The sequence below is a fragment of the Azospirillum agricola genome, from assembly GCF_020005195.1.
GTDB classification, from domain to species: Bacteria; Pseudomonadota; Alphaproteobacteria; order Azospirillales; family Azospirillaceae; genus Azospirillum; species Azospirillum agricola.
In genome coordinates this window covers 115,344-172,788 of the sequence record NZ_JAIFZR010000001.1, presented here as the reverse complement: position 1 = coordinate 172,788, position 57,445 = coordinate 115,344, and the positions used below count along the sequence as shown (strand labels likewise).

Below are 57,445 nucleotides of genomic sequence, written 5' to 3'. Positions count from 1 at the left end.
GCGTGTTGCCATCCGGGTCGGCGATGTAGGTCCAGAGACCGACGGGAGGTCCGGAATCGCGGGGAGCGGAGCGCAGTATGCCCCGGCATCCGGCTTCGGCCGCCCGGTTCAAGACGTCCTCGCGCGTCGCGCAGGCGACACCGAGATGCCCGAACGGTCCGAGCGGCGTGTCGGTCAGCCGTGTCGATGCCACGAGGACGAGGGCGAACGGGCGCACCCCATCCGCCATCCACGCCACCTCCTTGACATCGCCACCCGCAGTCCGGCGATGAACCACCCGAAGATCGGCAAACTCCTGATAGAAGGCGATGCTGCTGTCGAGATCGCGCACGAGCAGCGCCACATGGGACAGCCCGAGATCCGGATTGAGGGGTTGGGTCATGGTCACATCTCCTTTCCGGGACAGCTTGCTTCATCGATGAAAATTATGGAAATTAGAATGTGATATGCAGACCATGCACAGAAGGAATGATCTTCCGTCCTCCGACCTGAACCTGCTGCTGGTGCTCGAGGCCCTGCTCGAAGAGCGGCATGTCTCGCGCGCGGCGATGCGGTTGAACCGCTCGCAACCAGCGGTCAGCCATGCCCTTGCGAGGCTGAGGGACATCTTTGGCGACCCGCTGCTGGTGAGGGGCGAAGGAGGTCTACAGCCAACGGCGCGCGCACTCCAACTTGCCGAACCGCTGGCCGAGGCCCTTGCGCTGGTGCGTTCGATGGCCGATCCGCCGACCTTCGATATCGGGCGGTGCAGCCGCCACTTCCGTTTGTCCCTGTCGGATTATGGGACGACGATCCTGCTGCCGCCCCTGGTCGCGCGGTTGCGAAAGGCCGCGCCGCTCATCGATCTGTCCGTCGTGTCCTATGGCAGGGACCGGGCACTTGCGGCGCTGATCGACGGGGAGATCGATCTGGCCGTCGGTGTTTATCCCGAGCTGGCGACGGCGGGGCGCCGCGATCTCAGGAGCGATCTTCTGTTCCAAGAGACATTCGCCTGCCTGTCCGATGAATCGGGCCAACCGGGGGCGCTCTCGATCGAGCGTTACCTTGCGCGGCCGCATGTCAGGGTCACCGTCGCGCTGGAGGATGACAGCGAGATCGACGCGGCGCTTGCCCGCCTGGGCCACAAGCGCCGCGTCGCCATCCAAATCCCACATTGGTCCGCCGCTCCCGAGCTTGTCAGGGGCACCGATCTCGTGCTGACCGCGGCGAAGCGAAGCCTTGAGATTCTGGGGAAGGGAAGCCTCCGGTGCAGCGAACCGCCGTTCCGTCTGGCCGGCTTTCCATTCGTGCAGACTTGGCATCGTCGTCGCGAAAAGGACGCGCCGCATCGCTGGCTTCGGGAGGAAATCGCCGTGGCAGCCCGAGGGTCGACGGGGGTGTAAACGCGTCTTGCGGTTCCGTTGCATGGTCTGCCGGCAGGCGCGGCGTGCCGTGACGGCGGCATCAGGTGGCGACACCGGACAGGCGGGCGATGAAGGCGGCTTGGGTCCGCATGTCGTTGGAGGAAATGGCGCCGGCCTGCGGTCGGCTTCTCCTGCCCCCTCGGGTTTCGTTGAATTCGCATTCACTTTCATGATGCCGCCACGCTGGGCACACGGATTGATCGCGAGACGTACAAAAGTCTTGACGCTCAATGACGCTTGGCTTAGAAATGAAAATGAATTCACATTCACTTCGGTGGGAGGCTCATCGGGGGTGGTCATGACAGCTTCGAACCAGCTTGGATCCATCCGGTGACGGCCAGGTCGGTGCGGACCATCCATCACAGCCGCTGCGCGCCACCGCCGTCTGCCACATCGCTCATCGAGGACAGCCCATCATGAGCCCCAAGCCCAGCCGCGCGCTCGACAAGAAGACCCAGATCCTGCGCGCGGCCCGCTCCGTCGTCATGGATGGCGGCTTTCGCGAGCTACAGATGAACGCGGTCGCCGCCGCCGCCGGCGTGGCGGTGGGCACGATCTACCGCTACTTCCCGTCCCGGGCCGAGCTGTGCGCGGCCATCGTCAGCGTCACCTCCCAGCGCGAGGTCGACGTCCTGTCGGGGATCGCGGTGGCCGAGGGCGAGCCTTCCCGGAAGGTGCGGGACGCCGTGCGCACCTTCGCCGCCCGCGCGATGCGCGGCCGCCGGCTCGCCTACGGCTTGATCTTCGAGCCGATCGACCCGGAGGTGGAAAGCACTCGTCTGAAGTACCGGCGCGCCATCGCGCGGGTGTTCGAGACCATCATCCGCGAGGGCATCGCCGCCGGCGAGTTCCGGGATGTCGACGTCGAGGTCGCGGGCGCCTTTCTGGTCGGCGCCTTCATGGAGGGGCTGGTGGGATCGCTCGCGCCGGACACCGGCGGCATTCAGGAGCGGGCCGACGAAATCGCCGACGCGATCGCCGATCTGTGCCTGGCCGCCGTGGCGAAGCCCGGGCATCCGCTTCTGAACCGCGCCCCCCGCACGGAAAGCGCCGCACAGGCCATTCCGTTGCGACCGAGACCCTGACCCAGTTCTCCTGACCACCGGCGTTGCCGTCATCCTCCGCGCTCACCCGGCGGTCATGGCGGCGCTCATGGCGGCGGCCCGTGGTGGCGACACCGGACGAAGAATGGGGCGAGGGGCCGGTGGCGTTCGTGGAACCGCGCAGCGGCGGGCACGATCCGGAAGAGCCTGCTCCGGAAGGCCAACCGGCACCGGGAGATCGCCGCCCTCCGCCATTTCACAGCACATTCTTGCCGGCATGACGTGGCCATGCCGGCCGATCCGACCGCCGTGCCGGCCCGCGTCGGCGTGGCGCCCCCGACGGCCACGGTTCGAAACCTCTCGTGGAGTCCATCATGAGCAGCACCCTCTCCGCCGCCATCCAGACCGAGACGGCCGGCCGCTACAGCACGCACACGGTCCTCAACCAGGCGCAGCCCGCCAGCGGGTTCAACGCCTTCAGCGGCGACGCGGTGCTCCGCGCGGCCATCGATCGCGAGGCACCCTGGGCGGCGGACCGCTGCGCGGCGCTCGGCGCCGTCGCCGGCGACGAGGCCGTCCAGGAGTTGGCGCGCCTGGCCAACCGGCACCTGCCCGAACTCAAGACGCACGACCGCTTCGGCAACCGCGTCGACTGGGTCGACTTCCACCCGAGCTGGCACCAACTGATGTCGCTGGCGTGGAAGCACGAAGTCCCCACCCTCGCCTGGCGCACCAACCAGAAGAATGGCCACGTCGCCCGCGCCGTGCTGTCCTACCTCTGGAACCAGGTCGAGCAGGGCACAGGCTGTCCCACGGGCATGGCCTACGCCTCCCACGCCGGTTTCGAGGCCGAGCCGGCCCTCGCCATCTGGGCGGAAAAATCCAAGGGCACCGAGTACGAGTTCAGCCGCAGGGAGGTCGGCGACAAGCCGTCGGTCGTCATCGGCTACGCCATGACCGAGAAGCAGGGTGGGTCCGACCTGCGCGAGACCCAGACCACCGCGCGCTTTTCGCATTCGGCCGATTACCACGGAAAGACGGCGCACTGGTACGAGCTGACCGGCCACAAATGGTTCTGTTCGGTGCCGCAGTCGGACGGCTTCTTCACCCTGGCCAAGGTCGATGGCGGGGTCACCTGCTTCTTCCTGCCGCGAACGCTGCCCGACGGGAGCTACAACCGCTTCTTCGTCCAGCGCCTCAAGGACAAGGCCGGGAACAAGTCGAACGCCTCCAGCGAGGTGGAGTACGCCGGGACGCTGGCGATCCGCGTCGGCGAGGAGGGGCGCGGCATCCGCGAGATCCTCTCGCACGCCCATCTGACCCGCCTGGACTTCGCCATCGGTTCGGCCGGCCTGATGCGCCAGGCGCTGACGCTGGCGCTGCGGCACACCACGACCCGCAACGCCTTCGGGACGACCATCGCCGACCGGCCGATGATGACCAACGTGCTGGCGGACATGGCCGTCGAGGTCGAGGCGGCGACGCTGATGGCGCTGCGCGTGGCCAAGGCCACCGACCAGTTGGCGGAGAACGGGCACGAGCGCCTGCTGGCGCGCGTGGCCACCCCGGCGGCCAAGTTCTTCAACTGCTCGCGGGCGCCGTCCATCGTCTGCGAGGCGTTGCAGTGCCACGGCGGCAACGGGTTCATCGAGGAGAACCCGATGGCGCGCCTGTACCGCGAAGCCCCGCTCAACAGCGTCTGGGAGGGCACCGCCAACATGATGTGCATGGATGTCCGCCGGGCCATGATCAAGGACGCGCGCACGATCAACGCCCTGTTCGACGAGGTCCGGCCGCTCGCCGGCCAGGACGCCCGCTTCGACGCCCTGGTCCGGCACACCGAAACCCTGGTGCGCGAGGCGGTGCGGGACGAGTTCCCGGCCCGCCCGATGACCGAGGCGGTGGCGCGCGTTCTACAGGGCGCCGAACTGCTGCGCCACAGCCCGCGGGAGGTGGTGGACGTGTTCCTCGCCACCCGCGCGCCCGGGGCCGCGGGGGCCTGGGGGGCGCACTATGGGACTTTGGCCCTGACCGTCGATCAACCCACGGCCCGGACGATCGTGCGGCGGGCCATGGTCGCCCCTGCCTGAGGAGGGCCATCGGCGCGGCGGACGTCACCCGCCGCGTCCGGGCCCACTCTGCCTCAGGGTGTCGATCCGAAGCTGGACATAAGCCTCCATCAGCGCCGGGGCCGAGGCACCGAACATGCGGATGCGCCCGGTGTGCAGCAGAAGCAGCAGCCCGGTCGCGTGGGCGAAGACATCGACCAGGAGCAGGTCGGCGGCCGCCTTCGACGCGCCCAGCGCCTCGGCCGCGTCGGCAACCGGCCGGAGGGCGGCGTTCAGCGCCCGGTTCAGCTCCTCGTCGCGCTCGCGTCCCAGGCCCAACGGCTTCATGCCGCCACGGAACAGGTAGAAGCCGAGATCGAGGTCGCGCGGGTTGGCGGCGTAGAAGCCGAAGAACCCCATGGCGGCGGCGGCGAGGCGGTCCGCCGGAGCCTCGACCCGCGCCACCGCCTCGTCCACCGCCTGGCCCAGCGCGGCGAGCGATGTCCGCAGCACCTCGGCGTAAATCGCCTCCTTGGAATCGAAGTAGGAATAAAGCGCGCCGGGCGTGTAACCGGCGCGCGTCGCGACGGCGCGCAGGCTGGCGCCTTCCAACCCTTCGGCCTCGAACACGTCGCGGGCGGCCTGCAGGATCAGGCCACGCTTATGCTCGCTCACCGCTTCCCGCCGGCTGACCCGCTGCCGCTCCGCCACGATGCCTCCTCGAACGATCCCGAAGAAAACTCTACCGTTGATCATTTTTATGAACAATGTTCAAATTTCAGAACGTCAATCAGGGAGGACCTCATGCTGATGACCGCCGCCGACTACCGGGAGTCGCTGCGTGCCTACAAACCGCGGGTGTTCGTCAACGGACGGCTCGTCGAGAGCGTGGCCGACGAGCCGCTTCTGGCGCCCGGCGTCAACGCCGTCGGCATCACCTATGACTTCGCCCATGCGCCGGAGCATCGGGCCATCATGACCGCCCGGCAGGGGACGTCGGGGAAAACCGTCAACCGGATGCTCCACATCAACGAGAGCTCGACCGACCTCCTCCACAAGCTCGAAGCCGTCCGGCTCGTCTGCAAGGTGTCCGGCTGCGCGCAGCGCTACCTGACGCACGATGCCCTGAACGGCATCTTCCAGGCGGCCAGGCGCACCGACGACGCGCACGGCACGGACTACAGCCAACGCTTCCTGAATTACCTCCACGAGGTGCAGGACCGCGACCTGACGCTGGGGGTGGCGATGACGGACGCCAAGGGCGATCGCTCAAAGCGGCCCGGCCGGCAGGCCAACCCCGACGTCTACGTCCACATCGTCGAGCGCCGACCCGACGGCATCGTCATCCGCGGCACCAAGGCGATCGTCACCGGCGCCCCCTACATGCACGAGTTCCTGGTCATGCCGTGCCGGACGCACAGCCCGGAGGACGCCGCCTTCGCCGTGTGCTGCGCCGTGCCGGTCGATGCGCCGGGCGTCACCATCGTGGCGCGGCCGGCGGGACGGCCGGGCGAGGCCGCCGCCAAATTCTCGGCGAAGTATGGGCAGTCGACCGGCGTCGTGATCTTCGACGACGTGTTCGTGCCGCACGACCGCGTGTTCCTCGCCGGCGAGACGGAGGAGGGCGGCTTCCTGACCACGACCTACGCCGCGCACCACCGCCACTCCTGCATCGGCGCCCGCGCCGGCTTCGGCGACCTGCTGATCGGGGCCGGTGCCCTGATGGTGGAGGCCAACGGCCTCGATCCCGAGCGCCACGGCCACATCCGCGAGGCGATGGTCGAACTCATCACCATCACCGAGAGCTTCTACGCCTGCGGCGTCGCCGCGTCGGTCTATTGCACCAAGGATCCGTCGGGGACGGTGATCCCGGAGGCGGTGTTCTCGAACATCGGCAAGCTGCTGCTCGCGACCAGGATTTACGACATGCACCGGATCGCCCATTACGTTTCGGGTGGGTTGATCGTCGCCCTGCCGGGTCCGGACGAGGACCACAATCCCGAGACCAAGGGGTCGCTGGCCGCGGTGCTGGGCGGCCGGACCGACATTCCGATGGAACAGCGCCTGGAGGTGTCGCGCTTCATCGAGGATCTGACCGTGTCCAACCAAGCCGGCTGGTATTCGGTCATCTCCCTGCACGGGGGCGGCTCGCCGGAAGCGATGAAGCGGGAGATCTGGCGCAACTACCCGGTGATGGAGAAGGTCGCGCTGGTCGAGAGCCTCCTCGACCGCGGGGTTCTCGACGAAGGACAGCGAACGTCGAAGCAACCGGGGCGGTGCTGCCCGACCGGGTGTGACGTGCCAGAACGCCCCAGCGGTGCCTCCGCCGCTTCGAGCCTTGTGGCGGACACAAAGCAGTTGACCAGCCCGTCCGCATGGTGAAGGCAAGGGATGGCGGAGTAGCGGTCCGCTGCCTGGGCCAGCCACCTGTTCGCTCCGCTGCCGCCGGCGGAGCAGATTTCCTCCCGCATCGGCGGGCTGCTGATCCTGCTGGCGGCGGCCCCCTGCACGGCGATGGTGTTCGTCTGAGCGGGGTGCCGGCCGCGCGCCAGGTCGATGGCGCGCGCGAGGACCGTCGCGCCAGCACGCCCGATCGCTCCACCGCAGTCAGTCGATTCCGCCCGGCGTGGCGTGGCGAAAAGCGCCGATCGCCATTTCATAACGGTCGGTCTCGTCCGTCAGCATCGCGAGAAGGGCGGGCCCATCGCTCCATCAGCCGAGCTTGGCCCGGACCGCCAGGAAGGCGGGAAGCCCCGGGTGGCCGGCTTCGGCGCGTTCGGCCAACAGGGTGTTGAGGCGGTCGGTGATTCGCCGCCTCGCACGGAAATAATCTTTCAGGACAGGCTTTTAGAGGAAAAAATCATCCATGGCTCCATCCTGGCCCTGGCCCTGGCCCTGGCTCTCGTCCGGGCAACCGCCACCGAAGAGTTGCGAGTGCGTTTTCCGCTCCCGTTCCGCGGTGTAGAGATTGGCAAACAGGCGATGCAGATCGTCGGCAATCCCGGAAGCGTGGATCTCCCCGATCTTGGAGGCCGCCTCCACCCGTTCGACAAAGCGCAGAGTGGAAGCCTCCAGCCGTTGCTCGATGGCAAGACGGTCTATGGTCCCGGTCAGAAGCCTCGACACTTCCAGGCAGTCCCCGGTCAGAACCGACAGGGAGCGCATCTGGTCAACGTGCAGCCGGTTCAGGCAATCCATCGAATTCGACATCTCTTCAGCCACTTCCCTGGCTGCCTGATGACTGGTGCCCGACCTCTGGTCCAACGCGGCCGCGCGCCGGGTGGCTGACTGGATGGCTCCGGTGATTGCCTTCGACACGCCCTCGGTCCGCCGGCTGCACGCGCGCAACTCCTGCGCCACCACGCCCAGCCCGCGCCCCTCCGGTCCGAGACGCGTGCATTTCAACGTCGTGTTCAGCCCCATCAGGCGCATGTCGGTGTCGATGGAGCGGATGGCCAGGACATCCCGCCCCATGGCATCGAAGCCATGCGAAACCTCGAACACCCGTTCCCTGAGAGCGTCGTCGGACCGGCAATAGTGCTGCAACAGGTCCAGGGCGCGGTCGACATCGGTCGCGACATCCGCAAGCATGGAGCCGCCGGGATTCTTGGCGGCACCGGGTGGATGATCGCCCCCGGGATGGCCACGCTCCGAACCGAACAGCGTCGCCGCTTCCCGCGCGATGGCGTCGGCATCCCGGACCAGCGCCTCCAGATTGGCCTTCAGGGACGCCACTTGGCTGCTGAAATCACCGCTCGCCTCCTCGTATTGGCGGATCTGGAGCGCACAGATCGCCGCCGACAGGTCGATCCGGTGACGGTCGTCCAGATCCGCAAGCCACCGTCGCTCCGGCGGCAACGCCGCTGCCTGTGGCGTCTCGGCCAGCAGCCCAAGCACATCCAGCGCCGCACCGATGTGGGACAGCCGCTGACAGGTGAGGTCGCCGACCTGGAGCTCGCTGATGCAGCAGGCGATCCGCTGGCCGACCTCACCGATACGGTCGGCGAAACGGCGGGCAGCCTGCTGCGCGGTGCTGCGGCAGGCCGTCAGCTTGTCCAGACTGTCCTGCAACCGGCGTCCGACATCGACCAGGCGCATCCGGTTGTCACGTTGAAAGACGGCCGCGCCATCCTTGGCCGACGAGATGGCATTCCGCAAAGCCCCGAGATGGCCGATCGCCTGTGTCGTCGCCTCCTCCGCCAACCGATGGAGCCGGTCGATCTCGCGATTGAAGACACTGAAATCATCGGTGCCGGAGCGGATCTGAACCGATTGGACTTTTGCGTTGATCGCCAGGGCGGTGATCTCGCCGATGATCCGGGACAGGTTGCCGAGCAGGGCCGCCATGTCGGCGCCCGCCTCGTCAAGGCCGGTCAGGTCAGCCAGCGTCTGTTCGAGATTCGCCGCCAGCCCGTCGGTCACCGCGCGAATTCTCCCCAGACGGCTCGATGCATCGACGCCGTCTTCACTGTCGATCAGCACCGACAGGGCGCGAAACCGCTCGCCGATGGCCGCCATCCGGTCCAGAATCTGCGACAGTGTCTCGCCGACCGCCAGGAACGCCGTTTCAATCGGCGCCGATGCGTCGTGCAGCTCGGCCTTCAGCGACCGAACAACCCCGATGCCGAGGCCGGACGGTGGAATCCCGGTGTCGGCGCGGGCAAAATCCCCGAAGGCGGCTGTGTCAAGGATGCTGTCCATGCCGAAGCCCTTGTGCGGTCAGATGTGTCGGAAGGAGAGCGGGCTGCGTCACGACCGGTCATGGCGCAGGATTTCGCGGGTGATCGAGGAAAGCCCGACCACCTTTCCAACACCGCCCCGGGCGATCGCCTCCTTCGGCATTCCGAACACGACGCAGCTCTCTTCGTCCTGGGCCAGCGTAAAGGCGCCGGCTTCGCGCATCTCGCGCATCCCGGTGGCGCCGTCGTCACCCATGCCGGTCATGATGACACCGACGGCATTGGCCCCGGCGCAGTGCGCGGTCGAGCGGAACAGCACGTCGACCGACGGCCGGTGGCGGGAGACGAGCGGCCCGTCCTTCACCGCCACCAGATAGCGGGCGCCGCTGCGTTGCAGCAGCATGTGCCGGTTGCCCGGCGCGATCAGAACCTGTCCGCGCAGAACCGTGTCGCCGTCGCGCGCCTCGCGCACCGTGACCTCGCACAGGCTGTCGAGGCGACGGGCGAAGGCCGCGGTGAAGCTTTCCGGCATATGCTGGACGATGACGATGCCGGGGCTGTCGGCGGGCAACGCCTCCAGCACCTCGCGCAGGGCCTCGGTGCCGCCGGTCGAGGCGCCGATGCAGACGATGCGCTCGGTCGTGCGCGCCATCGCCCCTTTTCCGGGCGCCGGCATCATGACATCGGCGCTCAGCTTCGGTTCCGGGATGCGGGGGCTTGCGGTCGCCTGTGCGGCAACGGCGACACGGGCGCGCGGGCGGACACGGGCGCGGGCCGCCGCCTTGACCGTGTCGCAGATGCGCACCTGGGCGTCGAGCAGGCTCTGGCGGGTGTCGATCCGCGGCTTCAGAATGACGTCGGCGGCACCGGCTTCGAGCGCCTGCATCAGGGTCTCGCTGCCGTCCTCCACCAGAGAGGAACACATCACCACCGGTATGGGATGCTGGCTCATCAGCTTGCGCAGGAAGGTGATGCCGTCCATGCGCGGCATCTCGACGTCCAGGGTGATGACGTCCGGCGCCTCCTCCCCGATCCGGCGGACGGCGGCGTAGGGATCGGCCGCCGTCCCCATCACCTCGATCTCCGGATCGGACGACAGGATGTCCGTCAGGGTCCGGCGGACGGTCGCGGAGTCATCGACGATCAGCACGCGTATCCTCTGGCTCATCGCTCAACTCCGGATGAAGATTGCGGAGCCGGCCTGTTTCAGCGGCAGGTCCATGTTGGTGATGGTCTCGCTGTGGCCGATGAACAGGCAGCCGCCGGGGCGCAGATGGCCGCACAGCTTCTCCAGCACCTTTTTTTGCGTCGCCTTGTCGAAGTAGATCAATATGTTGCGGAAGAAGATCACATCCATGTCCGTTGAAACCGGATAGGCCGGATCCATCATGTTGAGGCGGCCGAAACGGACGGACTGGCGGACCGGCGGCACCAGCCTGACCGTGGCGTCCTCCGGGTCGCGTGACCGCATCAGATAGCGGGATGCGAAGGGCTCGGGCACCATCCTGGCCATATCGGCGGGATAGATGCCCATCCTGGCCGTATCGAGCGCCTCCGTGCAGATGTCGGTCGCGACGATCTCGTGGCGGATCGGCATGCCGGCGCGTGCCTGCTCCAGCAGCAGCATGGCCACCGTGTAGGGTTCGGCCCCGGTCGAACAGGCGGCGCTCCAGATCTTCAACGGGCGGTCGCGGCCGGGGTGATGGGGAAGGCGGGACAATGCCGGAATGGCGGTGCCCATCAGGTAGCGGAAATGGTCGATCTCGCGGAAGAAGTCGGTCTTGTTGGTGGTAACGGCGTCGATCAAGCTGACCAGTTCGCCATCCAGCCCGCCGCCGTCCAGCACATGGCGGCAATAGGCGTTCATGTCCGGCAAGCCCAATGTCCTCAGCCGGCGCCGCAGCCGGCCTTCCACCATCGTCCGCTTGGTCGGCGGCATGCGGATGCCGGTGTGGGATTCGATGATGACGGCCAGCCGGCCGAAATCCCGCGGCGACAGACCGTCGCGGGAAGACGGCGGAGCCGGTTCGCCGATGAACCGCGGGGCCTCGACCTCGCTCATCATGCCGCGTCCGCCCTGCCCAGCAGGGCCACGTCGTCCTGGGCGAACAGACGGGCGATGTCGAAGACGATGACGAAGGTTCCATTGGAGCGACCGATCGCCTGGATGCAGTCGGACCGCCAGCGCCCCCCAACCTGGGGCGGCGTTTCCAGCTCCTGACCGTCGAGCGACGTGACTTCGAAAACCCGGTCGGCGACGACGCCAACGGTCAGCGGACTCCCCCGCCCCTCGGCCGGCAAGCTCCCCTGTCCCTGCTGGGGCACGTCGAGCACGATGATCCGGGTGTTGGCGGTGGGCTGGGCCGCCGGCAACCCCAGCTTGACCCGCAGGTCGACGGTGGGCACCCCTTGTCCCCGCACGTCGATCATGCCGATCAGGAACGGGGGCGCGTGCGGCAGGCGGGTGATCGGCTGGAGGTCGAGGATCTCGCGCACGATGCCGACCTCTATGGCGAACACTTCGCGATCGATGCCGATCGTCACATATTGCGCCGGTTCGCGGGGCGCGGTCGCGCTGGTCATCTGCGGCTTCCGGTTCGGGGGGACAGGGGCTGCACTCCGGGGACGGCGCTCCGCGCGCCGCCCCCTCCCGGTGCGATCAGAACGCGGTGTAGCGGGCGTCCAGGTCGTCGGGGCCGTTGCCGCCTTCGAGCGCGATCCTCACCCCGCGCTCCTTGCCGTTCGGCTTCGCCGCCGGCTTGTGCGGCAGGGCGACGACCGAGGCGGGACGGCGGGAGGCCTGGGCTTGCGTCGGCCGCGCCGGGGCTGCCTGGGCTGCCGGGCTCCGGACGGCGGACCGGCCGGCGGCCTTCTCCTCCACCGTGAAGTAGGAGATCGTCCCCTGGAGCTGCGTCGCCATCGAGGACAGCTCCTCCGACGTCGCCGCCATCTGTTCCGACGCGCTGGAATTCTGCTGCGTCACCTTGTCGAGCTGCTGGATCGCCTGGTTGATCTGCTCGGCGCCGATGTCCTGCTCGCGGCAGGCGGCGCTGATCTCCTCGACCAGTTCGGCGGTCTTGCGGATGTCGGGCACCAGCCGGGCCAGCATCTGCCCGGCCTCCTGGGCGATCTTGGTCGATTCCGCCGACAGGGAGCTGATCTCCGCCGCCGCCCCCTGGCTGCGCTCGGCCAGCTTGCGCACCTCCGAGGCGACCACGGCGAAGCCGCGGCCATGCTCGCCGGCCCGCGCCGCCTCCACCGCGGCGTTCAGCGCCAGCAGGTCGGTCTGGCGGGCAATCTCCTGGACGATGCTGATCTTCTCGGCGATGGTCTGCATCGCCTGAACCGCCTTGTTGACCGCCTCGCCCGAGGACTGGGCGTCCTTGGACGACTGGCGGGCGATCTTTTCCGTCTGGGTGGCGTTCTCGGCGTTCTGCTTGATGTTGGCGGCCATCTCCTCCATCGAGGCCGACGCCTCCTCGGCGGCGGAGGCCTGTTCGGTGGAGCCCTGCGACAGCTCCTCCGAGCTGGCCGAGAGCTGCTGGCTGCCCGCCGCCACGTTGTCGGAGGCGGACAGCGCGTCGGTCACGACGCCGCGCAGCTTCTCCAGCATGGTTTCCAGCGCCATGCCCAGCGTGTCCTTGTCGGACAGCGGACGGGCCTGGACGGTCAGGTTGCCGCGGGAGATTTCCTCGGCCACATCCGCGGTCGCCCGCAGGTTGGCGGTCATGCTGTTGAGCGCCGTCACCAGATCCTTGATCTCGTCGTCGCTCGACACCTCGACCTTCTGGCCAAGGTCGCCGATCGCCACCGCGTCCGCCAGCCCGACCGCCTTGCCGAGGCCGCGGGCGATGGAAATCGCGATGTAGGCACCGGCGGCGATGGCGATCAGCAGGCCAAGGGCGACGGCACCGATGGTGATCGCGCGGATCTGGGCATAAGTCGCCTCGGCCGCCTGCTTGTCCGCCGCCATGCCTTTTTCGGCGTCGGCGACCAGTTCGTTGGCGGCCAGGCCCAGCTTGCTGGCGGCCGTGCGAACCTCGCCGATGGACAGCGCCAGCGCCTTGACTTCCGTGTTCTTCAAGGCCAGGGCGACGGCATCGTTGGTGATGAGCTCGTAAGCGCGATAGCGGTCGAGGAAGCTGTTGAACGTCCGGATGTCCTCGTCGGCCGTCAGGCGGCCGCGGATGTAATCCTGCTGCTGGGAAATGTTCTTCAGAAGATCGGGCAGCGGCTTGAGGATCGCAGCCGTCGCCGCATCGTCGGGAACAAGCAGGGCATTCCTGACGATGATGCGCGCATTGGCCCAGTCCGTCGTCATGCGCCGGATCAGATGGGCGATGGCGACCTGTTCCGCCGTCGCCTGGGACCCATTTTCCACCCGCTCGAGCAGGGGCCGCAGGGGCTCCTGCGCCGCGACGACCGAGTCGTTGCCCGAACTGGTCAGCAGTTCGGCGCCCTTGGAATTGGAGTGGATGCGGCCGATCGATCGGACCTTGTCCTGGGCGCTGGTGAATTCCGTCATCAGCGCTTCGATCTGGGTCGCCTTGCGGTTGCCTTCGGCATCGGCGATCCGGTGGAACTGCTCCAGGATTCCCTTGAACTCCTCCCGGCGGGCCAGCATCCCCTTGTCGAAGCGCTCCATGTCCTCTTCGCTGCTCGACAACAGGAAGTTCTTTTCCTCGCGCTGGAGCAGATAGACCGTGGTCGGCATCTGCCGGGCGACGTTGATCCGCTGGGTGGAGACATTGACCAGCTGTTCGATCTTCTCGTTTAGATCCGACAGGCCGTTCAGGGCGATGCCGGCGGTGGCGGCGGACAGCAGGATGACCGTGCCGAATGCCGCGATGATTTTGGCTTTGATGGAAATGCGCATGGTCGTTCCTTGCTGGTACGGCGCGCCCTGTTGGTGGGACGGGGCCGGTCGGGCGGTTTCCGTTGGCCGGAATTTCAGTGGGTCAGTGGGTCGTGACGATTCGGACGATGTCCGGAATGACGATGAAGTCGTCGCCGCGCTTGCCGATTCCCTTGATCAGGTCGGGGTTCCAGCGCATGCCGATGTCCGGGGTTTCCTCGATCGAGGCGCCGGCGATGCTGGTCACCTCATGGACCTTGTCGGCCAGCAGCCCGACCACGGTCGGTTCCCCGTCCAGCAGGATTTCGACGACGACGATGCGGGTGTCGATGGTCGGCGGCGTGCGGTCCATCCCGAACCGTATCCGCAGGTCGGCGAGCGGCACCACCTTGCCGCGCACGTTGATCAGATGGCTGACCAGCGGGGGCGCGCCCGGAACCTCGGTCTGCGGAACGATGTCCAGGATCTCGTGGACCGAATTGGCGTCGATGGCGAAGATCTCGCCGCCCAGCCCCAGGGTCAGCGCTTCGAAGGATCGGGTTTCGGTGACGGTCATGTCGTCCCCCTGAAGTCAGTCTCTTGAAGAGAGGCCGGTGCGGTGCCCGGCGGATGTCACGAGGCTTCGCGCCGCGGCTCCTGGATCTGTCCGGCCGCGACGATCTGGGCGATGTCCATGATCAGCGCCACCGACCCGTCGCCCAGGATGGTGGCGCCGGAGAAGTTGGCGACGTCGGCGTGCAGCTTCGACATCGACTTGATGACGGTCTGGTGGTCGCCCAGAACCTGATCCACCACCAGCCCGACCCGCTTGTCGCCGGAGGAGATGATGACGACCTTCTGGTAGAGATCGGGAGGATGGCGCACGCCGAAGCTGTCGCGAAGCCGCAGGAACGGCACCAGCGCGCCGCGTATGTTCAGGAAATTGCGGTTGGCGTGGCGGCGCTCGACGTCCGGCGGCAGCTCCACGCATTCCTCGACGGCGAACAGCGGGATGACGTAGCGCCCCTGCCCGACCCGGACCAGCAGGCCGTCGATGATCGCCAGCGTCAGCGGCAGGCCGAGGGTGATCTCGGTGCCGCCGCCGGCGGTGCTGGACACCTCGATGGTGCCGCGCAGCCCGTCGATCGTGCGTTTGACCACATCCATGCCGATGCCGCGCCCCGACACGCTGGTCAGGGTCCGCGCCGTCGAGAAGCCGGGATGAAAGATCAGCTGGAACAGTTCGGCGTCCGACAGCTTGGCGCCGGGCGGGATGAGGTCCTGCTCCTCGGCCTTGGCCCGGATGCGGTCGCGGTCCAGCCCGCGCCCGTCGTCGCGGATGGTCATCAGCACGCGGGTTCCCGCATGGCGCGCCGACAGGTGGATGCGGCCCTGCGGCGGCTTGCCCGCCGCGACCCGGTCGGCCGCCGGCTCCAGCCCGTGGTCCAGGCTGTTGCGGATGATGTGGACAAGCGGATCGTTCAGCCGCTCGATCATCGTCTTGTCCAGCTCGGTCTCCTCGCCGGACATCGTCAGGACCACATCCTTGCCGAGTTCCTGCGACAGATCGCGGACCAGCCGGCGGAACCGGCCGAACAGCGATTCCACCGGCACCATGCGGATCCCCATGGTGATGTCGCGCAGCCCGTTGGACAGCCGCTCGATCTCCTCGGTGACCGACTTGATCTGAAGATCGACGCTGTCGGAAATGAGCTGCTTCAGCCGGGCATGGGCGATCACCAGTTCGCCGACCTGATCCATCAGATCGTCGAGCCGTTCCGCCGGAACACGGATCGAATTGGCCGCCGGCTGCGCCTTTCCCTTCTCCGGACCGGCCTCCGCCTTCGATGGGGCCGACGGCCGCGCCTGCGGGACAGCGTCAAACGGCTCCCGCAGGGAGGGGGCGGGCCCGTCGGACGCTATCGCCAGCACGGGCGCCGACGCCGACGCCGACGCCGACAGGGGCTCGATCGTCAGTTCGGTCTCGTCGATCACGAAGATGAACACGTCTTCGATGGTCGAGCGCGGGTGGGCGGTGGTGAGGATCACGTCCCATGCGATGTGGCAGCGGGTCGGTTCCAACTCCTCCAGAGGCGGAACCCCGTCGGTCAGGGCGACGACCTCGGCGTCCCCCAGTTCGCGCAATTCGTCGAGCAGCAGCAGCGGGTTTGTTCCGCGCTCGAGCACGTCGGGGGCGAGCCGGAAACGGACGCGCCAGCTCGCCCGGCGTTCCACATCGTCATGCTCCTGACGAGGGCACGCCGACATCGTGGCGCTGCCGCTCTGTTCGACCAGCCGGGCCAGGATGCCGTCGCCAGCCGCGGCGTCGGCGCTTGCCGGATCGTCGATCAGGATGCGGATGTGGTCCTTGGCGGCAAGGGCGATGCCAATCATGGCGGGCGTCGCGGCCAGTTCGCCCTTGCGCATCCGATCGAACGCGCTTTCCAGATGATGGGTGAAGCTCGCCGCGCCCTCGAACCCGAACATCGAGCCGGAGCCTTTGATCGTGTGCAGAGCGCGGAAGGCCGTGTCGAGCGGCTCACGGTCGGTGGGGTTCTGCTCCAGCTGGAGCAGCGCGGCTTCGAGATCGGCCAGCAGTTCCGCCGCCTCTTCGCGGAAGATCTGGCCCGGATCGCCGGCGGTCATGCGCCGACGATCTTGCGGACGACACCCAGCAGCTGGTCCTGCTGGAACGGCTTGACGATCCAGGCGGTGGCGCCGGCCGCCTTGGCTTCGGCCTTCTTGCCGGTGTCGGACTCGGTGGTCAGGAAAACGATCGGAACGCCGCGATAGGCCGGCAAGGTCCGCAATTCGCGGATCAGCGCCAAGCCGTCCATGTTCGGCATGTTCAGGTCGGTCAGCACCAGATTGAAGATGCCGGACTTGGCCTTGGTCAGCGCTTCGCGTCCGTCTGCGGCCTCCACCACTTGGTAGCCGGCGGAAGACAAGGTCAATTTGACCATCTGGCGCATGCTCGCGGAATCATCGACGGCAAGGATCGATTTCGTCATGTCTTTACACCCCCCCAGCCCAGAATTCCTGATCCGGACGCGGAGGCCCGGACTTCGCGACGAGGCCACTGCGCTCCAGTGCGTCGGAGAGCGTCCGGGCAAGTGGCTGCCGCAACCGCAACTCCACCCCACGCCGCTTTGCCACCACCCGAGCCGAGATGAGGGCTTGCAGGAAGCAAACATCCACCTCTGTCACCGCCCGGCAGTCGACCTCAACCACCGAGGCCGTCTGGAGCGCGTCATTCAAGTGATTGCAGATGGCTTCGATGGATATGATCGTCGCCGGCTTGTCAAAGACAACCGTAACGTGTTGACTTGAGACGGCCATTCGTCGGCTCCAGGAGGCGCGGATGTGTTCCTCCGCAGTCCTCTCTGCTTACCGCATATGGCGATATCGAAAATATCTAGGAGCAACCCCTATACAGCATTGAGATGCCCCCCGCACCGTGGCCACCCTGCTGCGCATCTTCGGCTTGACCGGCGACACGGCTTCACCGCCTTTCACCGCGCACCAGAAAACAACTTTTGGTTATGTTGAAACCTTGCACGCTTCCTGCTGAACATCCTTGCCAATACCTTTTCCCGGACGAGCCGCCCGTCCGATCAGTTCAGCAAAGCGGTGGACCAAGTCGCGCGCCTTGGCGACCTCCGGGTCCTGCGAAATCCGGGCGGGGGCCTCGGTTGCGGCGGTGTCGATGCTCGGCGGCGCGTACTCCGGCAGGGGAAGGGCGCGCACCAACCGCAGCACGGTGTCGGCGCTGGTCGGCATGCCGAGCCGACGCAGCAGTCGTGCGCCGGCTTCCCCACCACAGGTGACGCCGACCCTCCCTTGCGCGCCGACGAGCCGCCGGGTGCGGCGCGCCCGCGGCGACAAAAGCTCCGGCACGGGTTCAGCGAAGGTCCGGCGCGGACAGATCGGGTTGCGGCAATGGAAACGACGAACGAGAAGGTTGATGTGGACGGCGTTCCCCAGGCTCGGAAGGTCAGCGGGATGCCGATGGTACCGGCTATGAACGGATTGGCTCGGCCGCTGACAGGATGGACAGCATGCGTGGGAATGCTTGACCTGGGCAGCCACATGAAGACCAGCCGCGCCAACAGGTTCCACCGTTACGACACGGCAGTCCGGGATCACAAAAAGCTCTTGCATGCTCCATTGCATGGGATCTCCCGACGGCGCCGACACCAGCGTTGTCAGCTTTTCCACCCAAAGTGCGGGAGAACCAATGGGGACCAGTTCACACCTCCGGCGGCGGGGTGCGGTCGAGCTTCGGGGTCATCGTCTCCAGCAACGGCAGGGCGGCGGCGCCCAGCGCGGCGGTCAGGCGGCCGGTGGTGCCGGCGATCACGCGCGGCACGCCGCGGTGGCGCCGGCCGGCGACGGAGGTCGGCAGCGGATCCAGGGCGGCGATCAGGGCGGCGATGACGCCCTCGGGCAGGATCCCGCCGAAGACGATGGCCTCGGGGTCGAACAGATTCTCCAGCGTCACGATCTGCGGGGCGAGCCGGGCGGCGGCCTCGGCGATCCAGCCCGTCACCACCGGATGGCCCTCGCGGTGCAGCCGGTCGATGGCGTCGCTGTCCACGGCTCCGATCCCGGCGGCGGCGAGTTGCTCCTCCAGCGCCTGTAGGGAGGCGTACTGCTCCAGGCAGCCGCGGTTGCCGCAGGGGCAGGCGCGGCCGCCGGCCTCGACGACGACATGGCCGATCTCGCCGGCGTTGCCGAAGGCGCCGCCGAACGGCCGCCCGTCGATCATGATGCCAAGTCCGAGTCCCTGGCCGAAATAGAGGTGGCAGAAGTTGCGCAGGCTGCGCGCGGCACCGTGCAACCGCTCGCCGACAGCGGCGGCGGTGGCGTCGTTGCCGAGCAGCACCGGCTCGCCCAGTTCCGCCTCCGCCAGGGCGGCCTCGATCAGCGCCGCCGGGTCGAGCCCGTCCCAGCCCCCCAGCGTGGTCGGCCCGCCGGCGATCAAGCCATCCACCCCGAACGGCCCCGGCATCACCACCCCGACGCCGAGCAGGGCGGAGCGGCGGATCGAATCGGTGGCGCGGATGGCGGCGACCTCGCCCACGATCAGCGGCAGGACATGGGCCGGGTCGGTGGCGGCGATGGAACGCTCGCGCTGGGCGCGCAGCCGCCCGGCGAGGTCGACCGCCAGCGTGGTCAGCCGGTGCGCGCCGATCTCGATGCCCAGCGTGACGCCGCCGTCCGGGTTGACCGCGAACTGGATCGGTGGCTGGCCGCGCCCGCTGCGCCGCCGGCCGTCCTCGACCAGCAGCCCCTCGGCCAGCAGTTCGCCGACGATGTTGGACACCGCCTGCGCCGTCAGATGGGCGATCCGCGCGATGTCGGTGCGGCCGAGCGGGCCGTGCAGGCGGACGGCCTCCAGCACGACCCGGCGGTTGTGCGAGCGGCTGCGTCCGGGGTTGTTGCCGATGGCGTGCTGCGATGCCGGCGTCATTCTAGTCCTCGCGGCGTGGTGCGGAGCCTTCGGCCCGGAACTGAGAATGCGGTCGTCTCATGAATAACTCAAGTTAGTTATCTTATTGACAGGGTCGTCGGGCGTGGGTCACCTTTGTGTCAGCGGCGCGGCAACAGCGACCGTGGGTGAACCAACAACGCTCGCAGGCCCGGCCTCGCGCCGCCGGCCCCGATGGAGGTGACGCATGCGGATGTCGAAACGGATTGCCGGGAATTCCTTCACCAAGAAGCTCCTCGCCGGTGCGGCCTTCGGGATCGGGCTGACGCTCGCCGGACAGGCCGGGGCCGTCGAGATCGAGTATTGGCAGTACATCTTCGACACCCGCGTCAAGGCGATGGATCAGCTGATCGGCAAGTTCCAGGCCGCCAACCCCGACATCAAGGTCAAGCAGACCACCTTCCCCTACGCCGACTACCAGACCAAGGTGTCGGCCGCCGTCGCCGCCGGCAACGGCCCCGACGTGGTCCAGCTCTTCTACGGCTGGCTCGACGGCTTCGTCGCCGCCAAGCTGATCCAGCCGCTGCCCAAGGACGTCTTCCCCGCCGCCGCCATCGAGGCCGACTTCTTCCCCATCGTCTCGGCGATGAAGCGCGGCGAGGATTATTACGGCCTGCCGACGGCGGTGCGCTCGCTGGCGCTGTTCTACAACAAGAAGCTGCTGGCCGACGCCGGGCTCGACCCCAACGCCCCGCCCAAGACGCTCGACGACCTCGTGACGATGGCGGAGAAGACCGTCAAGCGCGACGGCGCCGGCAACATCACGTCGGAGGGCTTCGCGCTCGACATGGCCGGGCAGGACCACCAATGGTGGCGCGAGGTGCTGGTGCGCCAGTTCGGCGGCGCCCCCTACGCCGAGGGCGACCGCAAGGTGACCTACGGTGACGCGGCCGGGGCCAAGGCGCTCGCCTTCTACACCGACCTCCAGCTCAAGCGGAGGGTCGGCCAGCTCGGCTTCATGGACGAGGCGCAGGCCGCCTTCAAGGCCGGCAAGGCGACCTTCACCATCGACGGCACCTTCCGCCTCGGCGCCTTCTCCGCCATCAAGGGCTTCGAGTGGGGCGTCGCCGAGCTGCCGGCCAACGCGCAAGGGGTGCGCAGCAACTACGCCAGCTACTTCGCCAACGCCATCACCGCCAAGGCCGAGGGCGAGAAGAAGGCCGCCGCCGCCAAGTTCCTGTCCTACCTCACCTCGCCCGAGGCGATGGAGGTCTGGCTGAAGGTGGTGGGCGAGCTGCCGGCGCGGCGCGCGGTGGCGCTGACCGACGCCAACCTCGCCAACCCGATCCACGGCCCCTTCCTGGCCGGACTGACCAACGCCCACACCACCATGTTCGTCGACGAGGCCGCGCAGCGCCAGATCACCATGGACATGGTCAACCGCGTGCTGCTGCAGGGCCAGAGCCCGGCCGACGCCGTGGCCGCCGCCGCCACGGCCGAGCAGGCGCTGATCGACCGCGTGACCAAGAAGTGACGGGGCTGGACATGCGCGAGGCTCCGGCAACGGCGCATGGAACGGAGGGGAAGGCCGGTCGCCTGTCGGACCGGCTCAGCCTCTCCGCCAAGCGCGTGCTGTGGGCGTGGCTGTTCCTGGCGGTGCCGGTGGTCTTCTACGGGGCCATCCGCTTCTGGCCGACGGCGGAGGCCTTCTGGATCTCCTTCACCGACTGGAACCTGCTGCGCCCCGCTCAGTTCGTCGGGCTGGACAACTACCGGCGCCTGATCGCCGATCCGTTGTTCTGGAAGGTGTTCGCCAACACCTTCCTCTACCTGATCCTGGGCACGCCGGTCAGCCTCGTGCTGTCCTTCGCCATCGCCTACCATCTCGACCGCGTGCGCTTCCTGCACGGCTTCCTGCGCGCGCTCTACTTCCTGCCCTTCCTGACCACCGCCGTGGCGATGGCCTGGGTGTGGCGCTACTTCTTCCAGCCGGTGCCGATCGGGCCGATCAACAACCTGCTGGCCTCGCTCGGCCTGCCGGCGCAGCCCTTCCTGCGCTCGACCTTCCAGGCGCTGCCGACCATCCTGGTGCCGGCGGTGTGGGCCGGGATGGGCTTCCAGATCATCATCTTTCTGGCCGGGCTGCGCGCCATCCCGACCTCCTACTACGAGGCCGCCCGCATCGACGGCCTGAGTGAGCGCGCCATCCTGTGGCGCATCACCCTGCCGCTGCTGAAGCCGACGCTGGTCTTCCTGGTGGTGTTCGCCTCGATCGGCTTCCTGCGCATCTTCGACTACGTCTACAACATGAACACCAACGATCCCGGCGGGCCGCTCGATTCGACCAAGCCGCTGGTGATCATGATCTACCAGACCGCCTTCAAGTCCTACGACATCGGCTACGCGTCGGCGCAGACGGTGGTGCTGTTCCTGATCCTGCTGGTGATCTCCCTGCTCCAGCTCCGGCTGATGAGGCAACCGACATGACCGCCCTTTCCAAGGTCCGGCCCGGCCGGGTGGTGGCCTGGACCCTGCTGTTCCTCGGCGGCGTCGTTATGGTGACGCCGATCCTGTTCATGTTCTCGACCTCGCTGAAGGATTCCTCCCAGGTCTTCGACCTGCGGCTGGTCCCGGCCGAGCCGACGCTGGACAATTACCGCACCATCCTGGAGGACGGGCGCTTCCTGCGCTGGTTCCTCAACTCGCTGTTCATCGCCGTGCTGGCGACGGTCTCCAACGTCTTCTTCGACGGGCTGGTCGGCTACACGCTGGCCAAGTTCCGCTTCCCCGGCCGCCGGCTGGTCTTTCTCGCCATCCTGTCGACGCTGATGATCCCGACCGAGATGCTGGTCATCCCCTGGTACCTGATGGCGAGCCGCTTCGGCTGGCTCGACAGCTACTGGGGCATCGTCTTCCCCGGCCTGATGACCGCCTTCGGCACCTTCCTGATGCGCCAGTTCTTCGAGACCGTCCCCGACGATTTCCTGGAGGCGGCGCGCATCGACGGGCTGAACGAGTTCACCATCTGGTGGAAGGTGGCGATGCCGCTGGTGACGCCGGCCCTGTCGGCGCTGGCGATCTTCACCTTCCTCGGCAACTGGACGGCCTTCATCTGGCCGCTGATCGTCTCCACCCGCGCCGAGATGTTCACGCTGCCGGTCGGGCTGTCGAGCTTCTCGGTCGAGCAGTCGGTGGCCTGGGAGATGATCATGACCGGGGCGGCCATCGCCACGCTGCCGACGCTCCTGGTCTTCCTCGTTCTGCAACGCTTCATCGTGCGCGGCGTCATGCTGGCCGGATTGAAAGGGTGATCGCGATGTCCGACCCACGCAGCCTCGACCCGCGCAGCGCGGACGACAGCCGCTTCCCCGACCCCGTCTACAAGGAGACGGTGCTGCGGCCGCTGTTCGACGGCGCCAAGGCGGCGCATGTCGAGGGCTTCCGCGCCATCGACCGCGCGCATCTGGTGATGCTGGTCGAGACCGGCATCCTCGACCGGCCGACCGCCCAGGCCATCGCCCGCGCGCTGGAGGCCATCGACCGCGAGATCGACGTCCCCGCCCTGACCTACACCGGCGAGGTCGAGGACTTCTTCTTCCTGATCGAGAAGGAGCTGAAGACCCGCCTCGGCCCCGACGTCGCCGGGCGGCTGCACACCGCGCGCTCGCGCAACGACATCGACCACACCTTGTTCAAGCTGGCGCTGAAGGACCGCATCGACGGCTTCCTGGCCCGTGCCTTCGCGCTGGCCGAGACGCTGCTGCGCGTCGCCCGGCGCGACCGCGACACGCCGATCGTCGCCTACACCCACGGCCAGCCGGCCCAGCCCTCCACCTTCGGCCATTACCTGTCGGCGGTGATCGAGGTGGTGCTGCGCGACACCGCCCGCATGGCGGCGGCGCGCGGCATCGTCGACCGCTGCCCGATGGGCGCCGCCGCGATCACCACCTCCGGCTTCCCGATCGACCGCGAACGGATGGCCGATCTGCTCGGCTTCGCCCGGCCGCTGGAGAATTCCTACGGCTGCATCGCCGCCGTCGATTACGTGACCTCGACCTATTCGGCGCTGGAGCTGTTCGCCCTGCATCTCGGCCGACCGATTCAGGATCTCCAGGTCTGGACCTCCTTCGAGGTCGGGCAAATCTACGCCCCCAACGCCTTCGTGCAGATCAGCTCGATCATGCCGCAGAAGCGCAACCCGGTGCCGATCGAGCATCTGCGCCATCTCGCCTCGCAGACGGCGGCGCGCGCCCACGCGGTCGTCACCATCATGCACAACACCCCCTTCACCGACATGAACGACAGCGAGGGCGAGTCCCAGGGCTTCGGCCACGAGGCCTTCGCCCAGGCCGACCGCGTGCTGGCGCTCTACACCGCGCTGATCGAGGCGGTGCGCATCGACCCGGCCAAGGTCGCCCGCAACACGCGGCGGAGCTGCATCACCATCACCGAGCTGGCCGACAGCCTGGTGCGCCGCGAGGATCTGTCCTTCCGGCAGGCGCACGAGATCGCCGCCGCCGTCGCCCGCGCCGTGGTGGCGGTGGAGGGCGACATCGGGACCGACGGTTACGAACCCTTCCGCGCCGCCTTCGCTCACGCCACCGGCCGCGAGAGCGCGCTGTCCGCCGAGGATTACGCCCGCATCGTCTCGGTCGGGCATTTCATCGCCGCGCGCGACCGCCTGGGCGGCCCGGCCCCGGCGGCGCTCGACGCCGCCTTCGCCCGCTACGAGGCCGAGCTTGCCGCGCTGAAGGCCGCGTCGGCCGCCGATTCCACGCGCGAGCGCGACGCCGCCGAACGCCGCGCCGCCGCCTTCGCCGCCCTTCTCGGAGACTGACCCCATGGCCACGATCGCGTTGGAAAAGCTGGTCAAGCGCTATGGCCCGACCACCATCGTCCAGGGCATCGACCTGACGGTCGCCGAGGGCGAGTTCGTCGTGCTGGTCGGCCCCAGCGGCTGCGGCAAATCGACGACGCTGCGGATGATCGCCGGGCTGGAGGACGTCTCTGAGGGCACCATCCGCATCGACGGCCGGGTGGTGAACCAGGTCGAGCCGAAGGGCCGCAACATCGCGATGGTGTTCCAGAACTACGCCATCTACCCGCATGTGACGGTCGCCGAGAACATCGGTTTCGGTCTCTACACCAGCGCGCTGTCGAAGGCGGAGAAGCAGGCGCGCATCCAGGAGGTCGCCCGCTCGCTCGGGCTGGAGGCGCTGCTCGACCGCCGGCCGGCGCAGCTGTCGGGCGGCCAGCGCCAGCGCGTGGCGATCGGCCGCGCCATGGTGCGCAACCCCTCGGCCTTCCTGTTCGACGAGCCGCTGTCCAACCTCGACGCCCAGCTGCGCGGCCAGATGCGCATCGAGATCAAGCGGCTGCACCAGAAGCTCGGCGCCACCTCGGTCTTCGTCACCCACGACCAGGTCGAGGCGATGACCATGGCCGACCGCATCGTCGTGATGCGCGAGGGCCGCATCCTCCAGATCGGCGCGCCGATGGAGCTGTACGAGCGGCCGGTCGACGTCTTCACCGCCCGCTTCATCGGCAGCCCGACGATGAACCTGCTGCCCGGCGCGCTGGCCAGCCGCGACGGCGCCGACGGCGTGGCGCTGGAGGACAGCGGCGCCTTTATCCGCCCCCCCATCGCGCTGACTGGCGGCGGTGGCGGGACAAACGTGCTGCTCGGCGTCCGCCCGCACGATCTGGTGCTGACGGGCTCGCCCGCCCCCGGCGCCTTCACCCTGTCCGGCACCGTCGCCGTCGTCGAGACGCTGGGCACCGAGACGCTGGTCCATGTCGACATCGGCCACCGCAGCGTGATCGGCCTCGCCCCCGGCCGCGCCGTGCCGGTTCCGGGCCAGCGGGTGACGCTGGCCGCCGACCCGGGCGCCCTGCACCTGTTCGACGCCGCGACGGAACGCGCCTTCCCGCGCCCCCTTCTCCAGCAGCCCTGACCCATGCCGACGAACGCCGACACCCACGGGATCCTGTGCCTCGGGCGCCTCTATTGCGACCTGCTGTTCACCGGCCTCGCCGCGATGCCCGAACTCGGGCGGGAGCGCTTCGCCGAGGGCTTCACCCTCTCGGCCGGCGGTGGCGCCTACATCACCGCCGCGCATCTGGCGGCGTGCGGCCGCCGTGCCTTTCTCGCCAGCCGTCTCGGGCTCGACTCCCTGTCCTGCGCGCTGGAGGCGGAGCTGGCGGCGAGCGGCGTCGATCTCGGCCATCTGGAGCGCTCCGCCGGGGCCGGGCCGCAGCCGACCGTCGCCCTGGTGCGGGGCAGCGAGCGCGCCTTCGTGTCGCGCCGCGCCGGGAGCGCGCGGCCGGCGACGCTCGACGCCGCGCTGGCCGACCGGCGGATCCGCCACCTCCACATCGCCGAATACGCGACGCTCCACGAGATTCCCGGCCTCGTCGCGCAAGCCAAGGCGCGCGGCCTGACGCTGTCGCTCGACCCGAGCTGGGACGATTCGCTGATCCGCGACCCCGGCCTGCTGGCAAGCTGCGCCGGGATCGACCTGTTCTTCCCCAACGAGGAGGAGCTGCGCGCCATCACCGGCCGCGCCGACGTCGAGGACGGGCTGGAGTCCCTCGCCGACGCCTTTCCCCTGACGGTCGTGAAGCGCGGCGGCGCCGGCGCGCTGCTGGCCGCAGCCGGCGGCTTGCGGCTGGAGATGGCGGCGGAGACGGTCCCCGTGGTCGACACCACCGGGGCCGGTGACGCCTTCAACGCCGGCTTCCTCGACGCCTGGCTGGACGGGCATGGGCACCGGGACTGCCTCGCGACGGCGATCGCCACCGGCAGCGCCTCGGTCGGCCACGCCGGCGGGGCGCCCCGTGCCCGGCGGCCTGAGACTTCCTGATGACGGGATGCGACCCATGACGACCACTCAATCGCTGATGCTGACCGAGACCAACGAATCGCCGGCCGTGGTCGCGGCCCTGCTCGATCGTGAGGCGGCGGTCTTCGCCGAGATCGCCCGCCTGTTCGCGGCGCGGCGCGCGACGGTGGTGACCACCGCCGCGCGCGGCTCGTCCGACCACGCCGCGACCTTCTTCAAATATCTGATGGAGATCCGGACCGGCATCCCGGTCGCCTCGATCGGCCCGTCGGTGGCCTCGGTCTACGAGGCGCCCCTGCGGCTTGACGGCGGCGTCCACGTCACCGTCTCGCAATCGGGGGCGAGCCCGGACATCGTGGCGCTCCAGGCCGCCGCCAGGCGCGGCGGCGCCGTCGCCGTCGCCGTCGTCAACGTCACCGACAGCCCGCTCGCCCGCGAGGCCGACCTCGTGCTGGCGCTGCACGCGGGGGCGGAGCGCAGCGTCGCCGCGACGAAATCCTTCATCGCCACCGGTGCCGCGCTCGCCGCCACGGTCGCCGCCGTTTCCGGGGACGATGCGCTGCGCAAAGGCGTCCATGCGCTGCCCAAAGCGCTCGCCGCCACGGCCGCCGTCGACAGCTCGGGAATCGCCGACGCGCTCGCCGAAGCGACCTCCTTCTACACCGCCGGTCGCGGCCCTGGTTACGCCATCGCCCTGGAGGCGGCGCTGAAGGCCAAGGAGACCGCCGGCATCCACGCCGAGGCCTTCTCCCTGGCGGAGCTGATGCACGGGCCGCTGCGGCTGGTCGGCGCCGGCTTCCCGGTCGTCGCCTTCGTCCCCGACGACGCCGCCTTCGACCACAGCCGGCAGGCCCTGGAACGGCTGACCGCCCTCGGCGCCATCGCCCGGCCGCTGTCGACGAAGGCCCTGCCCGGTTCCGGCGGCACGGTTCCGACGACCGGCTTCGGCCTGATCGACCCGCTGGTGTCGATCGCCTGCTATTACCGGATGATCGAGGCGGTGGCCCGCCGCAGGGGGTTCGACCCCGACCGGCCGGCCAACCTCTCCAAGGTGACGTCGACGACCTGACCCGCCGCGCGGCGCACCAAGAAAAACCGCGCCAGCTTTCGCCGCCCCGTCCGTGTGAGGGATCACCCGACCCCAAGGATGAGGATCCCATGCTCGACGCGAAGCCGGACGTGAAGCTGGGCAACATGCTGCTGCACGTCAATCTGCTGGCCCTCGGCACCTTGATGGCCAAGCTGATGGAGGAGCTGTTCCGCCAGTCGGGCGACCCGGCGGCCAAGGCCGACGAGTGGCTGCGGCTGTTCGAGACGACCGCCGGCCAGATGACCTTCGCCAGCGAGACCCCGGAATGGAGCGACCTCGCCGCGCAGGAGTTCCGCGACATCCTGATGCAGCACATCCACCGCGCCCGCGCCGTGGCGCTGGGGCAGGACTGCGACCCGCGCGCCTACCTGAGGCATCATGGGGAGCACCCCGACGCCCCCGCCCGGCCGCTGCTTCATGGCTGAGCCGCGAACGGCGCGCAGGTAAAGTCCGAACGCCCGAAAGAAAAGACCGCACGCCGCCGCAGGAAATTCCCAACAGCCCCGTACAAGGAACAGGCGCGGTGAATTCACCGCCCATCATCCGACAGACGGGACGGCGACGGACCATGACCGGGAACGCGACACGGCAGACCGACAGCTTGCTGCGTCTGGCGGTTCAGCATCACAACGCCGGACAGACCGAGCGGGCGGAGCGGTTCTACCGCGAAATCCTGCGCATCGACCCGACCCACAGCGACGCGGCGCATCTGCTGGGCCACATCGTCTACCAGGACGGGCGCCGCAAGGCGGCGACCGCGCTGTTCGTCACGGCGGCGCGCGGCAACGCCACCGTCGGCTCCTACCATCTGGCGCTCGGCCAATCGCTGCTGGAGGAGGGGCGTGCCGCCCCGGCCCTCGCCAGCGCCCGGCGCGCCCTGGCGCTCAACCCCGACGACGCCGACGCGCTGTGCCTGCTGGGCGCCGCCGCCGGCCGGCTGGGGCGGCCGACGCTGGCGCTCCGCGCCTTCAACGCCGCCGTCCGGCTGGTCCCGACGGCACCGGAAGCCCGGCTCGGACTGGGCCGCGCGCTCGAGGATCTGCGGCGGATCGACGCCGCGATCGGCTGCTACCGGCTGGCGGTGCGGATGCGCCCCGGCGACGCGGGCGCCTGGATCACGCTGGCCAACGCGCTGCGCCGCCGGGGGCGCCCGGCCGACGCCGTCCACGCCTACCAGGAGGCCCTGAAGCACGATGTCGCCAACGCCTCGGTCTGGGCCAATCTGGGCGCCGTTTGGCAATCCCTGGGACAGGCCGGACAGGCGCGGGACTGCCACGTCGAGGCGCTGCGCCGGCAGCCGGAGAATGTCGAGGCGCGCAACAACCTCGGCCTGCTGCTGCACGGGCTGGGACGCCACGCCGAGGCGCGCGGCTGCTTCGCCGCCGTGCTGGCGCTGGCCCCGCACCATGTGCCGGCCCTCATCAACATCGGGCTGGCCAACGCGGCGCTGGGCGCCTGGGGTCCGGCCGAAGCCTTCCAGCGGCGCGCCATCGCCCTCGACCGCCGGCAACCGGAGGCTTGGAACAACCTCGGCAACGTCTTGAAAGCCACCGGCCGCCGCGCCGAGGCGGCGGAGTGCTGGGCACGCGCGCTGGCGCTCAACCCCGGCTTTGCCGACGCGCTCGGCAACCTCGGGGGCGAGTTGCGCGACCAGGAGCGCTTCGCCCCGGCCGCGCTGCATCTGCGCCGCGCCTTGCGGCTGATGCCGGAGCACGCGCCGCTGCATGCGATGCTCGCCTACGCGCTGAGCGGTGCCGGGCGCCTGATCGAGGCGGCCCGCGCCTGCCGCACCGCGCTGGCGCTGGCGCCGGCGCTGGCCGACCCGCTCTGCACGCTGGGTCTGGTCGAGCAGCGCCTGGGCCGGCCCGGCGCGCGCCGCCTGTTCGACCGCGCGGTCGCGGCCCTGCCCGGCCACGCGCTGGCCCGCTTCAACCGCGGCCTGCTGGCGCTCGAACAGGGCGCCCTGACCAGCGGCTGGGCCGACTACGCCAGCCGCTTCCGGGCCGGACGGGCGCGGCCGGAGCGCCGCTTCACCATTCCCGAATGGCAAGGCGAGCCGCTGGCCGGCAAACGCCTGTTCGTCTGGCGCGAGCAGGGCATCGGCGACGAGTTCCTCTTCGCCTCCTGCTACGCCGACGCCATCCGCATGGCCGGCTCGGTGGTGATCGAATGCGAGCGGCGGCTGGTGCCGCTGTTCACCCGCTCCTTCCCGCGCGCCCTGGTCCGCGCCGAGCAGCCGCTGTACGGGCTGACCGAGGCGGAGGTCGTCGATTGCGACTGCCACATCCCGGCCGGCTCGCTGCCCCGCCGGCTGCGCGACACGCTGGGGAGCTTTCCCGCGCGGTCCTCCTGGCTGTTCCCCGACACGGCGCTGGTCGCCGACTGGCGCGAGCGGCTGGAGGCCGACGGGACCGGGCTCCGGGTCGGGATCAGCTGGCGCAGCCAGCTGATGGCCGAGGAACGCCGGGCGTCCTACCTGCCGCTCGATCAATGGGGGCCGGTCTTCGCGGTGCCGGGCGTCACCTTCGTCAACCTGCAATACGACGAGTGCCGTGCCGAGATCGCGCAGGCCGAGGCGCGCTTCGGCCGCCCGATCCATGGCTGGACCGGGCTCGACCTGCGCGACGATTTCGAGGAGACGGCGGCGCTGATCGCCAACCTGGATCTGGTGATCGCCCCGGCCAATTCGGTGGCCGAGCTGGCCGGCGCGCTGGGCGTCCCGGTCTGGCGCTTCGGCCACCGCGACTGGACCCATCTGGGCACCGCCGGCCGGCCCTGGTATCCGTCGATGCGCGTGTTCCAGCCGCTGCCCGGCCAGGGTTTGGGGGATGCGATGGCGCGGATCGCCGCGGAACTGCGTCGTCTGCCGCGGGTGGATGATGGAAAGAAGCAAAGCGGCCGGACGAGGCGCTGACCCGTCACATCAGCCGTTTCGGCCGCTCAAGCTCCTCGTCGAATCCCCGGTCGGACGGTTCCGACCGGAAGGCCGCCTCGAAGATGCGGTCGGCCAGCCCCGCCGGCGGCCCCGGTTCCGGCCGGCTCAACCCCAGCTCGACCACCGTCGCCTCGTCCAGCATCCTCTGCGCGGGAATCGAACGCAGCAGAAGGCGCCGCGCGTCCCGCGCCGCCGGGGGCGGCCACAGGGCGAGGTCGCCGCCGAAGCGATCCAGATGGTCGCGGAACTCCTCATCCGTCATCGAACGAATCCTTGGCCGCCTGCGCGCTCGCCCGCAGCAGCAGGCGGAGCTGCTGGCGCGCGCGTTTCAGCAGGGACTCTACAGCACCCACGCTGATCCGCATAACGATCGCGATGTCCGCGTTGCTTAAATTCTCGTAATAAAACAGGGTCACGGCGGCGCGCTGCTGCGGCGTCAGCATTGTCTGGGCGTCGGCGAGCCGGGCGGCGACCTGCCGGCGCTGGATGGTGTGAACGGCGTCGGGGGCGGCGTCGGAGGGTTCCGGCACCGCCTCGATGTCCTGGCCGACCGGGCGGCGCTTGTGGTCGATGCAGCGGTTCACCACCACACGGTACAGCCAGGTGGTGAATTTCGCCCCCTCGTCGGTCCATTGGGCGCGGCGCTGCCAGACCTGGAGGAAGGCGTCCTGGACGATGTCCTCGGCCTCCGCCTCGTTGCCGCACAGGCGGCGCGCCAGCCCGTAGGTGCGCTTCAGGTGGCGGTGCACCAGACGGCGGTAGGCCGTCTGGTCGCCGGCGCGGATCAGCGCCATCAGCGCCTCGTCCGGCTCCTCGCCCGTCGCGATGTTGACGCCCGCCGTGACCGGCCCGCGGTTCACGGCGCCGCCGCGCTCGTCAAGCCGAGATTCCGCCATGTGCATGATCCATCGTTCTCCCGACGACGGATGCATGCGGCCCTTTGGCCGTCGCACCGGCGACACTGGGTGCCTCGCCGCGTTCTGCGGCGATGGACTGCCACGCCTTCAGCATGAAGGACAGCTGGCTGATGAGCGAGTCGCAGGCGGCCACCGGATCCCGCCGGCTCGCCGCTGCCCCGGCCTGGACGATGAGGCGGCGGTAGAACTGCCGCAACGTCGTGGCCACATCCTCATATTTGTCGAAAATCAGAATGGAATCAAGGCCCGCGAAGATCATGACGGCGCGATTCACCGCGTCGTGATGCGCCTCGAACCGGCCCGCGGCGGCGGCGGCGCGCGCCGCGTGCAGATGGGCCATCGCCCGTTCGTAGAGCCGCACCACGGCGACCAGCGGCGGCACCGCGCTGTTGGCGGTGGTGTAGGCGGAAATGGCTTTGTTGAGGAACGGGTTGCGCATGGCGCAGGTCCTTCTGTGCGGTCTGGCCGGAGGAAAACCGGCCGGGTGGAGGGGAGCGCCCGCCGTCGGTCGCCGTCTTGGCCGTCGTCAATCGTCATCGTCGTTCGACTTGTAGGTGAGCTGCTTCAGCAGCAGCGCCGCGGTCTCGGCGGCGGCCTCCAGCCGGGCGTAGTAGGCGGTCAGGGTGGTGCGGTAGGTTTCCGCCTTGGCCCGGATGTCGTCGGACCGGCTTTGCAGCTCGGTGTCGTTGGCTTCAAGGCTGTTGATGATGGTGGCGAGGTCGCCGCTGTAGCGGTTGGCGAACTTGTCGATCGTCGTGTAGAGCCGGTCGGCCAGCCCCTGGGAGAAGCCGACGTCGACGCTGCCGCCGCCCCCGGTGTAGACCATGACGATGCCGTCGTAGATCGAGCCGGTGGCGCCGATGATGCGGTTGCCGCTGACCGTGAACAGCGAGCTGTCACCGCCGACGGACGCCGAACTGAGCGACCCGTCCGCGCCGACCTCGATGTCCAGCGTGAAGGACGCGCTGGTCAGGCCGGTGTTGTAGCGCAGCAGTGAGATCTGGCTCGACGACGCGGTCATGTTCAGGCCGAGCAGCTGCCGGACCGCGTCGATGTCGCTGGTCAGGAAGCTGTTCAGCGTGTCCTCGTCCAGCTCCAGATTGTTGGAGCTGTCGAAGCCGATGCCGAGCGAGGCGAGCGACAGCACGTTGCCGTCGTCGGTGGCGACCGATGTGTTCAGCGCCGCATAGACCGACTTGGTGACCTGCCGCAGCAGGCTGTCGGCGAACAGGGTGGCGCTGTCGGTCTTGGTGCCGTTGCTGTTGGTCGCCTGCTGCTGCACCACGAAGTCGCGCAGCGCGTTGTAGGCGTCGACGAAGCCGGTGATCGCCGTCTTGATCGAGGACAGGTCGGTCGACACCTCCATCGACACCGCGGTGTCGGGACTGGCGGTGTAGAGGTTCAGCGTCACGCCCTCGATGGCGTCGGCGATGGTGTTGGAACTGCGGGTGACCGTCACCCCGTCGATCTGGACGATGGCGTCCTGCACGGCGACCAGCTCGTTCCTCACGTTGCCGGAGCCGTCGGTCAGCCCGAGCGCGCCCGCCAGCCCGCTGCCGCCGCCGTCGGTCACCGAGATCGCCTCGCCGGTGTTGTTGGCGGTCAGGATGAGCTGGTAGCTGCTGCTGCTGACCTGCACGATGCTGGCGGTGACGCCGCTCGCCGCTTTCCGCGCGTTGATGGCGTCGCGCAGATCGGTCAGGCTGTCGTCGGCGTCCATGACGATCGTCACCGCGCTGCCGTCGGCCGCCTGCAGGGTGAAGCTGCCCGACTGGCCGAGCGCGCTCGTCTTGCTGCCGACCGCGTCGGCGCCGATCTTGTGCCTGGTGGCGAGCTGCTGGACGACCACGGAGTAGGTGCCGGTCTCGGTCCCGTCGGCCACCGTGGCGCTGAACACGTCGCCGTCGCCGATGTAGGCGGTGCGCTGGCCGAACAGGTTGCTCGACGCGCCGGTCGCGGTGGAGCGGTTGCGCAGGCCGTCCAGCGAACTGTTGACGGTCTGGAGGAGACTTTGCAGATCGCTGTAGGCACTGACCTTCGCCTCGTTGGCGGTGATCTTGGCGTCGATGCGGTCGGCCCGCACCAGACGCGCCTGCACCTTGGCCTCGATCAGCAGCGAATAGTCGATGCCGGTGCCGGAACTGCTGGAGGACAGGGCGGAATAGCCGGTGCCAGCCGAGGTCGATGCGGTCGTTGACGTCGAGGACACGGTCGTCATGGCGGCAAACCCATCCTGTGGCCAGCGGACGGCGACGCGTCGGCGGCGGGGGTGCGGGCGAAGGGACGAAAGGGAAGTGACCGCCGGTCCGTGCCGGGCGCCCGTCGTTTGTGAGGCGGTGCGGACGGCCCGGCCCCTTGGCGGGACCGGCGGTCAACGAACCGTCAGCGGAGCAGGGAGAGAAGCTGCTCGGGCATCGAGTTCGCCTGGGAAAGCACGGCGATGGCGGCCTGGGTCAGCACCTTGGTCGAGGCCAGCTTCGACTGTTCGGCGGCAACGTCGACGTCCATGATGGCGGACTGCGCCGCCTCGGTGTTCTCGATGGTCGTGTCGATCATGTCGCTGCGGAACTCGAAGCGCGAGATCAGCGCGCCGACGTCGGCGCGGGCGTCCGACAGGGTGGTGACCGCCGCGTCCAGCGCGGTCAGCGCGGTGGCGGCGTTGGCCGAGCTGGTGATGTCGTTGGTGTTGATGGCGAGCCCGGTGGTCGTCACGTTGGCGATCGACACGGTGATCTTGTCGTTGGCGGTGGTGCCGACGCGGAAATCGACGCCGGTCGCCCAGTTCTCGGTGCCGTCGAGCAGCGATTCGTCGTTGAATCGCGTGCCCGACGCGATGCCGTCGATTTCGTCCTGGAGCTGCTGGAACTCGGCGTCGAGGTAGGTGCGCTCGTTGTCGGTGACCGAGCCGGACAGCGCCTGGGTCGCCAGCGAGCGCATGCGCTGCACGATGTCGGAGATGCTGGACATGCCGCCGTCGGCGGTTTGCAGGATCGACGAGCCGTGCGAGGCGTTGGTGGCGGCCTGGTTCAGTACCGTGATGTCCGACTGAAGCGAGGTGCCGACCGCCAGACCGGCCGCGTCGTCCGACGCCTTGGTGATCCGCGACCCGCTGGCGATCTTCGACACCGAGTTCGCCTGGTTGTCGGAGTTGATGTTCAGGTACCGGAGGGCCGAGTTGGAGGCGGTGTTGGTCGTGATGACGGGCATGGTGTGGTCTCCTGGATCGAACCGGGCCGTTTCGGCGACCCTCACAGGGACTCACGGGCGGCGGGTCGAAAGCTGGCGGAGTTTTTCGCGGCACCTTCGATTTTTTCTTCTCCCTCGAATTCCCTCTTCAGGGGCGGGAAAGGGAGGAAAAGAGAAGCCGTCACAGGTACTTGGACAGATTGTTCTCTTCGAGGATCTTCATCAGGCTCATCGTCGCCTCCAGCGAGGCCTGGAGCTGCGACAGACGGGTGGTGGATTCCGCCAGATCGACGCTGCGGATGTCGTCGACGTGGCTTTGCAGCACGAGCTGCTCGTCGACGTGGCGGTCGATGGTGCGCTCCAGCGAGGCGCTGGCCGCCCCCAGCCTGGCCTGCGTCACCGCCAGCGCGTCGGTCGAATCCGAGGCGAGCCGCGTCACCTCGTCGAGAACGGCGGTGTCCACCGGATTGGTCGACAGGTTGGCCAGCAGGTTGAAGGCGCGCAGCGCCTTCTCGAAGCCGGGCTCGTTCGCCGTCACGCCATAGGACAGGATCAGATCGTCGGCCGCCTGAAAATGCGCGACCGTCGAATCGCCCTGGTAATAGCGGGTGTCCGCGCTCGATGGCACGGTCGTCGCCGCCGGGTAGGTGGCGCCGTCGATGGTCACGGCCGGCTGGTCGGTGCGCCCGCCGGCGAACAGGTAACGCCCCTCCTGCCGGGTGTTCAGCAGGCTGGCGAACTCCTTCATCAGCTCCGCCGCCTCGGCGACGGCGCCCTCGACCCCGGCGGCGTTGTTGCCCTGGAGCCCGACCACCAGCGCGCTGAGCCGCGACGTCAGGTCGGCCATGCTGCCGACCGCGTCGTACATGCTTTGGATCCGGCCGTTCACGACCTCGCCCTCGTCGATGTACCGCTCCAGCCGCTTGTAATGGCTTTCCAGATTGACGAGCCGGCCGCTGTCCGTCGCGATGCCCTTGTAGTCGGTCGAGTTCAGACCGCTGGCCGAGCGCACCTGTTCGGCGGCGACCTTCGCCTCCGCCTTCATCATGTACTGGACGAGCGTGTTCTGGTGGTTGTAGGTCGCGACCCGTTCCATCGCGGTCTCCTCTACTGGACCATGTTCAGCGCCGCGTCGAACATCTCCTGCAACGCCGACATCACCGCCGCGGCGGCCTCGTAGGCGGATTGCAGGGTGGAGATCGCCGCGGTCTCCTCGTCGACGTTGACGCCGCTCTGGGACGCAAAACTCGTCTCCAGGCCGTTGGCGTAGCTGCTCTGGCTCTCGTAGGCGGTCGCCGCCTTGTCGGCGAGCGTCGCCGCGCTCTGGATGACCGCCCCGGCGTAGCCGGCGAAACTGGTGCTGCGGCCGGCGAGCCCGCCCGCCGCGTCGAAGCCGCGCGGGGTGGAAAAGGCGGATTTGAGCGCCTGCGCCACCGATCCGTCACCGCTGGTCAGCGCGGCATCCCCCGCCGCCAGACCGGACGCCGTCGACAGCGCCCCGGTCGCCAGAAGCGCGCTGTCGGCCCCGACGGCACTGGAAATCCGGATGTCCGAGGCGCCGGAGCCGGTCAGCAGGTCGTTCATCCCGTAGGCGGCCGAAAACGCGCCCCCATCACCATTGCCGGCGCCGCCGAGCGCGATGCCGTTGCCGGCGCTGTCGGCCGAAATCACCAGCTTGCCGTCAGCGGAGATCGAAGCGGAGGCGTTGCCCATCGTGTTGATGGCGTCGACCACGTCCTGCATGGTCGCCATCGTCGACAGGTCGATGTCGAGCACCTCCGCCGCCGTGCCCGTGGAGTCGGTGACGGCGACGCGCAGCGTGCCGCCGGTGACGGCCAGCGCGTCGGTGCCGGCGACCGTCGCGGTTCCGGTCAGACTCTGCGGCGGCGGGTAGGCGGTGCCCTGGTTCTGGATGGCGTTCAGCGACTCCTTCAGCGTCATCGCCAGCTCGTCGAGCTGCGCCTGCTGCGCCGGCAGGTCGGTGTCGCGCAGCGCGATCAATGCGCTCAGCGTGCCGCCCTTCACCGACGTCGTGATGTCGGTGCCGTCGATCATGATGCCCTGGAAGCCGCTGATCCCCGTCGCGCTGTAGACGGTGCCGGCGCCGACCGAGGCCGCCGCCGTGTAGGACAGCGCGTGCACCGAGGAATCCAGCAGCGACTTGCCCGACGTCGTCGAGATGCGCATCAGGCCGTTGCCGTCGATCTGGTAGGTGACGCCGATGGTCTCGGCGAGGCCCTTCAGCGCCTCGTTGCGCTGATCCTCCAGGTCGGCGGTGTTCTGGCCGAGCGCCCTGCCCTTCACGATGCGGCCGTTGAGGTCGTCGAGCGCGCCCAGCGACCGGTTGATGCTGTCGACCGTGGCGGCGATCCCGTCGTCGGCCTGCGCGCGCAGCGCCTGCACCGAGGCCGAAATGTTGCGCAGGCTCTCCGCCAGATCGGAGACCGACTGCACGACGGCCGCCTTGGCGCTCTGGCTTTCCGGCGAGGTGGCGAGCGTGGCGGCGACGTCGGCCACCGCGTCGATCATCGAGCCGAGGTCGCTGCCGCCGCCGTCCTCGTCGGCCGTCACGCTGCCCATCGCCGACTGGAGCTGGTCCAGGTAGCTGTTGCGGGTCTCCGCGGCGCCCAGGCCGGACATTGCCGTGACGATGGTCTTCAGCAGGAACTGGTTGACGTTGCTGCCGATCCTGGCGACGTCGACGCTGGCGTAGCCGACGGCGGTGTCGCTGGTGGCGTTGGACGCCACCTTGCGCGTGTAGCCGTCGGTGCCGGCGTTGGCGACGTTGGAGGCGGCCACCGCCATGCCGACCTCCGCCGTGCGGAGCGCCGAGGTGGCGATGGAACCCGCGACACTAAGGGACATGGCGGCGTCTCCGGAAGAACGGGGGGTGGGGCGGGCTCGGGGCGTCAGACGGTGACGGCCAGCGCGTGGCGCACCGTGCGGTCCCCCACCCGCACGCCGTGTCGGGCGCTGGCGCCGTAGGACATCGCCGGGGCGGTGGAGGCGGCGCGCAGGGCGGCACCAATGGCAGCCTGCCGGTCACGGTGAACGCGGATCCGCGCCTCCATCTCGCGCATCGGGTCGCGCAGCACCGGCAGCACGCGCGCGGCGGCCCGCCGGGCGGCGGCACGGACGGCGGGCGGCACGCGCTTGCTGCGCGCCTGCCCCAACGCATCGGCCAGCCGATCCTTCCAGGCGGCGAGCAGCGACTGCATGGCGCCGGCCGCCAGCAGGGCGTCGCGCGCGCGGCCCTCGCGCACGGCCTTCGCCGCGGCGGCGGCGTGGGCGTCCAGCTCGGCGGCAAAGCCCTCCAGAACCTCCACCGGATCGACACGCAGGAAGACGGTGTTTGCCGGCGTGGTCGTCATGGCGGGGCTCCTTGGCTGGGGTCGAACGCTTCCTTGCACGGAGGGAGGGGAAGGAACTGGCGCGGTTTTTTCAGGCGCCCAAGCAAAAGGCGACCGCGCCATGACGGCACGGTCGCCCCGATCAACTTGGCGGAACCGGCGGAGCCGGAGCCCCGACCGGTGAAGACGAAGGCCGGTTGGCCTGGGTCAGACGGGCATGGCCGCCGTCTCGGCGGCATCCTGGCCGATGCCGTTGTTCATCGCCCAGATGGCGGCCTGGGTGCGGTTGGAAGCGTTGATCTTGCGCAGCAGGCTCTTCAGGTGGACCTTCACCGTCGCCTCGGTGATGGCCAGATGGTTGGCGATCATCTTGTTGCTGTGGCCGCGCAGCAGGCATTGGAGGATCTGCCGCTCCCGCTGCGACAGTCCCTTGCGCGGGGCCGGCTCCTCGACCAGGGCCTCGCCACGGCCGCCGATCAGCAGAACGGCGAGGTCGGTCGGAAACACCTTCTCGCCCATCGTCACCAGCGTCAGCGACTGCATCAGCGCCTCGCTGGCGATGTCCTTGCGCAGATAGCCGTCGACGCCGGCCTTCAGCGCGCTGGTCAGGCGCTGGGCGTCCAGTTCGCCGGTCAGCACCACGAGTCGGGCCTTCGGATGCGCGGCGCGCAGCGTCTGGACAGTCTCGGAGGTGAGGTCGTCCACCGGATCGATCAGCAGGATCGCGGCCTGCGACGCGACGGTGGCGCGCGGGTCGGCGGCCTCGCCAACGATCTGGAAGCGTGAGCCGTCGAACAACCGCTTCATTCCCTCGCGGAACAGACGGTTCGGATCGACGAGGACAACGGTGGTCGGGGTCATGGCCGGATTCCCTGCTGTGAAGGGCGGTTCCACCGTTCGGGGAGCCGCCGGTCTCGGTCGAGCCATCCAAAGCTAATTCGGGGAAAGCGGCGGGAAAACAGGAGCTTGGTCGAAGAACGCTCGGAAATGCGTCCTACCGCCAACGGTCCGCTCCGACCAGGCTCGGCGGTTCCGCCGATCCGCCACGGCCAACGGCATAGGCCGCGCCGGACGCACGCCATCGGCATCCATGACGTGCGCCGGCAAAACCGGCAGCGTTCCGGGCGGCGCCTCATGCCGCCGCGGCGATGCGCTCCAGCCGCGCCGGAATGCCCTGGCGGACGGACGTCCCCGCGATGGGGTCGACCCACACCGACGCTCCCTGGCGGGTCGGGTCGGCGAGGCCGAGGTCGTTGAGGTTGACGCCCGCGCCGATCTCGGGGACCGCGGGCTGGCTTTTGCCGCCGATGACGTGCGGACGGGCACCGTACTCCTTGTGGCCGAAGCCGTGCTCAACCGCCAGCACGCCCGGCATGACACCGTGGCGGACGATGGCGGTCGCCAGCTCGGCGCCGCCCGGCGTGGCGATGCGGATGCGGTCGCCGGTCTCGATGCCGAGGCTCCGGGCGTCCTCCGCGTTGATGCCGACCGGGTTCTCCGGGTGCAGATGGCGCAGGCGGCTGGCGGCGATGGTGTAGGCGCTGACCAGCACCGACTTCGAGCTGACCAGACGGAAGGGCCAGTCCGCCGGCTTGTGGACGCGGTCCACCGGCGTGCCGTCGGCGAAGACGGGCGCCATCCAAGCCGCCGTGCCGGTCCAGCGCCGGCCGGTGACGCTGCTCCTCGAGACACCGAGCGCCTCGTTGTAGACGAGCAGCGGCTTGGCGAAGCGGTGGGTCGCCTTGTCGCCCTCGAAGCCCTCCGCCTGGTTCTGGTAACGGCCGCCGCGGGCGAGGATGAAGGCGACCTTGCGCCATTCCTCCGGCTTCAGCACCGTCTTCAGCGCGGGCAGCACGCGCCCGACCCCGGACAGGGCGATGTCCTCGTCGCTGGCGTCGGGCACCGGCTGCTTGCCAAGCCACGCGATGTTCGCCCCGCCGCGCAGGTACCAGTCCTCCGGCCGCTCCAGGGGATGCGTGTTGCCCGCCATGTCCTCGATGGCGTCCGGACCGAAGCCCGGCAGGCCGAGGCGCTTGGCCATGGCGATGAGGAAGCTCTCCATCTGGACGTGCCGCCCGTCCGCCAGCGCGTCGGTGCGGGGATCGACCACCGGCCAGCGCGCGGTCGTCGTCTTGGTCGGCACGCCGGCCCAGGGCGCCGCCCAGCCCCAGGTCTCGTACAGCACCGTGTCGGGCACGAGATAGTCGGCGAAGGCCGAGGTCTCGTTGATGAAGGGATCGATGGCGACGATCAGCGGCAGCGCCTTCGGGTCGCGCAGCTTCGCCTCCACGACGGAACGGAGTCCGGGAATGCCGTAGACCGGGTTGCTGTTCCACAGCACCAGCGCCTTCAGCGGGTACGGGTAGCCGTCCACCACGCCGCTGGTCAGGTACTCGGTCGTCAGCTGCGGCGCGTTGGGGTACCAGGGCGCCCTGGACGGGTAGGGCTTGCCCGCCTCCTTCTTCGCCTTGAACTCGCTCGACCGCTCGTAGGGGACCGGGCGGCTGATGGCGATGCCCGACGGCTTCACCTGACCGGGGAAGCTGGCGAGCTTGTAGCGCGGGCCGTCCTGCTCGTCCGGGAAGCGGCCGCCGCCGACGATGGTGCCGCCCTTCCAGTTCAGGTTGCCGATCAGCGTGTTCAGCGTCACCACGCCGAAGGCGTTGTAGAAGCCGTTGCCCGCCATCATGCCGCCATGCGCGTTGGCGGCGGCCTTCTTGCCATGGCTGGTGAACTCGTGGGCCAGGCCGGCGATGACGTCGGCGGGGACGCCGCAGACCTCGGCGCAACCGCGCAGGTCCATCTTCATGGTTTCATCGCGCAGCAGGCTCAGGCCGGTCTTCACCGCGACCTCGCCCCCTGGCGTCATCACCGGACCGTCATGGAACGGCGTCGCCGCCGCCGCCAGGGCGTCGTGCGCGACGGGCTTGCCGTCGGCGTCCAGCACCACGAAGGCGTCCTTGGCGCCGTAGCGCTCCGTCTCGTCCAGCACCACCCAGCCCATGTCGGAGGCCCGCAGCAGGCGCCCCTCGCGCGGGTGGCCCTTCCGCGCGATGACCAGATGGGTGGCGTTGCACCAGCCCGCCTCGCCCGCCGCCTCGGCCGCCTTGCCGTTGGGCTGGGACAGGTACTTGGCGTCGATGCGCCCGTTCTCGAACATCCAGCGCATCATGCCCATGACCAGCGCGCCGTCGGTGCCCGGGCGGATCGGAATCCAGTCGGAGCGCCCGGCCGCCGCGCGGTTGTCGGCGTTGGTCAAGACCGGGTCGACGACGACGTAGTTCAGGACGCCGTCGGTGCGCCCCTTGGCCAGCAGCATGGCCTGCCGCTTGAACGGGTTGCCGGCGTTCGACGGGGCGGTGCCGATGAACAGCACGAACTCGGCGTTCTGGAGATCCGGCTTGGCGTGCGGCATCGCCTTGGCGTCGCCGAACACCGCGCCCGAGCCGGAACGGTAGGCGCCGCCGCAATAGGAGCCGTGGCCGACGAAGTTGATGGTGCCGAACGCCTGGTTGAAGAAGCGGCGCACGAAGGGCTCGCGCCCGTCGTTGACCGAGGACAGCAGGGCCAGCTGGTTGACCTTCGCGCCCAGTTCCGGCGCCGCCGGATCGATCGGCGTCTTCAGGTCGCGCAGGCTCCGCAGCCCCTCCACCGGCCCCTCGCCGAACAGGTCGCCGCCCTCCGCGATCTCCTCGACCAGCCGGTCGAAGGCGATGGGCTCCCATTTGCCGGAGCCGCGCGGGCCGACGCGCTTCATCGGCGTCGTGACGCGGAAGGGCGAGGTCAGCATCTCCAGCGCCGCGTTGCCGCGCCCGCAGGCGGTCGAACGGCCCTGGAGCCCCTTCTCGTCCAGCCGCGACAGCGATTTGAAGCTTTCCTTGATGGGCGTGCCGTAGGGCAGGAACGGGTCGGTGGACAGCGGGCTGTAGGGGTTGCCGGCGACCCGCAGCACCTTGTTCCTCGCGACGTCGACCCGCACCCGCACGCCGCACAGCGTGGTGCAGCCGAGGCAGGCGACGTTGGCGACGATCTGGCCCGGCGTCAGGGCGATGTCGCCGCTCGTCGGATCGACACGGAATTCGGGGGCCGGCGCGTTGCCGGAGATCGGGTCGGTGGGCCGCTCCCCGGCCCAGGCGCCCTTGACCAGCTTGCGGCCGGTTTCGGAGAAGCCGCCGACAAAGGCGGCGAGCGCGCCGCCCGCGGCGGTGGTCTTCAGGAGGATGCGACGGGTAATGGACATGGTGGAAACTCCTTTGATCCCGCGCTTGGTCATTCGGCGGCCATGGCGCGCAGCGGCCGGGACATCAGGCGCGACGCCGGATCGGGCGGGACCGGCAGGAAGGCGGTGATGACGAGAAGCAGGAAGAGCCACAAGCCGGCGGTGCCGACGATGCCGAGCAGGCCGTCCGGGCCGGCCGGAAGCGCGTACTCGTAGAAGCCGGCGCCGGTCTTCGGCACGGTCTGCCCGCCGATGAACACGGTCCAGCGGAACATCCAGGCGCCGTGCACGGCGATCAGCCCGGTCAGCAGGCCGCTTCCCACCGGCTTGGCGACGGCGATCGCGAAGGGCACCACAGTCGCCAGCACGGCCCACAGCGCGGTGACGCGCCACGCTTCGGAGGTCGCCACGCTCTCCAGCGCCTCGGCGTGCGTCCGTTCGATCCCGGACAGGCCGAGCGCCAGCCACAGCCCGCCGAACAGCATCACCGCCCCCAGGAAGCCGGCGAGCAGCCGGTTCGCCAGGCGCTCGACGCCGCGGTCGTTGCCGGCGGCGAAGCGGTTCAACACCAGCACCAGCCCGGCGGCCCCGGCCAGCGCGGTCGTCAGGAACTGGAGCGGCAGGATGGGCGTGTGCCACAGCGGGCGCGCCTTGACCACCGCGACCTCGACGCCGGTGTAGAGGGCGACCAGGGCCGCCCCGGTCAGGACGACGAGGCCGGTGGCGCGGATCAGCCGGTCGTCGCGCCCGCCGCCGAGCGCGGCCAGCCGGTAGAGTGCGGCGAGACGGCTGTCGACGCGGCCATGCTCCTGCAACTCCTCGCGGAAGCAGGCCCAGCCGTAGGCCAGCAGCCCGGCGACGTAGAAGGGGATGAAGACCGAGCCCCACCACATCCAGGAACTCGGGCGGAACACGACGTAGAAGTGCCAGAAGCGGCCGGGCTGGTGCAGGTCGGACAGCAGCGCCACCGGCGCCGCCAGCCCGCAGGTCAGGGCCACCAGCAGGGCGAGGCGGCCGAGCCGGCGCCAGCCCCCGTGAGCGAAAGTGCGGGCGAAAGCGTAGCCGGGCAGGCTCAGCAGCAGGCCGCCGACCGACAGGCCGATCAGGAAGAAATACTGCACGGCCCAGGGAAGCCACGCGACCTCGCGGGTCACGTTGATGAGCTCGACGATGCTGGTGTCCATCACGCGTGCTCCTTCCCGGCATGGGCGCGGTCGGCATGCGCGCTGGGGCGCCACAGGGTCGGCGTGCCGTCCACCTTGCCCTGGAACTTCGGGTCGAGGCCGACGTAGAAGACCCGCGGCCGGGTGCCCTGCTCCGGCTTCAGCACCTTCGGGTCGGCCTCGCGGACAAGGCGCGACACGCTGCTGTCCGGGTCGTTCAGATCGCCGAAGATTCGCGCGCCGCCGACGCAGGTCTCGACGCAGGCGGGCAGCAGCCCGGCGTCCACCCGGTGGACGCAGAAGGTGCATTTATCGGCGGTCTGGGTCCCGTGGTTGATGAAACGCGCGTCGTAGGGGCAGGCCTGGACGCAGTAGGCGCAGCCGACGCAGACGCTGTTGTCGACCACCACGATGCCGTCGCGGCGCTGGAAGGTGGCGCCGGTCGGGCAGACGGGGATGCAGGGCGCATCCTCGCAATGGTTGCACAGGCGCGGCAGCATGGTGGAGCCGGCCTTGCCCCGCTCCGTCACCTCGTAGGTCGAGACGATGGTGCGGAAGCTGTTCTCCGGGACGTCGTTCTCCATGATGCAGGCGACCGTGCAGGCCTGGCAGCCGACGCATTTGCGCACATCGACCACCATGCCCCAGCGGTGCGCCGGGTCGCCGCCCCGGCGGGCCTGGATGGCGGCGGCCGGCGCCGGGTCCAGCGAGGCCGCGCCCGCCGCCACGGCCCCGGCGCCGAGGCAGAAATTCCGTCGTGATCGGTCCATGGCCGGTCCCCTCGCGCCTGGATTGACGGGCGTCGCGCTCCGCGACCCCCTCGGCATCCAGGATAGGCGGACCGCTCAGCCGCCTCCCATTGGGGCTATCGCCAGACTTTCTGGGGTTTTCCCCAGTGACGCCATGCCGCAGGGGGAAAGGGAAGGGATAGGGGAGCTTCCGCGTTCACTCGGCCTCGATCAGCAGCCGGGTCAGGTCGGCGACCGACGCGACCTCCAGCTTGTCCATCACGTTGTGCCGGTGGACCTCGACCGTCTTCAGGCTGAGGTTGATCTCGGCGGCGATCACCTTGTTCAGCTTGCCGGCGACGACCAGATCGGCGACCTGCCGCTCGCGCGGGGTCAGGCGCGCCAGCCGGGCACGGACCTCCCGCTTGCGCGCCTGCACGGCCCAGGCCCGGTGCGAGGATTCCAGCGCCTCGTGGACCCGGTCCAGCAGCATCTGGTCGTTCAGCGGCTTCTCGATGAAATCGACGGCCCCCGCCCGCAGCGCCCGCACCGCCATCGGCACGTCGGCGTGGCCGGTGATGACCACCACCGCCAGCAGCGACCCGGCGCGGGCGAGCGTGTCCTGCAACTCCAGCCCGCTCATCCCCGGCATCCGCACGTCGGTCACGAGGCAGCCCGGATGGTCCGGGCGGACGGTGCGGAAGAACTCCTCGCCCGAGCCGAAACTCTCCACCGGCACCCCGAGCGACCCGATCAGCCAGGCCAGCGAGTGCCGCATGGCCGGGTCGTCGTCGACGACGTAGACGACGCGGTTGGCGACGGCGGGTTTGGTGTCAGCCTGCATGGCGCTGCTCCTTGCCGGCAATCCTTTGTCCGCCGGTCGCGGCGGGCAGGACGAAGCGCATCACGGTCCCCTCTCCCTGGTTGTCGGTGGCCCATAGATGGCCGCCATGGGCCTCCACGATGGTGCGGCAGATCGACAGCCCCAACCCCATGCCGTCCGGCTTGGTGGTGAAGAAGGGATCGAACAGGCGGGACCGCGCCTCGCCGGTCAGCCCGTGGCCACGGTCGGTCACGGCGACCTCGACCCGCCCTTCCCCGTCGAGGCCGGTGCGGACCGTGATCGGCGGCGCGCCGGACGGCCCGCCCTCCAGGGCATCGAGGGCGTTCTTGATCAGGTTCAGGACGACCTGCTCGATCTGGACGCCGTCCGCCAGGACCGGCGGCAGACCGTCGGCAAGGTCCGGCCGGATGGCGACGCCGTCGCCCCGCGCGCGGGGCTCGCACAGCAGGATCGCCGCGCGGACGGCCTCGTTGAGGTCCATCGGCTCCGGCCGGGCGGCCCGCTTGCGCACGAAGCCGCGGATTCGCGCGATGATGTGGCCGGCGCGCTCCGCCTGCTCGGCGATGGCGCGGGTGATCGCCGCCAGCTGGGCCGGTTCCACCGTCCCCGTCTCCAGGCGCCGGGTGCAGCCGCGGGCGTAGTTGGCGATAGCGCCGAGCGGCTGGTTCAGCTCGTGGGCGAGGTTGCTGGCCATCTCGCCGAGGATGGAGAGGCGGGCGACATGATCCATCTCCTTCTGCCGCTCGCGCGCGGTCTCCTCGGCGCGACGCCGCTCGGCCATCTCGTGCCGGAGGTCGCGGTTGGCCGCCCGCAACTCGGCGGTGCGCACCTTGATCAGATGCTCCACCCGCAGGGAATGCACCGCCCACCACAGCAGCGCCAGCGCGCCGGCGGCGAGCCATTCCCAATGCTCGCGCGCCAGCTCGACGAGCGAAACCTCGCGCAGGGAGCGGTACGGCCCGATGCGCAGGGAGCGGAACAGGGCGTGGACCGGCTGGTAGTCGAGCGGCACCGTCCAGCCGTCGTAGCCGCCGGCCCTGGCCGCCGGATGGTCGCCGGGCATCTGGAACAGGGCAACGACGACCGCCTTCGCCAGCTCCTCCGGCGTCGAGGCGAGCCGCGCCAGCGGCCAGTCCGGATAGAGGCCGGTGGAGAGCGCGCAGCCGAAGCCCGGCAACGCCCCGGCCCCCAGGACCCGGAACCGGCCGGCGTCGACGCGGCCCTCCGCCACCAGCTCCTCCAGCACGCAGGCCCGCAGGATGCCGGCGTCCACCTCCCCCTCGCCGACCGCGAAGGCGACCCGGTCCACCGGAAAGCCGGAGAAGCGCAGCTCCCTCAGGTCGCGGTAGGGATCGACCCCGGCCTCCAGCATCGCCCCCCAGGCGATCTGGAAACCGCCGAAGGCGTCCGGATCGATCGCCATCACGGTCCGTCCCCTCAGGTCGCCCAGTTCGCGGATGTCGGAGCGGTCGGCCCGGACGATCACGGCGGAGCCGATCGCGGCCCCCGACGCCCCGGCCCGCGCGGAGTGCAGCGTGGCGATGCGGGTCACGCCGTGGCGCGCCTCCAGCTCCACGTAGTTGCCGGTGTTGGTCAGCACGAAATCGACGCCGCGCGCCTGAACGGCGGCGTCCATGCCGAGCAGGTCCAGCGGAACCATCTCGGCGCCGCGCTCGGGAAAGCGCTCGGCCAGATAGCGGACGGTCGGCTCCCAGGCGGCGTTCGCATGGTCGCCGCCCCGGTAGGCCAGCACGCCGACACGGATGGGCGGACCGGCGGCCTGCGCGGGGGCGGCGGTCTGGGCGGCGGTGAGCCAGACGGCCAGCGCGACGAGCCGCAAGGCGGATCGGCCGTGACGCGACGCGGGCCCGTGCCGCCGGATTCCGGGCCGCGTGATGGTCGGTTCCATGGATGCCTTCGGTGTTCCCAGATCGCGGACAGGCGATTTCTGCCCCCATTCGCAAGGGGCGCACAATGGCGGATGTGACGGCGGCGCTGCCGTCCCTTGCGGCCGCAGTTTTTCCGGTTGCCGGATACGCAAAAAGGTTCGTTACTCAATAATTCGTCATACCAACTTTCAACAGCCTCCCGACACACCAGATTCCGTTCCGATGACAGGTGGAGACAGGACATGACCGACACGCGACCGACCGCCCCTTCGTCCCTCGCCGGCCTCCCCTACGAGGACCGCGTGCGCGCGGTCGCGCCCTCCCAGGTCGTCGGCTGGCTGTGGAGGGGCTGGGCCGACATGCGGGCGGCCGGCTGGGTCAGCATGGCCTACGGCGCCCTGTTCGTCGCCATCGGCTTCGCGCTGACCGCCGGACTGACGCTGGCGGGGATGGCCTATCTGATCGCGCCGATGATCGGCGCCTTCCTGCTGGTGGCGCCGCTGCTGACGCTCGGCCTCTATCAGGTGTCGAAGGATGTGGAGGAGGGCCGCAAGCCGCGCTTCGGGCGGGCGCTGATGGCGTGGCGGGCCAACCCCTATCACATCCTGACGGCCGGGCTGGTGCTGATGCTGTTCATGATGATCTGGATCCGGCTGAACGTCATCGCCTTCGCGCTGTTCTTCCCCTACGTGTCGATGAGCCTGTCCAGCCTGCTGGCGCAGACCCTCACGCTGGACGGCATCGCCTTCACGCTGTTCGTCACGGCGCTCGGCTTCGCCTTCGCAGCCATCGCCTTCGTCACCAACGTGACGGCCCTGCCGATGATGCTCGACCGCCAGGAGGACATCTTCGCGGCGGCGCTGGTCTCGATCATGGCGGTTCTGAAGAATCCGCGCGCCATGATGCTGTGGGCCGGGCTGATCGTGCTGATCACCGGCATCGGGCTGGCCACCGCGATGCTGGGCCTGATCGTCGCCCTGCCGCTGATCGGCCACGCGAGCTGGCACGCCTACCGCGATCTGGTGAAGCCGGAGGCGTGAGGCCGGAGACAGGAAGCCGGAAAGCGGGCGGGAAACGCCACGCCGGTGGTTGCCACGCCGCCGGACCTCCACGATAGTTCCGGCATGACCTTCCTGCGCATCGCGTTGAGGCTGGCGTGGCGGGACCTGCGTGGCGGGACCGCCGGCCTGTGGATCGTCGTCCTCGGGGTGGCGCTCGGCACCGCCATGATGGCCGCCGTGGGTTCGCTCGGCGGCGCCGTGCTCGACGGGATGCAGGCGTCCGCCCGCGAGGCCGTCGGCGGCGACCTGTCCGTGCGCCTCTTCCACGCCCCGGCGACGCCGGAGCAGCGGGCCTTCCTGGAGGCGGCGGGCACGGTCAGCGAAACGGCGGAACTGAGACCGGCCGCCGGGACGGTGAGCGGCAGCGCGCGGATCCTGGTCGAGCTGAAGGCGGTCGACGGGGCCTATCCGCTCGTCGGCGCGGCGACCGTCTCCGGCGCGGCTTCCCTCGCCGCCGCCGTGGCCCATCGGGACGGGTTCTGGGGCGCGGCGGTCTCCGCCGAGCTTCTCGACGCGCTGCGGCTGGGGATCGGGGACCGGCTGCGGATCGGCGTGGGGGAAGTCGTGATCCGCGCCGTGCTGGGGCATGAGCCGGACCGGGCGTTCCGCGCCTTCTCCCTCGGCCCGCGGGTCGTCGTCGCCCGCCCCGCCCTGGCGGCGACCGGACTCGCCGGCCCCGGAGCGCCGGTCTACTGGTACTACCGCCTTCTCCTGCCGGAGAAAGGCCGGTCCGGCGCCGTCCTGCGTGACCTGGAGCGCCGCTTTCCCGACGCCGGCTGGCGGATCGTCGATGCCGCACACGGCATCCCCGGCGTCGACCGCACGGTCCAGCTCGCCCGCACCCTGCTGCTGCTGGGGGCGCTGTCGATCACCCTGGTCGGTGGCGTGGGGATCGGCCGTGCGCTGTCGGCGCATCTCGACCGGCGGTTGCCGGTGATCGCCGCGCTGAAGGCGTCGGGCGGTTCACCGCGCCTTCTCTTCACAGCCTTCCTGTTGCAGACACTGTTCGTGGTCGCCGTCGCGCTCCTGATCGGGCTGGCGGCCGGAGCCGGCTTGGCCGGCGCGGCGGCGCACGCGCTGCCGCTCGATTGGCTTCCGGAAACGGCGGGCGCCCTCCATCCGCCGGCCTTTCTGCTGTCCGCGACGGTGAGCCTCCTTGCGGCGCTCCTCTGCGCCCTGCCGCCGCTGGGCCGCGCGGTCGGAACGAGCCCTGCCGCGATCTGGCGGAGCCCCGGGAGCCCTCCCCGGCAATGGCACGGATGGCGGCATGGATGGCGGCATGGATGGCGGATCCGCACGGCCGTCGGCGTTCTCGGGCTGTCGCTCGCCGGCCTGCTCGCCGCCTGGACGGGCATGCCGCTGGCGGTCGCGGGCTTCCTGTCGGTCGCCGGGGCGGTGGCGGCCGGCTTCGCGCTCCTCGGGCATGGCCTCGCCCTGGCCGCCCGCCGCCTGGCGCGCAACCGTGGGCCGTTGGTCCGTCTGGCCGTCGCCAACCTCGGGCGGCCCGGAGCACCGACGGTCCCGGTCGCGGTCGCCCTGGGTGTCGGGCTGACCGTGCTGGTGGCGGTCGGCGTGACCGGAACGGCGGCGGTCGAGCATGTCGAGGCGACGCTTCCGGCCGAAACGCCGTCCCTCATCTTCCTGAACGTCGCCCCGCACGCCGACCGCAACGTGCGGGAGCGCCTCTCCGCCCTGTCCGGGGTCGAGCGGGTGGAGACGGCACCTTTCCTCCACGCCCGGATCAGCCGCGTCAACGGGATCCCCGTGACCGAGGCGGATGTCCCGCGCTCCGTGGCCTGGGCTGTGCGTGGCGACCGGGGCCTGTCCTGGCGCGACCGCCCCGCCGCGACGGACCGGGTCGTCGCGGGGGCATGGTGGCCTCCGGCCTACGACGGTCCGCCGCTCGCCTCGCTGGACGCGCAGGTGGCCGGCCGGCTGGGTCTGGCGGTGGGGGACACCGTCACCCTGGCCCTGGCGGACGGCCCGCTGACCGCGACGGTCGCCAATCTCCGGCGCGTCGACTGGACAAGGCTCGACCTGGACTTTCCGGTCATCCTCTCGCCCTTCGCCGAGCCGCCGCGCCACAGCCTCGTCGCCGCCGTCTGGTCCGGCGCGGCGGCCGTGCCCGCGGTGGAGGCGGCCATGGCGACGGCCGCCCCGGACGCCGCCGCGCTGCGCACGGCCGGGCTGCTGCGCTCGCTCCGCTCGACCGTCGATCAGGTCCGCCGGCTGCTGGACGGCCTGTCGCTCGTCGCGCTCGGGGCGAGCGGCCTCGTCCTGCTGGGCGCCATCGCCAACAGCGCAAGACGGCGGCTCCATGAGATGGCGATCCTGCACGCCCTCGGGATCGGACGGCGTCCGATCGGCCTGGCCGTGGTGCTGGAGTTTTCCCTTCTCGGCGCGGCGGTGGCGGCGGTGGCGGCACCTCTGGGTTGGCTTGGCGGGACGGCCGTCGTCGCGGGCGTCACCGATGCCGGCTCGGCGGCCGGGGGGACGGTCGCCCTGGCCGCCTTCCTGGCCGCCCCGGTCGCCATGGCGGCGGCCGGGGCGGGGCTGGTGGCCGGCCTGCGCGGGACGGACGCGCTGCGGCGGTTGCGCGGCAACGCCCTGGACTGAACGGAACCGTCGCCGCGCGGCGCCGACGCCGACGTCTTTCAGCGGGAAAGGATCGGACCGGAGCCGCATCATATGGAATCATTGCGGTCGGTGATGCACTCTGTCAGTGACCCCACCCCGGAAGACGCCGCTGGCGATGCAGGATGACGTGATGGCGCCGATCACTCCCCAGCTTCCCGTGCTGGCGTTCGACCGTGCCGATCTTTCGGGGGGTGCGTGCTTCGAGCGGTGGCGGGACATCCTCTCGATCGTCTTCGACGTGGAGCTGGCCCATCGCGACGATGCCAACGGCTTCACCGGATCGATGCGGACCTACCATCTGGGGGGGCTGCTGCTGTCCGACACCGCCGGTTCCGGGGTGCGCTTCCACCGCGGCGGCGCCACCATCGCCCGCGGCGCCATCGAGCATTATCTGGTCCAGGTCTATCTGGAGGGCGGCTACGCCGGCACGGTGGGGGGGCAGGAGGTCACGATGCGGACGGGCGACGTCTGCGTGCTCGACATGACACAACCGCTGTCGACGCGGGCCAGCGACTTCCGCAACCTCACCATCGTCGTCCCGCGCGAGAGCCTCGCCCCCCTGGTCAAGGCGCCGGACGCGCTGCACGGCCTGATCCTGCCGGGGGAATCGGCGATGGGCTCGCTGCTGGCCGACCATCTGCGCACGCTCCACGACCAGATTCCCGCCATGACCGCCCGCGAGGCCCAGGCCGTGGCGGGCGGCACCGCCGGTCTGGTCGCCGCCTGCCTGGGGCCGGCGCTCGACGCGCGAGAACGCGCAGTCGCCGACCTGCACGCGGCGACGCTGGCGCGGATCAAGCGCTTCATTGACGAGCGGCTGGAAACGCCGGACCTCGACAGCGATGCCATCGGACGCCACTTCGGCCTGTCGCGGTCCAGCCTCTACCGCCTGTTCGAGCCGCTGGGCGGCGTGGCGGCCCATGTGCGCGGGCGCCGGCTGGCGCGGGCGCTCGCCGACCTCGTCGCGCCACGGGCGGGGCGGACGCGGGTGATCGACGTCGCGCTGCACTGGGGATTCGGGTCGGAAGCCTCGTTCAGCCGGGCGTTCCGCGCCGCCTACGGCCTGTCGCCCAGCGAGGCGCGCGACACCGCCGACGCCATGCGCCGCCTGCTGGCGCCCAAGGACGCCGGCGCCGCCGACCGCGTTCTTCGGCACTGGATGGGCTCGCTCAACCCGGTGGAGCCGGCCGGGCCGGCCTGACCGCCCCGCCCCTGGTCAGGAAGGGGCGCTTTCCAGGAGTTGCCGGCGCGCCAGCGCGCGGAAGGGGCCGTCCTGCTCCATCAGCTCGCGGTGGGTGCCGCGCTGCACGATGCGGCCGCGTTCCATCACGCAGATCAGGTCGGCGTGGACGACCGTGCTCAGACGGTGGGCGATGACGATCCGTGTGGCGTTCAGCCGCGCCAAACTGTCGGCGACGATCGCCTGGGTGCGGTTGTCGAGCGCGCTGGTCGCCTCGTCCAGCAGCAGGATTTGCGGGCGGCGCACGATGGCCCGCGCGATCATCAGGCGCTGGCGCTGGCCGCCCGACAGCGTCGCCGCCCCGTCCGACAGCAGGGTGTGCAGACCCATCGGCATCGCCTTGACGTCCTCCTCGAGCCCGGCGAGCCGCACCGCCTCCCAGGCGTCGTCGATGCCGAGCGGGGCCGAGCCGACGATGTTCTCCAGGATGCTGCCGGGCAGCAGCGCGCCGCGCTGGAGCACGACGCCGAGCTGCCGGCGCACCGAGGCGGGATCGACGTCGGCCAGCGACCGCCCGTCGTAGGACACGGCCCCGCGCTCCGGCGTCTCGAAGCCGAGCAGCAGGCGGAACAGGGTCGATTTGCCCGAGCCGGACGCACCGACCAGGGCGACGAAGGACCCCGGCGGCGCGTCGAGGCTGAGGTCGTCGAGCACCGCCGGCCCGTCGCCGTAGCGGAAGGTGACGCCGCTGACCGACACCGCGCCGCGCAGCGCCGCGACCTCCGGCTTGTCGTCGGTGCTTTCCGGCACGGCGTCGAGGATCGGCCGCATGCGCTTGAGGATCGGCACCGCGTCGAGCGACGCGGTGAGCGCGGTCACCACGCCCAGCGCGGCGCCGAGGAACTGCCCGAAGGCGGCGTTGAAGGCGACGAAATCGCCGACCGGGACGGGTTTGGCGGCCGACGCGACGACCAGGAAGAACACCAGGGTGGACAGCAGCGGCACCAGCGCGTTGAGCACCGCGAACACGGCGCCGGCCAGCCCGACGCGGAAGCCCTCCCGCCGCTGGGCGGCGAACAGGCGCAGCCAGCGGGCGAACAGCCGGTCCTCCGCCCCGTTGACGCGGACGGTGGGCAGCGCGTTCAGCACGTCGATCAGCGCCGATGAGGTCTCGGCCGCGCGCTCGACCGAGCGGCGCTCGAAGCGGAGCTGCACCAGGCCGGTGAGGGACAGCAGCAGCGCCGCCACTCCGGCGACGCCCAGCGCCGCGACGGCGAGGCGGGAATCGTAGGTCAGCATCAGCGCGAAATTGACCACGGAGAAGACGCCCGACAGCCCGGTCGACAGCAGCGTGTCGGCGACCACCCGGCGGAGCTGGGTGGGGGCGAGCGCCCGCATCAGCAGGTCGCCGGTGTGGAAGCGGCGGAAGAACCCCGCCGGCAGACGGAGCAGCCGGTCCCACACCGCAGCCTGGAGCTGGGCGTCGGCGCGGCCCTCGAAGCGAAGGAGCAGCAGGGCGCGGGTCAGGGCGAACATGGCGCTGCCCACCGCGATGGCGGCGAGGCCGAGCGCCATGTGGAGGATGCTGGCGGTCTCGGCGAAGGGCACCGCCTCGTCGACCAGCACGCCGGTGGCGACCGGGGTCAGCAGGCCGAGCAGCACCGAGACGAGGGTGAGCAGCACCGCACCGCCGACATCGCCGCCCGAGCCGCGGAAGGCCGCCGAGAGCAGGTCGAGCGGTGTCAGCGCGCGGGCCGGCAGCGGGCGGTAGAGGGCGATTCCGTCCGGCGCCAGCCGGCGGGCGATGGCGGCGGTCACGGCGTGGCGGCGGCCGTCGGCGTCGACGACCTCGTAGCGTCGGACGCCCCGGCGCAGCACGGCGCAGGGCGCCCCGTTCCCCGTGTCGCCGTCCGCCCCCTCGCTTCCGGCCCAGGAACCGACGAAGGACGGCATGTCGCGGCGCCACCAGCCCGTGGGCAGGGTGATGGCACGGCAGCGGAAGCCGCCGCTGCGGGCGTGGCGCTGAACCATGGCCATCAGGTCGGCGCCGGCCCCGCCCTCCGACGCATGGCCCGCCGGTCCCTGGCTCTCCGGCGGGGCGCGCAGCGGGATGCCGAGGTCGTGCGCCACCCGGTGCAGCGCAGCGGCGGCGGGGTCGCCGGGAATGGCGCTCGCCTCGACGGCGGCCGCCCCGCCCAGGATGCCGGCGGCGGCGCGCAGCGCCCCGTCGATCGCCTTGCGGTCGTGTTCCCCGCGGGCGGCGATGCCCTCGCGGGCCTCCAGACCGGCGACGCCGATCTCGGCGGCGAACCAGAGCATGGCCTCCTCGCACACCGCGTCGACCGGCGCCCAGCCGTGGCGGGCCACCATCGCCCCAGTGGTCAGACCCTGCACGGCGCGGCCGGCCTCCACCCGGTGCCAAGAGCGCTGCGTCAGCAGATGGGGCGTGGAATCGCCCTCCACTTGCGCCCACAGGACGTGGTGGCCGACCAGGGTCCGGGCATGGTCGAACCGCCAGGTCTCGCCGGGCTCGACGCGCAACGCCTCCGCCGGGACTCCGGCCGCCGCGCGGGCGTCGCCGAAGGCGGCCAGCACCGCGTCGAGCCGGCCGGCCTCGCCGGGCTCCGCACTCTCGCGTGGCCAGGGAACCGCCCGGGCGGCGCCGATGGCGACGGCGAACAGCCCGATGCCGGTGCCGCGCCGCGGCCAGCCGGGCAAGGCGTCGTCCGCGCCGACGGTGACGACATGCCGGCGGGTGCCGGTCGGCTTGCCGTCCGCGTCGAGGCGGATCGCGAAGACGGAGATGCGCCCTTCCGCCACCCGCAGCGGGTGCCGCGCCCCATCGAGGCGCAATGGCCGGTTGCCGAGCAGGGTCAGGGGCTCGCCGTCGATCCGGATCGCGTCGCGGAGCATCGCCGTCACTCCGCCACCATCAGGCAGCGGTAGGCGCCGTCGCGGGCGATCAGCGCGTCGTGGTTGCCGCGTTCGACCACCCGGCCACGGTCGAGCACGAGGATCTCGTCGGCGTCGCGCACCGTGCTGAGACGGTGCGCGACGACGATGCAGGTGCAGCCGCGCCGCCGGATCGCCTCGTCGATGCGCTGCTCGGTCAGCGGGTCGAGCGCCGACATCGCCTCGTCGAGGATCAGGATCGACGGGTCGCGGGCCAGCGCGCGGGCGATGGCGAGGCGCTGGGCCTGCCCGCCGCTGAAATTGGCGCCCCCCTCGTCGATCAGCCCCGACAGGCCGCGCGGGCGGGCCGTCACCACCTCCATCACGTCGGCGTCGGCCAGCGCGTCGGCCAGCGCGCGGTCGGGCAGCGTCGGATCCCACATCGACAAATTCTCGCGCACGCTGCCTGACAGGATATGGATCTCCTGGCCGACCACCCCGACCGAGGCGATCAGGGTGGAGCGCGGCAGTTCCTCCATCGGCACCCCGTCGAAGCGGATGACGCCGCTCCACGGCCGGTGCAGGCCGGCGATCAGCTTCGCCACCGTCGACTTGCCGCTGCCCGAACCGCCAACCAGGGCGACGCGGGCGCCGGGCGCGACCTCCAGATTGAAATCCTTGATCAGGGGCGGCGCGTGGCGCTGGTAGCCGAAGCCGACACCCTCCAGCGTCACGCGGCCCTCCAGGCGGCGCGGCTCCGCCCCGGATTCGCTGACCGGCTCGGCGAAAGGCCGCGCCTGCGGATGCCGCATCACATCGCCGACACGGGCGAGGTCGGCCTTGGCCTCCACCAGCGTGCCGAACACGGCGACCAGGGCGGAGAGCGGCCCCATGAAGCTCTGCACCAGCATCTGGAAGGCGACCAGCGTGCCGATGGTCATGTCGCCCTCGACCACGCGCAGGCCCCCCAGCCCCAGGATGGCGGCGGTGGTCAGGCCGCCGATCAACGGCTCGACCGCGCCGGTGGCCAAGCCGTAGCCGCCGAGCTGGCGCTGGTTGGCGTTGTGGTTGGCCTGCAACCCCGACCAGCGGGCGAAATAGTCGTCGTCGGTGGCGGTGGCCTTCAGCGTCTCGATGGCGAGGATGCCGGTGACGGTGGCGCTCTCGAACCGGCCGAGATCCTGGGCGAGGCGACGGCCGGCATCCTCGCGCCGGCGGGCCAGCAGTTTCCACACCGCGAGGTTCGTGGTGCCGAGCGCGATGCAGGCCAGCGCCAGCGGCGCGTCGAGTGACAGCATGACCAGGGCATAGAACAGCGCGGTGACGGCGTTGACCGCGCTGGCGCCCAGCTGGTTGGCGGCGATCCCGGCCAGCCGGTCGTTGGCGGCGACGCGGTTGGCGACGTCGCCGGTGTGGCGCTGGGTGAAGAACTCGACCGGCAGGCGCAGCAGATGCCACAGGAAGCGCGCCGAGCCGCCGACGGCGAGCGCCGTCTGCGCCCGCAGCAGGACGAGCTGCTGCAACCAGCTGAGCGCGCCATAGACCAGCGCGGTGACGATCATGATGGCGATCAGCGGGCGCAGCCAGTCGGTCTTCTCGTGGATCAGGACGTCGTCGACGAAGATCTTGGTGAAAGCCGGGATCAGCAGCCCGGGCACGATCAGCAGCAGGCTGATCAGCACCGACAGCGGCACCGCCGACCCGGCCTGCCGCAGCAGCGGCACGAACTGGCGCAGCGTGCCGGCCGGCCGGGCATCGCGGCGGAACTCCGGGCCCGGCTCGACGGTGAGGGCGATGCCGGTGAAGGCGGCGTCGAACGCCTCCAGCGTCACGCGGGTCGGGCCGGTGGCCGGGTCGTTGAGGAAGACCTTGCCGCCCCGCACCCCCTCCACCACCAGGAAGTGGTTGAAGTTCCAGTGGGCGATGAAGGGAAAGGGAAGCGCCAGGGCGGCGGCCGGCTCCAGCCGCATGCCCTTGGCCTCGCAGCCGTAGCGGCGGGCGGCGCGCAGGATGTCGCTCGCCTTGCTGCCGTCGCGCGACACCCCGCATTCGACGCGCAGCTCCTCCAGCGGCGGGTGGCGGCCATGGTGGTGCAGGACGATGCCGAGCGCCGCGGCGCCGCACTCGACCGCCTCCATCTGGAGCAGGGTCGGCGTCCGCACGCGGCGCCCGAACCAGTTGGCCATCTCAGGCCCCGATCAGCGAACGGAGGAAGGGCAGCACCAGCGAGGCGGGCGCCTGTTCGCGCACCGACACGGTGAGGCGGGCGAGCGTGCCGGGCTCGATACGGAAGTCCGGACCGCGCCCGCCCGCCCAGCGCAACCCGGAGACGCCCTCCCCGTCCGTCTCCAGATCGGCGCGGACGATGACCGGCGGCCCCTCCTTCATGAAGAGGCGGACCAGCTCCTCGTTGTGCAGCATCGCCGCCAGGGCCTCGCGCGAGGCCGGCAGGTCCGACACGGTGCGGACACGGCCCAGCACGGCGCCGTACTCCTCCTTCTTCGCCACGCCGGGCTCGACCTGGACCGCCATGCCGGGGCGGACCTGCTTGGCCTTCAGGGGCGGCAGGAAGACCAGCGCGTCCATCGCCGCCGCCTCCTGCACGATGCGGAGCACCGGGGCGCCGGCGGCGACGACGTCGCCCAGCGAGGCGGCGAGCTCGGTGACGATGCCGTCCACCGGCGCCTCGACGGCGGAGTTGGCGCGCAGCTCAAGCTCCACGGTCTTCAGCTTGTCGCGCTGGCGCTTGACGTCGTTCTCGTGGTCGAGCAGCTTGAGCCGCCATTCGGCCTGCCGCGCCATCTCGTCGGAGGTCAGCGACAGCGATTTCTGCTCCAGCCCCTCGATGCGCTCGGTCAGGTCGTTCAGCTCGCGGTCGCTGTCGAGCACGCGGGCGCGGGTGGTGAATCCACGCTCCATCAGCGCGCGCTGGTCGGTCGCCTGGCCGCGCACCGCCACCAGCCGTTCGCGCGCCCGCTGAAGCTGGCCGACCAGCGCCATCTTCTGGGCGACGATGATCTCGGCCCGGCGGTTGCCCTGGGCGCGGTCCTCGGCGACGAGGTCGGCCTGGCGCG

The 57,445-nt window shown here is 70.1% G+C and carries 46 protein-coding genes (2 of these 46 only partly in view); 16 read left to right on the top strand and 30 right to left on the bottom strand.

Annotation, left to right across the window (positions count from 1 at the left end):
* On the bottom strand, positions 1-382 hold the 5' portion of the coding sequence (locus tag JN22_RS00585) for a VOC family protein (protein WP_085552454.1). The gene continues 71 nt to the left of window position 1, outside the view; the window shows 382 of its 453 coding nt (coding positions 1-382); it begins with the start codon at positions 380-382; the stop codon falls past the left edge of the window.
* Between the two features lie 64 nt (positions 383-446).
* Here JN22_RS00585 and JN22_RS00580 point away from each other — a divergent pair, with 64 nt between their 5' ends.
* The 3 genes from JN22_RS00580 (at position 447) to JN22_RS00570 (ending at position 4,536) form a co-directional block, all read left to right on the top strand.
* Positions 447-1,382 carry a LysR family transcriptional regulator gene (locus tag JN22_RS00580; protein WP_223677498.1) on the top strand — a complete coding sequence of 312 codons (936 nt, stop codon included), beginning with the start codon at positions 447-449 and terminating at the stop codon, positions 1,380-1,382.
* 437 nt (positions 1,383-1,819) lie between these two features.
* Positions 1,820-2,488, top strand: a complete 669-nt coding sequence (locus JN22_RS00575) for a TetR family transcriptional regulator (protein WP_085552060.1) — start codon at positions 1,820-1,822, stop codon at positions 2,486-2,488.
* A 332-nt stretch (positions 2,489-2,820) separates the two neighbouring features.
* The gene (locus tag JN22_RS00570; RefSeq protein WP_085552452.1) at positions 2,821-4,536 is read left to right on the top strand and encodes an acyl-CoA dehydrogenase family protein; all 1,716 of its coding nucleotides are present in this window, start codon (positions 2,821-2,823) and stop codon (positions 4,534-4,536) included.
* Positions 4,537-4,560: 24 nt separating this feature from the next.
* On the opposite strand, the gene JN22_RS00565 is transcribed toward JN22_RS00570, so the two are convergent.
* Positions 4,561-5,169, bottom strand: a complete 609-nt coding sequence (locus JN22_RS00565; RefSeq protein WP_211099534.1) for a TetR/AcrR family transcriptional regulator — start codon at positions 5,167-5,169, stop codon at positions 4,561-4,563.
* A gap of 129 nt (positions 5,170-5,298) precedes the next feature.
* Between JN22_RS00565 and JN22_RS00560 the strand changes: the two genes are divergently transcribed.
* Positions 5,299-6,876, top strand: a complete 1,578-nt coding sequence (locus tag JN22_RS00560) for a 4-hydroxyphenylacetate 3-hydroxylase family protein (protein WP_085552059.1) — start codon at positions 5,299-5,301, stop codon at positions 6,874-6,876.
* Positions 6,877-7,341: 465 nt separating this feature from the next.
* Here JN22_RS00560 and JN22_RS00555 read toward each other — a convergent pair whose 3' ends face one another.
* The 11 genes from JN22_RS00555 to JN22_RS00505 form a co-directional block, all read right to left on the bottom strand.
* A complete protein-coding gene (locus JN22_RS00555; protein WP_085552058.1) occupies positions 7,342-9,195 on the bottom strand; it encodes a hypothetical protein in 1,854 nt (617 codons plus the stop codon).
* A gap of 48 nt (positions 9,196-9,243) precedes the next feature.
* Positions 9,244-10,341, bottom strand: a complete 1,098-nt coding sequence (locus JN22_RS00550; protein ID WP_085552057.1) for a protein-glutamate methylesterase/protein-glutamine glutaminase — start codon at positions 10,339-10,341, stop codon at positions 9,244-9,246.
* Positions 10,342-10,344: 3 nt separating this feature from the next.
* The gene (locus JN22_RS00545; protein WP_223677497.1) at positions 10,345-11,238 is read right to left on the bottom strand and encodes a CheR family methyltransferase; all 894 of its coding nucleotides are present in this window, start codon (positions 11,236-11,238) and stop codon (positions 10,345-10,347) included.
* Positions 11,235-11,756 (bottom strand): chemotaxis protein CheW, encoded by a 522-nt coding sequence (locus JN22_RS00540; protein ID WP_085552056.1) that lies wholly within the window; start codon positions 11,754-11,756, stop codon positions 11,235-11,237. The genes JN22_RS00545 and JN22_RS00540 overlap by 4 nt, the downstream gene beginning before the upstream one ends.
* A gap of 76 nt (positions 11,757-11,832) precedes the next feature.
* Entirely contained in the window at positions 11,833-14,049 is a 2,217-nt protein-coding gene (locus JN22_RS00535) for a HAMP domain-containing methyl-accepting chemotaxis protein (RefSeq protein WP_085552055.1), read from the bottom strand.
* A gap of 82 nt (positions 14,050-14,131) precedes the next feature.
* On the bottom strand, positions 14,132-14,584 hold the full coding sequence (locus tag JN22_RS00530; RefSeq protein ID WP_085552054.1) for a chemotaxis protein CheW: 453 nt from the start codon (positions 14,582-14,584) through the stop codon (positions 14,132-14,134).
* Positions 14,585-14,640: 56 nt separating this feature from the next.
* Complete coding sequence (locus JN22_RS00525) at positions 14,641-16,653, bottom strand: chemotaxis protein CheA (RefSeq protein ID WP_085552053.1); 2,013 nt, start codon at positions 16,651-16,653, stop codon at positions 14,641-14,643.
* The gene (locus JN22_RS00520; protein ID WP_085552052.1) at positions 16,650-17,018 is read right to left on the bottom strand and encodes a response regulator; all 369 of its coding nucleotides are present in this window, start codon (positions 17,016-17,018) and stop codon (positions 16,650-16,652) included. The genes JN22_RS00525 and JN22_RS00520 overlap by 4 nt, the downstream gene beginning before the upstream one ends.
* Before the next feature lie 4 nt (positions 17,019-17,022).
* Positions 17,023-17,346 carry an STAS domain-containing protein gene (locus tag JN22_RS00515; RefSeq protein WP_085552051.1) on the bottom strand — a complete coding sequence of 108 codons (324 nt, stop codon included), beginning with the start codon at positions 17,344-17,346 and terminating at the stop codon, positions 17,023-17,025.
* A gap of 201 nt (positions 17,347-17,547) precedes the next feature.
* Positions 17,548-18,180: a transposase family protein gene (locus JN22_RS35310; protein WP_085552050.1), complete on the bottom strand. Its 633-nt coding sequence runs from the start codon at positions 18,178-18,180 to the stop codon at positions 17,548-17,550.
* Between the two features lie 76 nt (positions 18,181-18,256).
* On the bottom strand, positions 18,257-19,480 hold the full coding sequence (locus JN22_RS00505; RefSeq protein WP_085552049.1) for an ROK family transcriptional regulator: 1,224 nt from the start codon (positions 19,478-19,480) through the stop codon (positions 18,257-18,259).
* A gap of 205 nt (positions 19,481-19,685) precedes the next feature.
* Here JN22_RS00505 and JN22_RS00500 point away from each other — a divergent pair, with 205 nt between their 5' ends.
* The 9 genes from JN22_RS00500 (at position 19,686) to JN22_RS00460 (ending at position 30,284) form a co-directional block, all read left to right on the top strand.
* Positions 19,686-20,972: an extracellular solute-binding protein gene (locus JN22_RS00500; RefSeq protein ID WP_223677496.1), complete on the top strand. Its 1,287-nt coding sequence runs from the start codon at positions 19,686-19,688 to the stop codon at positions 20,970-20,972.
* A gap of 11 nt (positions 20,973-20,983) precedes the next feature.
* Positions 20,984-21,925 carry a carbohydrate ABC transporter permease gene (locus JN22_RS00495; protein WP_143268075.1) on the top strand — a complete coding sequence of 314 codons (942 nt, stop codon included), beginning with the start codon at positions 20,984-20,986 and terminating at the stop codon, positions 21,923-21,925.
* On the top strand, positions 21,922-22,749 hold the full coding sequence (locus tag JN22_RS00490; RefSeq protein ID WP_085552047.1) for a carbohydrate ABC transporter permease: 828 nt from the start codon (positions 21,922-21,924) through the stop codon (positions 22,747-22,749). Before JN22_RS00495 ends, JN22_RS00490 begins: the two co-directional genes overlap by 4 nt.
* A gap of 5 nt (positions 22,750-22,754) precedes the next feature.
* Positions 22,755-24,275 (top strand): argininosuccinate lyase, encoded by a 1,521-nt coding sequence (locus JN22_RS00485; protein WP_085552046.1) that lies wholly within the window; start codon positions 22,755-22,757, stop codon positions 24,273-24,275.
* A 4-nt stretch (positions 24,276-24,279) separates the two neighbouring features.
* Positions 24,280-25,392: an ABC transporter ATP-binding protein gene (locus tag JN22_RS00480; RefSeq protein ID WP_085552045.1), complete on the top strand. Its 1,113-nt coding sequence runs from the start codon at positions 24,280-24,282 to the stop codon at positions 25,390-25,392.
* 3 nt (positions 25,393-25,395) lie between these two features.
* Entirely contained in the window at positions 25,396-26,301 is a 906-nt protein-coding gene (locus tag JN22_RS00475; protein WP_085552044.1) for a carbohydrate kinase family protein, read from the top strand.
* A 16-nt stretch (positions 26,302-26,317) separates the two neighbouring features.
* Positions 26,318-27,349, top strand: a complete 1,032-nt coding sequence (locus JN22_RS00470) for an SIS domain-containing protein (RefSeq protein WP_085552043.1) — start codon at positions 26,318-26,320, stop codon at positions 27,347-27,349.
* An 89-nt stretch (positions 27,350-27,438) separates the two neighbouring features.
* Positions 27,439-27,795, top strand: coding sequence for a hypothetical protein (locus tag JN22_RS00465; RefSeq protein ID WP_085552042.1), 357 nt, complete (start codon positions 27,439-27,441; stop codon positions 27,793-27,795).
* Positions 27,796-27,938: 143 nt separating this feature from the next.
* Positions 27,939-30,284, top strand: a complete 2,346-nt coding sequence (locus tag JN22_RS00460; RefSeq protein WP_085552041.1) for a tetratricopeptide repeat protein — start codon at positions 27,939-27,941, stop codon at positions 30,282-30,284.
* A gap of 4 nt (positions 30,285-30,288) precedes the next feature.
* Here JN22_RS00460 and JN22_RS00455 read toward each other — a convergent pair whose 3' ends face one another.
* From JN22_RS00455 to JN22_RS00390, 14 genes are all read right to left on the bottom strand, one after another.
* Positions 30,289-30,567, bottom strand: a complete 279-nt coding sequence (locus tag JN22_RS00455; RefSeq protein WP_085552040.1) for a hypothetical protein — start codon at positions 30,565-30,567, stop codon at positions 30,289-30,291.
* Positions 30,557-31,201, bottom strand: a complete 645-nt coding sequence (locus JN22_RS00450; protein WP_223677495.1) for an RNA polymerase sigma factor — start codon at positions 31,199-31,201, stop codon at positions 30,557-30,559. The genes JN22_RS00455 and JN22_RS00450 overlap by 11 nt, the downstream gene beginning before the upstream one ends.
* Complete coding sequence (locus JN22_RS00445) at positions 31,182-31,661, bottom strand: flagellar export chaperone FliS (RefSeq protein WP_085552038.1); 480 nt, start codon at positions 31,659-31,661, stop codon at positions 31,182-31,184. The genes JN22_RS00450 and JN22_RS00445 overlap by 20 nt, the downstream gene beginning before the upstream one ends.
* Before the next feature lie 87 nt (positions 31,662-31,748).
* Positions 31,749-33,440, bottom strand: a complete 1,692-nt coding sequence (fliD, locus tag JN22_RS00440; RefSeq protein ID WP_085552037.1) for a flagellar filament capping protein FliD — start codon at positions 33,438-33,440, stop codon at positions 31,749-31,751.
* A gap of 164 nt (positions 33,441-33,604) precedes the next feature.
* Positions 33,605-34,429, bottom strand: a complete 825-nt coding sequence (locus tag JN22_RS00435) for a flagellin (RefSeq protein WP_085552036.1) — start codon at positions 34,427-34,429, stop codon at positions 33,605-33,607.
* 160 nt (positions 34,430-34,589) lie between these two features.
* Entirely contained in the window at positions 34,590-35,504 is a 915-nt protein-coding gene (locus JN22_RS00430) for a flagellin N-terminal helical domain-containing protein (RefSeq protein ID WP_085552035.1), read from the bottom strand.
* An 11-nt stretch (positions 35,505-35,515) separates the two neighbouring features.
* On the bottom strand, positions 35,516-37,273 hold the full coding sequence (gene flgK, locus JN22_RS00425) for a flagellar hook-associated protein FlgK (protein WP_085552034.1): 1,758 nt from the start codon (positions 37,271-37,273) through the stop codon (positions 35,516-35,518).
* 44 nt (positions 37,274-37,317) lie between these two features.
* Positions 37,318-37,779 (bottom strand): hypothetical protein, encoded by a 462-nt coding sequence (locus tag JN22_RS00420; protein WP_143268074.1) that lies wholly within the window; start codon positions 37,777-37,779, stop codon positions 37,318-37,320.
* 186 nt (positions 37,780-37,965) lie between these two features.
* Entirely contained in the window at positions 37,966-38,619 is a 654-nt protein-coding gene (locus tag JN22_RS00415; RefSeq protein WP_085552032.1) for a LuxR C-terminal-related transcriptional regulator, read from the bottom strand.
* A 271-nt stretch (positions 38,620-38,890) separates the two neighbouring features.
* Positions 38,891-41,998 (bottom strand): molybdopterin dinucleotide binding domain-containing protein, encoded by a 3,108-nt coding sequence (locus tag JN22_RS00410; RefSeq protein WP_085552031.1) that lies wholly within the window; start codon positions 41,996-41,998, stop codon positions 38,891-38,893.
* A 29-nt stretch (positions 41,999-42,027) separates the two neighbouring features.
* Entirely contained in the window at positions 42,028-43,161 is a 1,134-nt protein-coding gene (nrfD, locus tag JN22_RS00405) for an NrfD/PsrC family molybdoenzyme membrane anchor subunit (RefSeq protein WP_085552030.1), read from the bottom strand.
* Entirely contained in the window at positions 43,161-43,910 is a 750-nt protein-coding gene (gene dsrO / locus JN22_RS00400; protein ID WP_085552029.1) for a sulfate reduction electron transfer complex DsrMKJOP subunit DsrO, read from the bottom strand. The genes nrfD and dsrO overlap by 1 nt, the downstream gene beginning before the upstream one ends.
* A gap of 175 nt (positions 43,911-44,085) precedes the next feature.
* Positions 44,086-44,712 carry a response regulator transcription factor gene (locus JN22_RS00395; protein ID WP_085552028.1) on the bottom strand — a complete coding sequence of 209 codons (627 nt, stop codon included), beginning with the start codon at positions 44,710-44,712 and terminating at the stop codon, positions 44,086-44,088.
* Positions 44,702-46,621, bottom strand: a complete 1,920-nt coding sequence (locus tag JN22_RS00390; RefSeq protein ID WP_085552027.1) for a sensor histidine kinase — start codon at positions 46,619-46,621, stop codon at positions 44,702-44,704. The genes JN22_RS00395 and JN22_RS00390 overlap by 11 nt, the downstream gene beginning before the upstream one ends.
* Positions 46,622-46,843: 222 nt before the next feature.
* On the opposite strand from JN22_RS00390, the gene JN22_RS00385 reads away from it, so the two are divergent.
* From JN22_RS00385 to JN22_RS00375, 3 genes are all read left to right on the top strand, one after another.
* Positions 46,844-47,641, top strand: coding sequence for a DUF2189 domain-containing protein (locus JN22_RS00385; protein ID WP_085552026.1), 798 nt, complete (start codon positions 46,844-46,846; stop codon positions 47,639-47,641).
* A gap of 84 nt (positions 47,642-47,725) precedes the next feature.
* A complete protein-coding gene (locus JN22_RS00380; protein ID WP_085552025.1) occupies positions 47,726-50,278 on the top strand; it encodes an ABC transporter permease in 2,553 nt (850 codons plus the stop codon).
* 106 nt (positions 50,279-50,384) lie between these two features.
* Positions 50,385-51,500: an AraC-like ligand-binding domain-containing protein gene (locus tag JN22_RS00375; RefSeq protein ID WP_143268073.1), complete on the top strand. Its 1,116-nt coding sequence runs from the start codon at positions 50,385-50,387 to the stop codon at positions 51,498-51,500.
* 15 nt (positions 51,501-51,515) lie between these two features.
* On the opposite strand, the gene JN22_RS00370 is transcribed toward JN22_RS00375, so the two are convergent.
* The 3 genes in view from JN22_RS00370 to JN22_RS00360 are tightly spaced (at most 5 nt apart) and all read right to left on the bottom strand, a layout consistent with a single transcriptional unit that may run on beyond the window.
* On the bottom strand, positions 51,516-54,392 hold the full coding sequence (locus JN22_RS00370; protein WP_143268072.1) for an NHLP bacteriocin export ABC transporter permease/ATPase subunit: 2,877 nt from the start codon (positions 54,390-54,392) through the stop codon (positions 51,516-51,518).
* A 5-nt stretch (positions 54,393-54,397) separates the two neighbouring features.
* A complete protein-coding gene (locus JN22_RS00365; protein ID WP_085552022.1) occupies positions 54,398-56,557 on the bottom strand; it encodes an NHLP family bacteriocin export ABC transporter peptidase/permease/ATPase subunit in 2,160 nt (719 codons plus the stop codon).
* 1 nt (position 56,558) lies between these two features.
* Positions 56,559-57,445, bottom strand: partial view of an NHLP bacteriocin system secretion protein gene (locus tag JN22_RS00360; protein WP_085552021.1) — the 3' portion only. The gene runs 361 nt beyond the window's last position; 887 of the gene's 1,248 nt are visible here — the last part of the coding sequence; its start codon lies beyond the right edge, outside the window; it ends in the stop codon at positions 56,559-56,561.

Excerpts from the sequence above, each read along its gene's own strand:
- JN22_RS00455 (WP_085552040.1), bottom strand. The coding sequence starts at position 30,567 with ATGACGGATGAGGAGTTCCGCGACCATCTGGATCGCTTCGGCGGCGAC.
- JN22_RS00365 (WP_085552022.1), bottom strand. The coding sequence starts at position 56,557 with ATGGCCAACTGGTTCGGGCGCCGCGTGCGGACGCCGACCCTGCTCCAG.
- JN22_RS00435 (WP_085552036.1), bottom strand. The coding sequence starts at position 34,429 with ATGCCCGTCATCACGACCAACACCGCCTCCAACTCGGCCCTCCGGTAC.
- JN22_RS00540 (WP_085552056.1), bottom strand. The coding sequence starts at position 11,756 with ATGACCAGCGCGACCGCGCCCCGCGAACCGGCGCAATATGTGACGATC.
- nrfD (WP_085552030.1), bottom strand. The coding sequence starts at position 43,161 with ATGGACACCAGCATCGTCGAGCTCATCAACGTGACCCGCGAGGTCGCG.
- JN22_RS00545 (WP_223677497.1), bottom strand. The coding sequence starts at position 11,238 with ATGATGAGCGAGGTCGAGGCCCCGCGGTTCATCGGCGAACCGGCTCCG.
- dsrO (WP_085552029.1), bottom strand. The coding sequence starts at position 43,910 with ATGGACCGATCACGACGGAATTTCTGCCTCGGCGCCGGGGCCGTGGCG.
- JN22_RS00535 (WP_085552055.1), bottom strand. The coding sequence starts at position 14,049 with ATGCGCATTTCCATCAAAGCCAAAATCATCGCGGCATTCGGCACGGTC.
- JN22_RS00370 (WP_143268072.1), bottom strand. The coding sequence starts at position 54,392 with ATGCTCCGCGACGCGATCCGGATCGACGGCGAGCCCCTGACCCTGCTC.
- JN22_RS00380 (WP_085552025.1), top strand. The coding sequence starts at position 47,726 with ATGACCTTCCTGCGCATCGCGTTGAGGCTGGCGTGGCGGGACCTGCGT.
- JN22_RS00530 (WP_085552054.1), bottom strand. The coding sequence starts at position 14,584 with ATGACCGTCACCGAAACCCGATCCTTCGAAGCGCTGACCCTGGGGCTG.
- JN22_RS00465 (WP_085552042.1), top strand. The coding sequence starts at position 27,439 with ATGCTCGACGCGAAGCCGGACGTGAAGCTGGGCAACATGCTGCTGCAC.
- JN22_RS00460 (WP_085552041.1), top strand. The coding sequence starts at position 27,939 with ATGACCGGGAACGCGACACGGCAGACCGACAGCTTGCTGCGTCTGGCG.
- JN22_RS00485 (WP_085552046.1), top strand. The coding sequence starts at position 22,755 with ATGTCCGACCCACGCAGCCTCGACCCGCGCAGCGCGGACGACAGCCGC.
- JN22_RS00505 (WP_085552049.1), bottom strand. The coding sequence starts at position 19,480 with ATGACGCCGGCATCGCAGCACGCCATCGGCAACAACCCCGGACGCAGC.
- JN22_RS00550 (WP_085552057.1), bottom strand. The coding sequence starts at position 10,341 with ATGAGCCAGAGGATACGCGTGCTGATCGTCGATGACTCCGCGACCGTC.
- JN22_RS00445 (WP_085552038.1), bottom strand. The coding sequence starts at position 31,661 with ATGCGCAACCCGTTCCTCAACAAAGCCATTTCCGCCTACACCACCGCC.
- JN22_RS00410 (WP_085552031.1), bottom strand. The coding sequence starts at position 41,998 with ATGTCCATTACCCGTCGCATCCTCCTGAAGACCACCGCCGCGGGCGGC.
- JN22_RS00520 (WP_085552052.1), bottom strand. The coding sequence starts at position 17,018 with ATGACGAAATCGATCCTTGCCGTCGATGATTCCGCGAGCATGCGCCAG.
- fliD (WP_085552037.1), bottom strand. The coding sequence starts at position 33,440 with ATGACGACCGTGTCCTCGACGTCAACGACCGCATCGACCTCGGCTGGC.
- JN22_RS00500 (WP_223677496.1), top strand. The coding sequence starts at position 19,686 with ATGCGGATGTCGAAACGGATTGCCGGGAATTCCTTCACCAAGAAGCTC.
- JN22_RS00580 (WP_223677498.1), top strand. The coding sequence starts at position 447 with ATGCAGACCATGCACAGAAGGAATGATCTTCCGTCCTCCGACCTGAAC.
- JN22_RS00470 (WP_085552043.1), top strand. The coding sequence starts at position 26,318 with ATGACGACCACTCAATCGCTGATGCTGACCGAGACCAACGAATCGCCG.
- JN22_RS00390 (WP_085552027.1), bottom strand. The coding sequence starts at position 46,621 with ATGGAACCGACCATCACGCGGCCCGGAATCCGGCGGCACGGGCCCGCG.
- JN22_RS35310 (WP_085552050.1), bottom strand. The coding sequence starts at position 18,180 with ATGCAATGGAGCATGCAAGAGCTTTTTGTGATCCCGGACTGCCGTGTC.
- JN22_RS00480 (WP_085552045.1), top strand. The coding sequence starts at position 24,280 with ATGGCCACGATCGCGTTGGAAAAGCTGGTCAAGCGCTATGGCCCGACC.
- JN22_RS00570 (WP_085552452.1), top strand. The coding sequence starts at position 2,821 with ATGAGCAGCACCCTCTCCGCCGCCATCCAGACCGAGACGGCCGGCCGC.
- JN22_RS00450 (WP_223677495.1), bottom strand. The coding sequence starts at position 31,201 with ATGGCGGAATCTCGGCTTGACGAGCGCGGCGGCGCCGTGAACCGCGGG.
- JN22_RS00420 (WP_143268074.1), bottom strand. The coding sequence starts at position 37,779 with ATGACGACCACGCCGGCAAACACCGTCTTCCTGCGTGTCGATCCGGTG.
- JN22_RS00525 (WP_085552053.1), bottom strand. The coding sequence starts at position 16,653 with ATGACCGCCGGCGATCCGGGCCAGATCTTCCGCGAAGAGGCGGCGGAA.
- JN22_RS00430 (WP_085552035.1), bottom strand. The coding sequence starts at position 35,504 with ATGGAACGGGTCGCGACCTACAACCACCAGAACACGCTCGTCCAGTAC.
- JN22_RS00395 (WP_085552028.1), bottom strand. The coding sequence starts at position 44,712 with ATGCAGGCTGACACCAAACCCGCCGTCGCCAACCGCGTCGTCTACGTC.
- JN22_RS00415 (WP_085552032.1), bottom strand. The coding sequence starts at position 38,619 with ATGACCCCGACCACCGTTGTCCTCGTCGATCCGAACCGTCTGTTCCGC.
- JN22_RS00495 (WP_143268075.1), top strand. The coding sequence starts at position 20,984 with ATGCGCGAGGCTCCGGCAACGGCGCATGGAACGGAGGGGAAGGCCGGT.
- JN22_RS00575 (WP_085552060.1), top strand. The coding sequence starts at position 1,820 with ATGAGCCCCAAGCCCAGCCGCGCGCTCGACAAGAAGACCCAGATCCTG.
- JN22_RS00385 (WP_085552026.1), top strand. The coding sequence starts at position 46,844 with ATGACCGACACGCGACCGACCGCCCCTTCGTCCCTCGCCGGCCTCCCC.
- JN22_RS00515 (WP_085552051.1), bottom strand. The coding sequence starts at position 17,346 with ATGGCCGTCTCAAGTCAACACGTTACGGTTGTCTTTGACAAGCCGGCG.
- JN22_RS00555 (WP_085552058.1), bottom strand. The coding sequence starts at position 9,195 with ATGGACAGCATCCTTGACACAGCCGCCTTCGGGGATTTTGCCCGCGCC.
- JN22_RS00475 (WP_085552044.1), top strand. The coding sequence starts at position 25,396 with ATGCCGACGAACGCCGACACCCACGGGATCCTGTGCCTCGGGCGCCTC.
- JN22_RS00490 (WP_085552047.1), top strand. The coding sequence starts at position 21,922 with ATGACCGCCCTTTCCAAGGTCCGGCCCGGCCGGGTGGTGGCCTGGACC.
- JN22_RS00560 (WP_085552059.1), top strand. The coding sequence starts at position 5,299 with ATGCTGATGACCGCCGCCGACTACCGGGAGTCGCTGCGTGCCTACAAA.
- flgK (WP_085552034.1), bottom strand. The coding sequence starts at position 37,273 with ATGTCCCTTAGTGTCGCGGGTTCCATCGCCACCTCGGCGCTCCGCACG.